Annotated in this window: 44 protein-coding genes, 7 tRNA genes, 2 rRNA genes, 3 pseudogenes and 1 riboswitch (1 of these 57 only partly in view); of the genes and pseudogenes, 42 read left to right on the plus strand and 14 right to left on the minus strand. The window is 52.8% G+C overall.

Annotated elements, in window-relative coordinates; genetic code table 11:
* From NSS88_RS00280 to NSS88_RS00290, 3 genes are all read left to right on the plus strand, one after another.
* Positions 1-372, plus strand: partial view of an SCO family protein gene (locus NSS88_RS00280; RefSeq protein WP_061580917.1) — the 3' portion only. The gene continues 201 nt to the left of window position 1, outside the view; the window shows 372 of its 573 coding nt (coding positions 202-573); its start codon lies beyond the left edge, outside the window; its stop codon occupies positions 370-372.
* A gap of 69 nt (positions 373-441) precedes the next feature.
* On the plus strand, positions 442-1,215 hold the full coding sequence (locus NSS88_RS00285) for an SGNH/GDSL hydrolase family protein (protein WP_033009999.1): 774 nt from the start codon (positions 442-444) through the stop codon (positions 1,213-1,215).
* Positions 1,216-1,252: 37 nt separating this feature from the next.
* Positions 1,253-1,828 (plus strand): YpmS family protein, encoded by a 576-nt coding sequence (locus tag NSS88_RS00290; RefSeq protein ID WP_033014084.1) that lies wholly within the window; start codon positions 1,253-1,255, stop codon positions 1,826-1,828.
* Positions 1,829-1,955: 127 nt separating this feature from the next.
* Here NSS88_RS00290 and NSS88_RS00295 read toward each other — a convergent pair whose 3' ends face one another.
* Together NSS88_RS00295 and plsY are read right to left on the minus strand one after the other, a co-directional pair.
* On the minus strand, positions 1,956-3,320 hold the full coding sequence (locus tag NSS88_RS00295) for an RsmF rRNA methyltransferase first C-terminal domain-containing protein (protein WP_055358276.1): 1,365 nt from the start codon (positions 3,318-3,320) through the stop codon (positions 1,956-1,958).
* 29 nt (positions 3,321-3,349) lie between these two features.
* Positions 3,350-3,943 carry a glycerol-3-phosphate 1-O-acyltransferase PlsY gene (gene plsY / locus NSS88_RS00300; protein ID WP_015374888.1) on the minus strand — a complete coding sequence of 198 codons (594 nt, stop codon included), beginning with the start codon at positions 3,941-3,943 and terminating at the stop codon, positions 3,350-3,352.
* Positions 3,944-4,138: 195 nt separating this feature from the next.
* Here plsY and NSS88_RS00305 point away from each other — a divergent pair, with 195 nt between their 5' ends.
* Both NSS88_RS00305 and NSS88_RS00310 read left to right on the plus strand, forming a co-directional pair.
* A complete protein-coding gene (locus NSS88_RS00305) occupies positions 4,139-4,564 on the plus strand; it encodes an OsmC family protein (RefSeq protein ID WP_033009997.1) in 426 nt (141 codons plus the stop codon).
* Positions 4,565-4,819: 255 nt separating this feature from the next.
* Positions 4,820-6,442 (plus strand): bifunctional metallophosphatase/5'-nucleotidase, encoded by a 1,623-nt coding sequence (locus tag NSS88_RS00310; RefSeq protein WP_055357807.1) that lies wholly within the window; start codon positions 4,820-4,822, stop codon positions 6,440-6,442.
* A gap of 169 nt (positions 6,443-6,611) precedes the next feature.
* Here NSS88_RS00310 and pepT read toward each other — a convergent pair whose 3' ends face one another.
* A complete protein-coding gene (pepT, locus tag NSS88_RS00315) occupies positions 6,612-7,847 on the minus strand; it encodes a peptidase T (protein ID WP_061580918.1) in 1,236 nt (411 codons plus the stop codon).
* A 195-nt stretch (positions 7,848-8,042) separates the two neighbouring features.
* Here pepT and NSS88_RS00320 point away from each other — a divergent pair.
* Both NSS88_RS00320 and NSS88_RS00325 read left to right on the plus strand, forming a co-directional pair.
* Positions 8,043-8,282: pseudogene (locus NSS88_RS00320) on the plus strand (pyridoxal-phosphate dependent enzyme); the annotation flags it as partial.
* An 82-nt stretch (positions 8,283-8,364) separates the two neighbouring features.
* Positions 8,365-8,497, plus strand: a riboswitch (FMN riboswitch).
* 560 nt (positions 8,498-9,057) lie between these two features.
* A complete protein-coding gene (locus NSS88_RS00325; RefSeq protein WP_060788080.1) occupies positions 9,058-9,642 on the plus strand; it encodes an ECF transporter S component in 585 nt (194 codons plus the stop codon).
* Positions 9,643-9,684: 42 nt separating this feature from the next.
* On the opposite strand, the gene NSS88_RS00330 is transcribed toward NSS88_RS00325, so the two are convergent.
* Positions 9,685-10,299: a sulfite oxidase-like oxidoreductase gene (locus NSS88_RS00330; protein ID WP_033014096.1), complete on the minus strand. Its 615-nt coding sequence runs from the start codon at positions 10,297-10,299 to the stop codon at positions 9,685-9,687.
* Between the two features lie 314 nt (positions 10,300-10,613).
* Between NSS88_RS00330 and NSS88_RS00335 the strand changes: the two genes are divergently transcribed.
* Both NSS88_RS00335 and NSS88_RS00340 read left to right on the plus strand, forming a co-directional pair.
* The gene (locus NSS88_RS00335; protein ID WP_063329575.1) at positions 10,614-10,949 is read left to right on the plus strand and encodes a 5-oxoproline transporter, DUF969 family subunit; all 336 of its coding nucleotides are present in this window, start codon (positions 10,614-10,616) and stop codon (positions 10,947-10,949) included.
* 518 nt (positions 10,950-11,467) lie between these two features.
* On the plus strand, positions 11,468-13,138 hold the full coding sequence (locus NSS88_RS00340; protein ID WP_341082450.1) for a DUF6044 family protein: 1,671 nt from the start codon (positions 11,468-11,470) through the stop codon (positions 13,136-13,138).
* Between the two features lie 332 nt (positions 13,139-13,470).
* On the opposite strand, the gene NSS88_RS00345 is transcribed toward NSS88_RS00340, so the two are convergent.
* The gene (locus NSS88_RS00345) at positions 13,471-14,349 is read right to left on the minus strand and encodes an IS982 family transposase (RefSeq protein ID WP_055357903.1); all 879 of its coding nucleotides are present in this window, start codon (positions 14,347-14,349) and stop codon (positions 13,471-13,473) included.
* Positions 14,350-14,748: 399 nt separating this feature from the next.
* Between NSS88_RS00345 and NSS88_RS00350 the strand changes: the two genes are divergently transcribed.
* From NSS88_RS00350 to NSS88_RS00400, 11 genes are all read left to right on the plus strand, one after another.
* Entirely contained in the window at positions 14,749-14,838 is a 90-nt protein-coding gene (locus NSS88_RS00350; protein WP_235435112.1) for a putative holin-like toxin, read from the plus strand.
* A 259-nt stretch (positions 14,839-15,097) separates the two neighbouring features.
* The gene (locus NSS88_RS00355) at positions 15,098-16,285 is read left to right on the plus strand and encodes an IS701 family transposase (protein ID WP_341082453.1); all 1,188 of its coding nucleotides are present in this window, start codon (positions 15,098-15,100) and stop codon (positions 16,283-16,285) included.
* A gap of 734 nt (positions 16,286-17,019) precedes the next feature.
* Positions 17,020-19,947: ribosomal RNA gene (locus tag NSS88_RS00360) — 23S ribosomal RNA — on the plus strand.
* Positions 19,948-20,060: 113 nt separating this feature from the next.
* Positions 20,061-20,177: ribosomal RNA gene (gene rrf / locus NSS88_RS00365) — 5S ribosomal RNA — on the plus strand.
* A gap of 9 nt (positions 20,178-20,186) precedes the next feature.
* Positions 20,187-20,261: transfer RNA gene (locus NSS88_RS00370), tRNA-Val, on the plus strand.
* 4 nt (positions 20,262-20,265) lie between these two features.
* Positions 20,266-20,337: transfer RNA gene (locus NSS88_RS00375), tRNA-Ala, on the plus strand.
* A gap of 6 nt (positions 20,338-20,343) precedes the next feature.
* Positions 20,344-20,426, plus strand: a tRNA-Leu gene (locus NSS88_RS00380).
* Between the two features lie 17 nt (positions 20,427-20,443).
* Positions 20,444-20,536 (plus strand) — tRNA-Ser (locus tag NSS88_RS00385).
* Positions 20,537-20,830: 294 nt separating this feature from the next.
* Positions 20,831-20,903: transfer RNA gene (locus NSS88_RS00390), tRNA-Thr, on the plus strand.
* A 10-nt stretch (positions 20,904-20,913) separates the two neighbouring features.
* A tRNA-Tyr gene (locus tag NSS88_RS00395) sits at positions 20,914-20,995 on the plus strand.
* A gap of 18 nt (positions 20,996-21,013) precedes the next feature.
* A tRNA-Ile gene (locus tag NSS88_RS00400) sits at positions 21,014-21,087 on the plus strand.
* 229 nt (positions 21,088-21,316) lie between these two features.
* Here NSS88_RS00400 and NSS88_RS00405 read toward each other — a convergent pair.
* The gene (locus NSS88_RS00405; RefSeq protein ID WP_061580963.1) at positions 21,317-22,165 is read right to left on the minus strand and encodes an MBL fold metallo-hydrolase; all 849 of its coding nucleotides are present in this window, start codon (positions 22,163-22,165) and stop codon (positions 21,317-21,319) included.
* A gap of 353 nt (positions 22,166-22,518) precedes the next feature.
* On the opposite strand from NSS88_RS00405, the gene NSS88_RS00410 reads away from it, so the two are divergent.
* The 5 genes from NSS88_RS00410 (at position 22,519) to parC (ending at position 29,699) form a co-directional block, all read left to right on the plus strand.
* Entirely contained in the window at positions 22,519-22,818 is a 300-nt protein-coding gene (locus NSS88_RS00410; protein ID WP_033014101.1) for a phasin family protein, read from the plus strand.
* A 51-nt stretch (positions 22,819-22,869) separates the two neighbouring features.
* Complete coding sequence (locus NSS88_RS00415) at positions 22,870-24,546, plus strand: ABC1 kinase family protein (RefSeq protein WP_061580964.1); 1,677 nt, start codon at positions 22,870-22,872, stop codon at positions 24,544-24,546.
* Positions 24,547-24,660: 114 nt separating this feature from the next.
* Entirely contained in the window at positions 24,661-25,080 is a 420-nt protein-coding gene (locus NSS88_RS00420; protein ID WP_049625221.1) for a CoA-binding protein, read from the plus strand.
* A 175-nt stretch (positions 25,081-25,255) separates the two neighbouring features.
* A complete protein-coding gene (parE, locus tag NSS88_RS00425; protein ID WP_061580965.1) occupies positions 25,256-27,193 on the plus strand; it encodes a DNA topoisomerase IV subunit B in 1,938 nt (645 codons plus the stop codon).
* A 61-nt stretch (positions 27,194-27,254) separates the two neighbouring features.
* Positions 27,255-29,699, plus strand: coding sequence for a DNA topoisomerase IV subunit A (gene parC, locus NSS88_RS00430; protein WP_055359015.1), 2,445 nt, complete (start codon positions 27,255-27,257; stop codon positions 29,697-29,699).
* 200 nt (positions 29,700-29,899) lie between these two features.
* Here parC and NSS88_RS00435 read toward each other — a convergent pair whose 3' ends face one another.
* Positions 29,900-30,619, minus strand: coding sequence for a MerR family transcriptional regulator (locus tag NSS88_RS00435; protein WP_033014107.1), 720 nt, complete (start codon positions 30,617-30,619; stop codon positions 29,900-29,902).
* Between the two features lie 288 nt (positions 30,620-30,907).
* On the opposite strand from NSS88_RS00435, the gene treP reads away from it, so the two are divergent.
* The 7 genes and pseudogenes from treP (at position 30,908) to NSS88_RS00470 (ending at position 40,042) form a co-directional block, all read left to right on the plus strand.
* Entirely contained in the window at positions 30,908-32,323 is a 1,416-nt protein-coding gene (gene treP, locus NSS88_RS00440; RefSeq protein WP_055359016.1) for a PTS system trehalose-specific EIIBC component, read from the plus strand.
* A 163-nt stretch (positions 32,324-32,486) separates the two neighbouring features.
* Entirely contained in the window at positions 32,487-34,178 is a 1,692-nt protein-coding gene (gene treC, locus NSS88_RS00445; RefSeq protein WP_047818402.1) for an alpha,alpha-phosphotrehalase, read from the plus strand.
* A gap of 22 nt (positions 34,179-34,200) precedes the next feature.
* Positions 34,201-34,914, plus strand: coding sequence for a trehalose operon repressor (gene treR, locus NSS88_RS00450; RefSeq protein WP_055359017.1), 714 nt, complete (start codon positions 34,201-34,203; stop codon positions 34,912-34,914).
* Positions 34,915-35,098: 184 nt separating this feature from the next.
* Positions 35,099-36,511, plus strand: coding sequence for a Na+/H+ antiporter NhaC family protein (locus tag NSS88_RS00455; protein WP_049626147.1), 1,413 nt, complete (start codon positions 35,099-35,101; stop codon positions 36,509-36,511).
* A 201-nt stretch (positions 36,512-36,712) separates the two neighbouring features.
* Positions 36,713-37,141: pseudogene (locus NSS88_RS00460) on the plus strand (acyl-CoA thioesterase); the annotation flags it as partial.
* A gap of 136 nt (positions 37,142-37,277) precedes the next feature.
* The gene (locus NSS88_RS00465) at positions 37,278-38,777 is read left to right on the plus strand and encodes an aminotransferase class V-fold PLP-dependent enzyme (protein ID WP_049624282.1); all 1,500 of its coding nucleotides are present in this window, start codon (positions 37,278-37,280) and stop codon (positions 38,775-38,777) included.
* Between the two features lie 71 nt (positions 38,778-38,848).
* Entirely contained in the window at positions 38,849-40,042 is a 1,194-nt protein-coding gene (locus tag NSS88_RS00470) for an acyl-CoA dehydrogenase family protein (protein ID WP_049624283.1), read from the plus strand.
* 102 nt (positions 40,043-40,144) lie between these two features.
* Here NSS88_RS00470 and speE read toward each other — a convergent pair whose 3' ends face one another.
* The 3 genes from speE to nsrR all read right to left on the minus strand — a co-directional run bounded on the left by speE (position 40,145) and on the right by nsrR (position 41,885).
* Positions 40,145-41,038, minus strand: a complete 894-nt coding sequence (gene speE / locus NSS88_RS00475) for a polyamine aminopropyltransferase (protein ID WP_033014118.1) — start codon at positions 41,036-41,038, stop codon at positions 40,145-40,147.
* A 29-nt stretch (positions 41,039-41,067) separates the two neighbouring features.
* Positions 41,068-41,277, minus strand: coding sequence for a hypothetical protein (locus tag NSS88_RS00480; protein ID WP_033010925.1), 210 nt, complete (start codon positions 41,275-41,277; stop codon positions 41,068-41,070).
* Positions 41,278-41,438: 161 nt separating this feature from the next.
* Complete coding sequence (gene nsrR, locus NSS88_RS00485) at positions 41,439-41,885, minus strand: nitric oxide-sensing transcriptional repressor NsrR (RefSeq protein WP_033014120.1); 447 nt, start codon at positions 41,883-41,885, stop codon at positions 41,439-41,441.
* Between the two features lie 172 nt (positions 41,886-42,057).
* Between nsrR and hmpA the strand changes: the two genes are divergently transcribed.
* From hmpA to NSS88_RS00525, 8 genes are all read left to right on the plus strand, one after another.
* The gene (gene hmpA, locus NSS88_RS00490) at positions 42,058-43,293 is read left to right on the plus strand and encodes an NO-inducible flavohemoprotein (RefSeq protein WP_341082467.1); all 1,236 of its coding nucleotides are present in this window, start codon (positions 42,058-42,060) and stop codon (positions 43,291-43,293) included.
* Between the two features lie 79 nt (positions 43,294-43,372).
* Positions 43,373-43,555, plus strand: coding sequence for a hypothetical protein (locus NSS88_RS00495; RefSeq protein ID WP_152968898.1), 183 nt, complete (start codon positions 43,373-43,375; stop codon positions 43,553-43,555).
* Positions 43,506-44,408, plus strand: coding sequence for a formyltetrahydrofolate deformylase (gene purU / locus NSS88_RS00500; RefSeq protein WP_033014125.1), 903 nt, complete (start codon positions 43,506-43,508; stop codon positions 44,406-44,408). Before NSS88_RS00495 ends, purU begins: the two co-directional genes overlap by 50 nt.
* Before the next feature lie 109 nt (positions 44,409-44,517).
* On the plus strand, positions 44,518-44,892 hold the full coding sequence (locus tag NSS88_RS00505) for a helix-turn-helix transcriptional regulator (RefSeq protein ID WP_341082469.1): 375 nt from the start codon (positions 44,518-44,520) through the stop codon (positions 44,890-44,892).
* A 122-nt stretch (positions 44,893-45,014) separates the two neighbouring features.
* Positions 45,015-45,890 carry an ATP-binding protein gene (locus tag NSS88_RS00510; RefSeq protein WP_061580968.1) on the plus strand — a complete coding sequence of 292 codons (876 nt, stop codon included), beginning with the start codon at positions 45,015-45,017 and terminating at the stop codon, positions 45,888-45,890.
* A 9-nt stretch (positions 45,891-45,899) separates the two neighbouring features.
* Positions 45,900-47,810 (plus strand): nitric oxide reductase activation protein NorD, encoded by a 1,911-nt coding sequence (locus NSS88_RS00515; protein ID WP_341082470.1) that lies wholly within the window; start codon positions 45,900-45,902, stop codon positions 47,808-47,810.
* Positions 47,811-47,827: 17 nt separating this feature from the next.
* The gene (locus NSS88_RS00520; protein WP_061580970.1) at positions 47,828-49,066 is read left to right on the plus strand and encodes a DHH family phosphoesterase; all 1,239 of its coding nucleotides are present in this window, start codon (positions 47,828-47,830) and stop codon (positions 49,064-49,066) included.
* 226 nt (positions 49,067-49,292) lie between these two features.
* Complete coding sequence (locus NSS88_RS00525) at positions 49,293-49,487, plus strand: hypothetical protein (protein WP_033014136.1); 195 nt, start codon at positions 49,293-49,295, stop codon at positions 49,485-49,487.
* A gap of 440 nt (positions 49,488-49,927) precedes the next feature.
* Here the strand turns inward: NSS88_RS00525 and NSS88_RS00530 are convergent, their stop codons facing one another.
* Positions 49,928-50,353, minus strand: a complete 426-nt coding sequence (locus NSS88_RS00530) for an NUDIX hydrolase (RefSeq protein ID WP_015374844.1) — start codon at positions 50,351-50,353, stop codon at positions 49,928-49,930.
* Positions 50,354-50,820: 467 nt separating this feature from the next.
* On the opposite strand from NSS88_RS00530, the gene NSS88_RS00535 reads away from it, so the two are divergent.
* A complete protein-coding gene (locus NSS88_RS00535; protein ID WP_121678437.1) occupies positions 50,821-51,954 on the plus strand; it encodes an IS4 family transposase in 1,134 nt (377 codons plus the stop codon).
* On the opposite strand, the gene NSS88_RS00540 is transcribed toward NSS88_RS00535, so the two are convergent.
* The 3 genes and pseudogenes from NSS88_RS00540 to NSS88_RS00550 form a co-directional block, all read right to left on the minus strand.
* Positions 51,941-52,732 (minus strand): DUF3800 domain-containing protein, encoded by a 792-nt coding sequence (locus NSS88_RS00540; RefSeq protein ID WP_341082477.1) that lies wholly within the window; start codon positions 52,730-52,732, stop codon positions 51,941-51,943. The two genes, NSS88_RS00535 and NSS88_RS00540, sit on opposite strands and share 14 nt — an antisense overlap.
* A gap of 481 nt (positions 52,733-53,213) precedes the next feature.
* Positions 53,214-55,418, minus strand: coding sequence for a catalase/peroxidase HPI (gene katG, locus NSS88_RS00545; protein WP_341082479.1), 2,205 nt, complete (start codon positions 55,416-55,418; stop codon positions 53,214-53,216).
* A gap of 133 nt (positions 55,419-55,551) precedes the next feature.
* Positions 55,552-56,142 (minus strand): annotated as a pseudogene (locus NSS88_RS00550) (PH domain-containing protein); the annotation flags it as partial.
* A 159-nt stretch (positions 56,143-56,301) separates the two neighbouring features.
* Here NSS88_RS00550 and NSS88_RS00555 point away from each other — a divergent pair.
* Positions 56,302-57,666 carry an amino acid permease gene (locus tag NSS88_RS00555; RefSeq protein WP_341082480.1) on the plus strand — a complete coding sequence of 455 codons (1,365 nt, stop codon included), beginning with the start codon at positions 56,302-56,304 and terminating at the stop codon, positions 57,664-57,666.
* Positions 57,667-57,671 lie beyond the last annotated feature (5 nt).

The raw sequence follows: 57,671 nt of genomic DNA on the forward strand, positions 1-57,671 counted from the left end.
ATGACCGCCCACATGGCCAAACTGAAAGAGAAGGCGGAAGAAAAGGGGCTCGATGTTGAATTTGTTTCGTTCAGTGTCGACCCGGAAGTTGACACGCCGGAAAAACTGGCGGCTTATGCGAAACAATTTACAAATGACCTAGCAAACTGGCATTTCCTGACCGGGTACCGCCCAACCGAGATCAGCGAGCTGGCGCAAAAAAGCTTTAAAACGATGGTGCAAAAGCCGGCTGGCGATGACCAAGTCATCCATGGTACGAGCTTTTATTTAGTCGGGCCGGACGGCAAGGTGGTCCAAACATACAGCGGCGTGCAGGATGTGCCGTACGACACGATTTTAGAGCATATTGAAATTTTGCAGTCGTCGCGATAAGGCAAAAACGGACGCCGTTTTGCCTTCTTTTCGTCTTTTCCCTGTTGCGGCAAAAGGCAGGTGTCACACATGATGCGATGGGGATGGCTCATCATGGTGGGGGTGTTGCTTGCCGGGTGCACGGTGCTCCCGGCCGGCGGGAAGCCGGACCGCCCGCATGAAACCGCCGTCAGCCAGCCGGAAGCGAAGCCGTTGCCGAAAGACATTCACCTCGTCGCGTTAGGCGATTCATTGACCGAAGGAGTCGGAGACGGTGAAAGGAAAGGCGGCTATGTCGGCCGCCTTGTCCCGCTTTTGGCGGCGGAGGATGGGGTGCGGACGGTGACCGTCACGAATGCCGGAAAGCGCGGCCGGCGCATCACCGAACTTGAACCGGTTATTCGCGCCCATCAGGCGGAGCTTGAGCGGGCTCATATCGTCATGATCACGATCGGCGGCAATGACGTGATGAATGTCGTCCGCGCTCATTTTTTTGACTTATCGTACGAGCGGTTTGCGAACGAGAGCCAACGATTTGCCGAGCGGCTCGATCATTTGTTGATGTTGTTGCGCACGATCAACCCGGATGCGGTCGTTGTCCTGATCGGCTTGTACAATCCGTTTTCCGCCACGTTGCCGAACATCCCGGAAATCGATGATGTCATCGCCGAATGGAACCGCACAAGCCAAGCAGTGGTTTCCCGCTATCCGCGCACGATCTTTGTGGATATTCAAGACATGTTTGCCAACCGCGATGATTTGCTTCACCGCGATGAATTTCACCCGAACGCCGAGGGATATGCGCAAATGGCAGTGCGGGTGTATGAGTCGCTCGATGCGCGAAAAGAGTGGTGGGCGAACTGATGGAAACGAAATGAAGCAGCATAAGGAGTATGTTAGAATGAATTGGAAACGATCGTTTTTCGTTTTGGCGGCTGTGAATGCTGTTGTGCTCATTCTTGCCGCTGTTTGGCTGCTGCAGCCGTCTCCGCCGGTGAAACGGCCGGAGCGCCTGGATGTGGAAGGGGCTTCGTTTACGGTGTACTCCAAAAAAGCGCACTTGAACGCTGTCATTAACGATTATTTGGCGGAAAAAACGAAAGACCATCCGCTTCGCTATGACGTTTGGCTCGCCGACCGCGTTTACGTCTCGAGTGAAATTCCGATCTTTGGGCGCAACGTCGAGCTCGTCGTCTCGTTTGTGCCGAAAGTCGTGAAAGGCGGGAACGTCGAACTTGTCGAACCGGTCATTTCGCTCGGCGACTGGAAGCTGCCGGTGACGTACGTGCTTCGCTACTTGCAAAAGCATGCGCCGCTGCCGGATGAAGTCATCATCGATCCGGGACGGGCCCGCATTTATGTGGCGCTCCATGAGATTCGTTTTGGCAACGGGTATCAAGTAGCGGCGAAAAAAATCGATTTGGCGGCCGATGAAATCGTATTTACCTTAACGATCCCGACAAACCGTCCGCGGTAAAAACGTTGACGTCAACGTTTCCGTGCAACATCGTGAATCTTGTCGGCGTCTATTTGGAAGAAAAAGGGTGTCTCAAAGACAATGAGACACCTTTTTTTGGCCGTTCCAGCCTCGTGCGGCCCCGCCGTTAGATCAGACGCAGCCCTTTCGGATAAAAGTTTTTCACCGTCCCTTTGACTTCTTTTCCCCAGCCGAATGGAAACCCGTCGACCGTCACAAGCAGCCAGCCGCGGTCGCCGCCGGTGGAAAGCGTCTCGCCGCGCCAATATTGGACGATTTCGCGGCTTGCGCTCGATAGGTCAAGCACATGTTTCGCTTCCTCTGTCCGCAGCGCCAAGGCAAGGGCATGGTTCGGCTCAAACCGCTCCTTTTTGGCCTCGCCAAGATGAAGGCCAGCGCGCACCACTTTCAAGCCGGACAAATCCGGGCATCGGTCCGGGAGCATGGCCAAATGGCTGCCAAACGAGAGGATTGTTCCGTGCTGCACGGTTTGCAACGATTGCTGTTCAAATTGGCGGTACAATCGGACGGCCGCTTTTGGCGCGTTCGCTTTCGCCCACCGCCCGCTCCAAGGTGGAGTCGGCCGCTGTTTTTGCAGCTTGGCGACAAAATGTCCTTCCCCTTTGAGGCGATGCGGCCAAAGGCGGGCGGCGTGGACGAGATCGGATCGATTGGTTTTCGTCCATTCCGGCCGTCCCGGCTCGATGCCACCGATTTTCGCAATCGGCAGCAACCGCAAATCATCGTACGTCTCGAGCAGCCATTCCATCGTTTGCTCGTTTTCCTCCGGAGAGAACGTGCATGTTGAATAGACAAGAATGCCGCCTTCTTTCAGCATCGCATAGGCGCTTTCTAAAATGCGCCGCTGCCTTGCCGCGCATTCTTCCACATAGGCCGGGCTCCAAAACGAGGCGGCCTCTTCTTCTTTCCGGAACATGCCCTCCCCCGAGCACGGAGCGTCCACTAAAATTTTGTCAAAAAAGCCCGGAAACCGCTCGGCAAGCGTTTCGGGAGCTTCATTGACGACGATGGTGTTCGTCAAGCCGAACCGTTCGACGTTCTCTGCAAGCGCTTTGACCCGTTTCGGGTGGATTTCGTTGGCGACAAGCAGCCCTCTGTTTTTCATCATCGCGCCAAGCTGGGTCGTTTTCCCGCCAGGGGCGGCGCACAAGTCAAGCACCGTATCCCCCGGCTCAGGCTGCAGCGCCTCGGCGGCCGCCATCGCGCTCGGTTCTTGAATGTAATACAGGCCGGCCGCATGGTACGGATGCTTTCCCGGCTGTTCGTCCGGTTCATAATAAAACCCGGTCGGGCAAAACGGCACCGGGGAAAGGGAAAAGGGCGCCGTTTTGACCCATGCGCCCGGGTCGGTTTTCAACGGATTGACGCGCAAGCCGTTGATTTTTTCGTTTTCATACACAGCGAAAAACTCGTCTGCTTCTTCATCAAGCAGCTTCTTCATTTTCGCGACAAATGCTTCCGGCAATCTCAACGCAGCAAATCTCCTTTCTCCGTCCGTCGTCATGAGCGTTTGCCTGGCCATTTCACTTTTGGCTCCGTTTTGTTCAAGATGCGCTTGATGTTGGCGCGATGACGATAAAAGATAAACGAAGCCAGCAACAACACTGCCACCGTCAATGGAATGTCGTCCGTGAAAAAGACGGTGTACACGACCGCGTACAGCGCCGCGGCCATCGATGACAGCGAGACGTAGCGTGAAACAGCCAAGACGACAAGAAACACGGCGATGAGCGACAAAAAGAACAACGGCGAATAAAACAGCATCACCCCGCCCGATGTCGCCACCGCCTTGCCGCCGCGGAACTTGGCGAACACCGGATACATATGGCCGACGACTGCCACCGCCCCGGCCAAAAGCGGATGCACGGGGACGGAAAAAAGCATCGGCAAGCTCGCCGCCAGCGTCCCTTTTAGCATATCGCCGACAATGACGATCGTGCCCGCTTTCGCCCCAAGCACGCGGAACGTGTTCGTTCCTCCGAGATTGCCGCTTCCATGTTCGCGGATGTCGATCCCGTAGCCGATTTTCCCGACAAGAAGGCCAAACGGAATCGAGCCGAGAAGATAAGCAAGAAGCAAAATGAGTGCGGTCATCGAATCAAACACCCTTTACTCAACAAGTTTGTGCATGTTTCTATTTTATCATGCGCCGGTTAAAACGGTAGACTGGAAATGAAGAAAAGCGGTTGTTTTGCATTTCCACATGATAACCGGTAAACTGAAAAGCAGGCAGGGACGGACGAGTTCATTCGTCCCGCAGCAAACGCAGAGAAGAGAGGAGCGGCTGTGATGAAAACGACCGTCACGTGGAACGGAAACATGTCATTCAGCGGCCAAAGCGCTTCCGGCGTCACCATTCCGATCGACGCCGCGAAAGACGTTGGCGGCAACGATTCCGGCGCCCGGCCGATGGAACTGTTGCTTCACGCCTTGGCCGGCTGCACCGGCATTGACATCGTTTTGATCTTGCGGAAAATGCGGCTTGACGTCCGCGCGTTTTCGATGGAAGTCGAAGGAACGCGCGCCGATGACCACCCGAAGCGGTTTACCGACATTCATATTCATTATGCGCTCGAAGGCGACTTGCCGGAAGACAAAGTCGCCCGCGCCATTCGGTTGTCAAAAGAAAAATATTGTTCCGTTTCCCATTCGTTAAATGCCGCCATTACAGCGAGCTATTCGATCAACGGCGTGCGCGGGAAGGAGACGATCTAACCAAAGAAAAGAACGTGGCGTTCATGTTTGTTTCGCGTGGCATAGCACGGAATGGCAAAACGATGAAAAAGGTGTTCCGATCGTTGGCGGAACACCTTTTTTGTGTTAGAACGGATTTTGTTTCTGTTGTTCTCAACAGTCAGTTGTGAATTTACAAAATATTTACGAGAAATCATCCTTTCTGCTCTATCATTGTATGGACTCGCAAGGATATAATGGGAGTGAACGAGAAGGCGAGAGAAAGGGGAACCGGGAATGAAGAATTCCAAACGATGGGGAAGACGGGTGCTATCCGCATTGGCCGCTGCAGCGGTGCTGGCCGCCACTCCAGTCGGGGCGGCAGGGAACGGGAAAAGCAAGGGGAAGCCGCCTGCTTCCTCGCACCGTTATATTGAGGTGCAGCTGTTAGGCATTAACGATTTCCACGGCCAACTCAATGTGACAAGAAAAGTCGGCGGGCGGGAAGTCGGACGGGCTGATTATTTGGCTGCCTATTTGAAACAGCGGGAGGCGGAAAACAAAAACACGCTGCTCGTCCATGCCGGCGATGCGGTTGGCGCCAGCCCCCCGGTATCAGCGCTGCTGCAAGATGAACCGACGATCGAAGTGCTCAATAAGCTCGGCTTTGACGTCGGCACCCTTGGCAACCATGAGTTTGATGAAGGAGTAGCGGAAATGCTCCGCTTGATCCATGGCGGCTACCACCCGGCGACCGGTGACTTTGCCGGAGCGGATTTTCCGTACGTGAGCGCCAACGTCGTTGATGCGCAAACGGGAAAGCCGATTCTCCCGCCATATGTGATTAAGCGGGTCAACGGCATGCCGATCGGATTGATCGGCGTCACGCTCACGGAAACACCAACGATTGTGACGCCAAGCGGCGTCGCGGGAGTCAAGTTCATCGATGAAGCAACAGCGATTAACAAAGCGGTCCGGGAACTGAAGAAAAAAGGGGTGCAAACGATCGTCGTTCTCGCCCATAACCCCGGCGTATCCAATCCGGATGGGACAAACGCCAGCGGGGAAATTGTCGATATCGCCAAAAATGTCGATGATGAAGTCGATGTGATTTTCGCCGGTCATAACCATGCCTATTTAAATGCGGTTGTGGACGGCAAGCTGCTCGTTCAGTCGTATTCGTACGGCACGGCGTTTTCGGATGTCGATTTAAAAATCGACCCGCGCACGAAAGACGTCGTCGCCAAAAAAGCAGAGATCGTGACGACCTATCATGACGGCATCACTCCGGACCCGGAAATTCGGACGCTCATTGAAAAATATGAAGCGAAAGTGGCGCCGCTTGTCAATCAAGTCGTTGGCACGGCAGCTGAAATGATCACCGATGAACAAAATGAAAGCGGCGAGTCCGCCTTGGGCGATTTGATCGCCGATGCCCAGCGGGCGGCGATGAAAACCGATTTCGCCTTTATGAACCCGGGCGGCATTCGCGCCGATATTGAACAAGGCGAAGTGACGTGGGGCGAGCTGTACAACGTTCAGCCGTTCAACAACCAGCTTGTGAAAATGACGCTCACCGGCGCGCAAATCCGCCAGCTTTTGAATCAACAATGGCAGCCAACCCAAACGCGCATGCTGCAAATTTCCGGCCTCCGCTATACATGGAGCGCTAGCAGACCAGCTGGGGACAAGGTTGTTGACATTCAGCTTCCAGATGGCACCCCGCTTCATCCAGACGCTGAATATACAGTAACGGTCAACAGCTTCCTCGCCGACGGCGGTGATGGGTTCACAGTGTTGACGCAAGGGCAACACCGCGAGGTCGGCCCGGTCGATTTGGATGCCCTTGTCTCGTATATTCGCGGTCTTGAGCAGCCGTTCTCGGCACGAATTGAGGGGCGGATCAACCGTCTTCCGTAACAGGTGTTGACCGAGGAAAAAGGATGGAAGGGCGAACGGTCGCTTATCTAATGAAAAAGGTGTCCCCAAAAGACTCGGGACACCTTTTCTTTACTCCTAACGGGCGGGCTTGCAGCCGCTTGTGCTTGGACGATCGAAAAAAGATCGTTCAAGAAAGGTTTTCCGTAGATCAAGATGCTTTTTGCTCGAACAGCTTGATGATCTCCACGATCACTTCGGCCGATTTCACCATTGTATCGGCGGAAATGTATTCGTAGCGGCCGTGGAAGTTTTCGCCGCCGGCAAAAAGGTTCGGCGTCGGCAGCCCCATGTAGGAGAGCTGCGACCCGTCTGTACCGCCGCGGATCGGTTTCACTTTCGGTTCAATGCCCAAGTTCGTCATCGCTTCGTGGGCGATGTCCACAATGTGGCGCACCGGCTCGATTTTTTCGCGCATGTTGTAATATTGGTCGTTGATTTCGAGCGTGATTCGGTCGTTTCCATATTTTTGCGCAAGCGAAGCCGCGATCTCTTTCATTTTCGCTTTGCGAGCCTCAAACTGTTCGCGGTCAAAGTCGCGGATAATGTAGTGAAGTTTCGTCTCCTCTACACTCCCTTGGAATGAAAGCAAATGGTAAAACCCTTCATATCCTTCCGTATGCTCAGGCGCCTCATCGGCTGGCAGTTGCTGTTGGAACTCCATGGCGATTTTGATTGAGTTGATCATTTTTCCTTTTGCCGTGCCTGGGTGGACGTTTTTGCCTTTGATCGTGATTTTCGCTTCGGCAGCGTTAAAGCTTTCGTATTCCAATTCGCCAAGCGGCCCGCCGTCGACCGTATAGGCAAATTGGGCGCCGAATTTGGCAACGTCAAATTTGTGCGGTCCGCGGCCGATTTCCTCATCCGGGGTAAAGGCGACGCGCACTTTGCCGTGCTTGATCTCCGGGTGTTGGATGAGATAGTTCATCGCGGTCATAATTTCGGCGATTCCGGCTTTATCGTCAGCACCAAGCAGCGTCGTCCCATCGGTTGTAATCAGTGTATGCCCTTTGTAGCCGGCGAGCTCCGGGAAATCGTTTGGCGACAAGATGATGCCTTGTTCTTTGTTCAACACGATGTCGCCACCGTCGTACTGTTCGATGATTTGCGGGTTGACGTTGGCTCCCGTAAACTCCGGAGCGGTGTCCATATGAGCCAAAAAGCCGATCACGGGCACGTTTTTGTCCGTATTGGCCGGCAGCGTCGCCATCACGTAGCCGTTTTCGTCGACTGTGACGTCTTCCATGCCGATCGACTTCAGCTCTTCGACGAGCATTCTCGCCAGCTCCCATTGCCCTTGAGTCGACGGGCATGTGCTGCTTTCTGGATCGGACTGGGTATTCACTTTGGCGTAGCGGATGAAGCGTTCGATCAATTCTTGTTTCATTTGTTCATCTCCTTTTTATGTATGAGTGTTGGGTGAATGCGTGAATCGCTTCTCCAATGCAGCGGAGCGGTTCCGTGTTTATTTTATCATATGCGATCTCCAACAGGGAAAGAGGGAGCGCCATGCGGCGCACGAGTTTTCCGCGGCCGGCGAGGCGGTTGGGATTTCGAAAGCGAAGGAATTGGGCGTCAAACCATTGGCGATGAGGCGATTTTGGCCGAGAAGCGGACGGTGGCGGAGCTCGAAGGGGCGTTCGTTTGCCCGGAAGGAGCGGCGGCGTTTGCGGCGGCCCGAAAATTGCGCGAGAGCGGCTGGATTCGCGACGGGGAGACGGTCGTCGTGCTCAACACGGGGACGGGATTGAAATACGCCGATTTGGTTCAAGTCGCCCCACCGGTGCTTGAACCGGGAGATTCGCTTTCGATGCGGGAATAATCAAGCTGTGAGCAAAAAACATAGACAAATTGAAAACAGTATTGTATGCTAAACTCATCAGAATAATTAAAAATGAAAAACGATTCATCTTCGGGGCAGGGTGAAATTCCCGACCGGCGGTGATGAGGCGCTTCGCCTCTCAGCCCGCGAGCCGCAAGGCAGGATCCGGTGCAAGTCCGGAGCCGACAGTATAGTCTGGATGGGAGAAGATGAAGGTTTGCCGGCGTTCGTTTTGGCGCATGCGAACGTCTAGTTGCGCACACCCTTTTTCTCCCTTAAGCCTTGTTCGGTTTAAGGGAGTTTTTGTTGGCGCTCGCAGCGGCAGCCTTCTTCTTGTGAGGATGAATCACGAGAAGGGGAGGAGAACAAGCGTCAACTACCCCCACTTAGCTAACGCTTGAAGTGGGGGCTTGCAACTCCCCAGAAGTGCAAACGGACTTCGTCCTCCTTCCTTGACTTGGGGTTGCATCAGGGGGCAGGTTGACGACTACCCAACGACGCAGGTCATGCCTGCATCGTTACCGATTCTCTCGGTGTGTCTGTTGGCAGTACTTGGCTTCCACACACAACAGACGGACCTACGCTCGATGTTTTACGGTTACAACGTTTCCTGTAACCAACTCCATACATCGAGTAGCCGTGATTGGAGTGCCTTTATTGAACGGTTTTCTCCACGCCTTTATTATATCATACACAAAAGAAAGGGGGGAACGCGCATTCCTCTCCCACTTACTCCCTTTGGTCGTTGAAGTGGGAGTCTCCTGCGCGAAATAGGATGAAACGTATTTCCATCCGCGCCTTTGTCGGCATCGGAGTGTTGGGCGCCATGGCGCATGTGCTGATGATGCTCAACTTTCCGCTGCCGCCGTTTCCGAACTTTTTGCTTGTTGACTTCAGCGACATCCCGGCGCTCATCGCCGCCTTGTTGTACGGCCCGCTCGCCGGCGTGGCGGTCGAACTATTGAAAAACGTGCTGAACTACGTGTTCGTCGGCAGTGCGACCGGCGTTCCGGTCGGCCAGATCGCCAACTTCACTGCCGGGGTGGCGTTCCTTTTGCCGGTTTCCTATATTTATCGGAAAGCCGCATCGAAAAAAGGCTTGCTGCTGGGGTTGGCGGCGGGAACAGTGACGATGGCGCTCGTCATGAGCGTGCTCAACTACTACGTCTTTCTGCCGGCGTATACGCTTTTCCTCGGCGCTCCGCAGATGAGCGCACCGGAAGCGAAGGCGTTGGTGGTATCGGCGATTTTGCCGTTTAACGCCGTCAAAGGAGCGATGGCGGCCATCGTATTTCAGCTTCTCTTTTGGCGCCTTCGTGCTTGGCTTGAGAAACAAGCGGCATCTCGCCAAGCCGCTTGAGGAACAAAAAGCGAGGGTTTTTCCCTCGCTTTTTTGCGTTTGTCAAAAGCGAATCCGCGGCACCCACTCGGCAAACCGTTCTTCTTTAAACGGATTGGCGGTCATCGAATAGCCGCGCTCCTCCCAATAGCCCGGCTCATCTTCTTTCATAAAGCGGATGCCGGACGCCCATTTCGCCCCTTTCCATAAATAAAATGTCGCCGGCGGGATGAACCGGAGCGGATAGCCGTGCTTCGGCGAGATGTCCTGCCAGTCGTGATGCTTGTCTTTCCATCGATAAACAAACAAGGCATCGTCGCCCATCAGCGCGTCAAGCGGCAAGTTTGCCGAATAGCCGAACCGGTCGCCGTTTAAGTAGCCGTAAATTTTCACATATTTCACGTCGGGATCGAGATCGACGAAGCGCAAAAACTCGCGGAAAGCGATGCCTTCAAACGTCGTATCAAATTTCGACCACGTCGTCACGCAGTGCATATCCACGGTCGAAATCGTCTTCGGTAGCCGCATCACTTCCTGATACGACAGCGTCACTTCCTCTTTCACATTGCCGAACAATCGGAAATTCCACGCCGCTTCATCGAATTCGTACACATCGCCTTCATGCAAAATCGGCCATTTTTCCGTTTCGAATTGGCCGGGAGGGAGTTGTTTGGTCATGGGGAGGCACTCCTTTTTCTGCTAAATTTCTCTTAATCATTATACAAAATAGGGAAAGGGGATGCAATAAAAAGGGGCTCGGTTCAATTGCTGCGGCGGCATTGTTGAGAGAGAACAAATTCCCCCAAATATTGATTGGTTTTCGATTTTTCTTAATTATATAATGAAAATGATGAAATTGATGAAATTGGAATAATTGTTCTGAAATACGGAACAACCGAAAGAAAGGGGGAAGAAAAAGCTAGTGAAGAAATAAGGAAGCGAGATGAATGAACCACAATGTCAATACGATGTTTGGAGAGGAGAAGAGAAACATGGTGCTCATTGGCGTGTTGATCGTCATCATCGGCTTCATTGTTCGCATTAATCCGCTTCTTGTCGTGACAGCGGCTGGATTGGCGACAGGACTACTCGCTCATCAATCGCTGTATGACATTATTGAACAAAAAGATGAAAGTTATACCTCGCAAACATGCCCTGTTTGCGGGAAGAAAAATAAATCTTCTTCTAGAAATTATACATGTCAATGCGGGTACAAACGACACCGTGATATCCATGGGGCAATGAATTTATTTGCCAAAGTATATTATGGTGAAATCCGCCCATTGGAATTTACGGTCAAACCGTTTACGTATCGACGGATTGCTTAGGTATGAAGTCGTAGATGGCGAGTTCCCGCCCTTGAGTATCATGGATACCTGAATCCGTGACAGCAGCTCATCAAAAGCACCGGAAAACGTAATCATATCAAGGGTTTAGCCCAGTTTCGGATGTTCACTTATTGAGTGAAAAGCAAAAAGTGTGATATTTGTTGATTTATCAAGCTTTCTCAGCAGTTTGAACGCGTTTTTATCACGGATTCAGGATGGATACTCATGTTGCCTGTGGCTCCCAACGGGACGGGTGCCAGGTGTTGCCTGCAGATAGGCTGCCAACCAGCCTATCATGCATCCACCTCCGAAGGGGAAACAGGAAACCCCCACTTCGATAAGTGGGGGAGGTTCATGTAGGTGTACGTAGAGAAAGAGTGAAAAATGCGAATAAAGAGAGAGACTAAGAAGGATGCAGCCACCTTCATAAAATCACCACCCCCTTCGTCGATAGGAATAATTTTCTTCTCATTGCACATCGTATCCAATAGAAACTTGGAAATAGGAGCGTTATGCCGATGGTCGAACAACGAGAACGATGGTTTTTCCTTTTGGCGCTTGGCGTCATCGCCCTTTACGTGTCCCCGCTTTTTCTCCTTGGCGAAAACGCCCATATTCGCGTCCACGATAATTTGGATTCCAATATCGCTTGGTATAAGGTGCTCTCCGAAAGTGGAAAAATCACCGGGCCGCTTGACGCGAACATTCCGCAAATTGCTAACGGCCAGTTGTCAAGAAACGCCCTCGGCTCGGAGCTGACCGGCATCGTCTGGCTGCACGCGTTATTTCCGACGATGACTGCGTATGCGCTCAGCCAAACGATCACAAGGGTCGTGGCGTTTTTGGGTATGTATTTGCTGTTAAAGACGCATTTTTTAACTGATCCACGCTGGATGGCCGTCCGCATCGGCGTGGCGCTCGCATTTGCGCTGACACTGTTTTGGCCGTCGGGGATGTTAAGCACGATGGGCATGCCGCTTGCGCTTTGGGCGTTTTTGAGCATCCGAAAAGGCGAGGGAAAGTGGAAGCATTACGCCGCGCTTACGCTTCTCCCGTTTTATTCCAATTTTGTGCTCGGGTTCTTTTTCTTTCTTGCCGCCATGGGTGTTCTCTGGCTCGCTGATGTGCTGCGCGGTAAGGGGTGGAACATCCGCTTTTTGACTTCCATCGCTTACATGACGCTGTTGTATTTGCTTGTCGAGTACCGGCTTGTCTACTCGTTTTTATGGGAAGACGAGCCGACAAGCCGGGATGAGTACTTCCATGCCCGCCTGACGTTTTGGCATTGCGTCCGCTTGACGTGGAAAAACTTTCTCCTCGGGCACCATCATGTCATGACCGAGCATACGTTTTTTATTTTGCCAAGCTGGTTGGTGGCGTTGCATCTCGTTTTCGTGAAAAAACGGTGGAAGCAAGAACGGCTATTCCTTTTCCTATTCGGACTGAATTTCGTCCTGTCGGCGTGGTATGCCTTTTGGTTTTATAAAGGGTGGCTGCCGCTTACGGAGCGGTTCCATTTTTTAGACACGTTTAACTTTGCCCGCTTTCATTTTTTGCGCCCGATGATCATTTATGTGCAGTTTGCGCTGGCGTTGAAAATCATGTGGCAATATAGCGAAAACGGGAGAAGGTGGGCGAAGCGGCTGCTAGCGGCTCAAGTGATCTTCGTGTTTTTGATTAACGAAGAAATCGTCTTCCGCTACGAGCCGACGGTGAAGCAATTTTACGCGGAAAAACAGTTCCAAGAAATCAAAGAATACATCGGGCTTCCCGTAGCCGATTACCGCGTCGTCAGCATCGGCATTTACCCCGCCATCGCGCAATACAACGGGTTTTATACGCTCGATACGTACAACAACTTTTATCCGCTGTCATATAAATACGAGTTCCGCAAAATCATTGAACGTGAACTGGAAAAAAGCAAAACGATCCGCACATATTTTGACGAATGGGGCGGGCGATGCTATATTTTTACAGCGGAACTTGGGAAACGGTACATGTTCACAAAACAGTCGAAAAAGCGGCTGAAGAACTTGCAGCTGAATACAGAACAGTTGAAAAAAATGGGCGGTCGCTATATTTTCTCGGCGGTTCCGATCGATAACGCGGCGGAAAATGGACTCGTGTTGGACCGTGTATTCACGTCCGATGAGTCGGCGTGGACGATTTACTTGTACAAGGTGAAATAAAAACAGCGGCTCCCTTTTGAAAGGGGGAACCGCTGTTTTCTTGATTTAGCGCTCATTCAACCGCGCAAGCTGCCGGTCGTGCCACCTCGGGAGCAGCCATAGGGCAATCAGTGTCCCAATCAATGTGCATACCATATCCCATTGCGTAGCTGGCTGGGTGAATGGCCGATCAAACGAATACAGCAGCAACGATCAGCAACAACAGCCCATGAATGCGGGTTTGCCTTGCTTGTTCCACCTTTTTTCCTCCTTGGAACAGCGAGATTTGTCTATGGTCATTATTCGGAAAAACGCGGATTTTATACAAATGAACCCGTGGTGCTAGTTGAGCTTTAGCGCTCAACTAGCCCAAGTGTAACCAGGGAATAAGCTAACAATATACCGTCTAGTGCCACTTCAAATCCGATAATCGAATTGGCTCGGATCCCCGTGATGCGATAGTGGTCAACCAGAACCGAGAACACCGTCTCGATCACTTTGCGTTTTTGTTGGATCCACTGCTCCCATGTCTCAGACGCACGATGTTTCTGGTTTTTTCGAGACGGAGTCCAAAGCGCCATTTGGTATTCTTCGTACAGCCTTTTTTGCAAGTCACGGCTAATGAATCCTTTGTCCCCAAAGTTATACGGGTGGGGAATTTGGGTCATCACGCTTTCGGCTGCGATTCGATCGTGGCAAGATGCTTCCGTCACCACATACCCCATTGGCAGCCCTTGATCGGTCACTTGAAGGTGCAGCTTCAACCCGTAGTACCATTGCTTTTTGGAAGCGCAATACCCGATGTCGGCGATCTCTTGAAACCGTTTGACGCGATGCATTCTTGCCGTATGGCACAACGGGAGCGGCAAGCTGTCCACGACGGCATAGGCATGATGTTGACCGCGTTTTGCCAGCTCATGACGGATCCATTTGATGGCGAAACCAAGCGCCCGGCAACGGCGGTTGTATCGGGAGCGTTCAAGAAACGAGCCGTTTGTGAACAAATTTCCCGTGACAAAACGATGCCACGCCCGTTCAGAAGTAAAACCGAGCAACTTTCCTAAAAGATGAATCGCGATGACCACGGCGTCTTCCTGTTTGACCAAATGGCGGTTGCGACGCTGTAGGTACATCTGAATCGATGACAGTTGGGCAGAGACAAAAAAGAAAATGGCGGCATATTGCTTTTGAATCTTTGCTTGATCTGTAGTAAAATGAAAGTGCTCTTGCATAGGGATTCTCCTTTCAATGTTTGGTTGCACTTTCATTTTAAGGAGATCCTCATGCAAGGGCTATTTTTATGCTTGTTTGAGTTTATCTAGCACCACGGGTTACAAATGAATTTCATAAGGAGAAGGGGCAGAACGGGTTTGTGTTGAAAAGAATATCGACAAGCGAAACAACAGTTTTTCGAATGTCTGATGAAAACGCCGGAGTTTCAGCGGTTATAGGAGCTGCTGTGGAAGCAGCGAGAAAAGAGGCGTTTCCTCCATGGATAGGGAAACATTCCTAATTTTCAACGAGGATGCGAATGTATATTCGTATTTGATGATTTGATGGTATAATGAAACATGCACAGCCAAATGCAGGGTGGGCAGTGGCCACTCCCTGAACGAAAGGGGGTGGTGCTGATGATGACGATCGTCGATGCGCTGACGCTCATGATTGCGTTTGCGTCACTCATCGTCGCGGTGATTGCCGTATCCAAAGACAAAAAGTAACCCACCCTGCTAGGCCGAGGCGAGGGTAGGTTACGATGCCCGAGGCTTGGGCCACTGTGCTTCTTGCAGCGGCTGTGTATGGACAGGGCATTGGTGGCCGCCAATGTCCCTGTTTTTATTTTATGTTGTCTTTGTTTTCTACTGTAGATGAGCAAATTCACTGACATAAATTGACAACTAAACAAAAAAGGAGACATGAACCCGATTCCTTGGTTAGAATAGATGTACCACCAACTATCCACAAGGAGGTTCATGTCTCATGAATAGATTAGCACATCACCAAGGAATCCACAAGTTTTTCTTCACGCTGGGGTTGACGCTGCAGCTTTCCAAACCGGTCATCAAGCATCTCATTCATATTGTCGATGCCTTGACCACCAAGGGATTCTCGGGAACATTGACTGATATTCATTACTGGAGCTTTCATCCGAATCATCGAACGACGCTCCGTCACTTTTTCACGAAAAGCCCTTGGAACGAGGAAAGGCTGCTTGGGAAGCTTCAAGAGTGGATCCTTTCCCAGGTCGAACGACTGGCCAAACGGAAGAATCAACCCCTTTTTGTTTCGATTGATGATACGATTTGCCAAAAAACAAAGCCTTCGTCACGGGCTGTGCACGCCATTCAAGGGTGCGACTGGCACTACTCGCATAAAGATCATCAATCGGTCTGGGGGCATTCGCTCGTTTGGCTGATGGTGCACACCTTCACGCAGGCGTTCCCATTTGCGTTCCGCCTGTATGACAAGAAAGCGGGAAAAAGCAAGATCGACCTGGCGATCGAGATGCTTTCCTCGCTCAAGGTGAAGCGGGCTCAGCCGGTGTATGTGCTCATGGATTCGTGGTATCCGTCCAAAAAGCTCATCGAAGCCTGTCTGAAACAGGGATTCCATGTCATCGCGATGCTCAAGACGAACCGGATTCTCTACCCGAAAGGCATCGCCATCCAAGCCAAGCAGTTTGCCCGCTATATCGAGTCCAAAGACACCCGCCTCGTCACGGTGGGGCAGGAGCGTTATCGCGTGTATCGCTATGAGGGGGCCATCCATGGCCTCGATGACGCGGTGGTGCTGCTGGCTTGGAAGGCGGATCAGCCGATGGCGCCGGAACATCTTCATTGCATCTTGAGCACCGACCGGGAACTCGGGGACGAAGACATCTTGCGTTACTATGCTCAGCGTTGGACGATCGAGTGCTTTTTCCGGCAGGCGAAAGATCAACTGAAGCTGGATGGATACCGCGTTCGCCACATTCGGGCGGTGAAACGGTATTGGGCGGTGGTGCTGCTCTCCTGCGTGTACAGCATCGCCGAATCCCGCCAAAACCTCTCCACCGGGCTGGAGCTTCTTCGGTCGCGGAAAGACCACAGCGTCGTCGAGTTCATTTATGACGCTGCGAAGCAAGGAATTCCCATTGATGTGATCAAAAAACAGCTCCGTATCGCGTAAGGGGTACCCTGTTTGTCTCTCTAACCATGGAAATTATTGTAATGAAAAATGCTCATCTACAGTTATGTTGTCTTTGTTTTCTATTATACGCAGACGGCGATGTCTATGGCAAGAAATGATTCATGTAAGAACGGACAACCAACTTATCTGCAAGGCAGATTAGACCACTGATATATAAGGAAGCTGAAGACTTGCTTCTTCAAAAAACATATACTTGTCGCTAACACCGCTTAAGATTTGGATAAAATTAACTCGGCTATAATAGTTGACTTGAGCATAATTTAGTAGTATTATACTAACCGTCGCTTCAATAGATACGGAGCGATCTAAAAGACTTAGAGAAAAATAGCATCTTGACAAACAAAAACATTTATTGTTACTATGAAAAATGTTTGTTATGAAAAGTCTTGTGATTTTTGTGATGGTATTCTCGGGAGTTTGAATGAAAGGCTTGACATCCATCACAAAAAAATGATATATTAATAAAGCATTTGAGAGTGAATTTGGAAAATCCAGATTCCTCTGTCAAGAAGTCAAAAAACGACTCAAAGACTAAAAGCAGTTGCTTGTTCCTTGAAAACTAGATAACCGGAAAAGCGGAGGCGAGTGTTTCGCCGCGATGGGCAAATGTTCTTCGCCCGCAAGGGTGCTTGCACCCGGAAGGCGAAGGTTATTTGACCCCGAGCGGCGGCGAGCCGACGCTAGACAATAAGGAAGAAGCCGAGAGCGCTGTAGGTTAAGCTAGAAAGGGCGCACGGTGGATGCCTTGGCACTAGGAGCCGATGAAGGACGGGGCAAACGCCGAAACGCTCCGGGGAGCTGTAAGCAAGCGTTGATCCGGAGATGTCCGAATGGGGGAACCCACTGTCCGTAATGGGGCAGTATCCATGCCTGAATCCATAGGGCATGGAGGGCACACCCGGGGAACTGAAACATCTTAGTACCCGGAGGAGAAGAAAGCAAACGCGATTCCCTGAGTAGCGGCGAGCGAAACGGGAACAGCCCAAACCAAGAGGCGTGCCTCTTGGGGTTGTAGGACCGCTCATTGTGGGAGTGAGAAAGGAACGGGGTAGACGAACCGGTCTGGAACGGCCGGCCAGAGAAGGTGACAGCCCTGTAGTCGAAACTTCGTTCCCTCCCGAGCGGATCCTGAGTACGGCGGGACACGGGAAATCCCGTCGGAAGCAGGGAGGACCATCTCCCAAGGCTAAATACTCCCTAGTGACCGATAGTGCACCAGTACCGTGAGGGAAAGGTGAAAAGCACCCCGGAAGGGGAGTGAAAGAGAACCTGAAACCGTGTGCCTACAAGTAGTCAGAGCGCGTTCATGCGTGATGGCGTGCCTTTTGTAGAATGAACCGGCGAGTGACGATGGCGTGCGAGGTTAAGCCGAAGAGGCGGAGCCGCAGCGAAAGCGAGTCTGAACAGGGCGAAAAGTACGTCGTCGTCGACCCGAAACCAGGTGATCTACCCATGTCCAGGGTGAAGGCCGGGTAACACCGGCTGGAGGCCCGAACCCACGCACGTTGAAAAGTGCGGGGATGAGGTGTGGGTAGGGGTGAAATGCCAATCGAACTTGGAGATAGCTGGTTCTCCCCGAAATAGCTTTAGGGCTAGCCTCGGGATGGAGAGTGTTGGAGGTAGAGCACTGATTGGGCTAGGGGCCCTCATCGGGTTACCGAACCCAGTCAAACTCCGAATGCCAACGACTTATGCCCGGGAGTCAGACTGCGAGTGATAAGATCCGTGGTCGAGAGGGAAACAGCCCAGATCGCCAGCTAAGGCCCCAAAGTGCACGTTCAGTGGAAAAGGATGTGGAGTTGCAAAGACAACCAGGATGTTGGCTTAGAAGCAGCCACCATTTAAAGAGTGCGTAATAGCTCACTGGTCGAGTGACTCTGCGCCGAAAATGTACCGGGGCTAAACGTGCCGCCGAAGCTGCGGGATGACCGTTGGTCATCGGTAGGGGAGCGTTCTAAGGGCGTTGAAGCCAGACCGGAAGGACTGGTGGAGCGCTTAGAAGTGAGAATGCCGGTATGAGTAGCGAAAACAGAGGTGAGAATCCTCTGCGCCGAAAGCCTAAGGGTTCCTGAGGAAGGTTCGTCCGCTCAGGGTTAGTCGGGACCTAAGCCGAGGCCGAAAGGCGTAGGTGATGGACAACAGGTTGAGATTCCTGTACCACCTCCTTCCCGTTTGAGCGATGGGGGGACGCAGGAGGATAGGGCGAGCAGGCGGCTGGAAGAGCCTGTCCAAGCCGCAAGGCTGATCCGTAGGCAAATCCGCGGATTGTAAGGCCAAGCGGTGATGGCGACGGAGTCATCCGGAAGTCCCCGATTTCACACTGCCAAGAAAAGCCTCTAGCGAGGGAAGAGGTGCCCGTACCGCAAACCGACACAGGTAGGCGAGGAGAGAATCCTAAGGCGCGCGGGAGAACTCTCGTTAAGGAACTCGGCAAAATGACCCCGTAACTTCGGGAGAAGGGGTGCTCGTTTGGGTGAAGAGCCCGAACGAGCCGCAGTGAAAAGGCCCAAGCGACTGTTTATCAAAAACACAGGTCTCTGCGAAGCCGAAAGGCGACGTATAGGGGCTGACACCTGCCCGGTGCTGGAAGGTTAAGGGGAGCGCTTAGCGGAAGCGAAGGTGCGAACCGAAGCCCCAGTAAACGGCGGCCGTAACTATAACGGTCCTAAGGTAGCGAAATTCCTTGTCGGGTAAGTTCCGACCCGCACGAAAGGTGTAACGACTTGGGCGCTGTCTCAACGAGAGACCCGGTGAAATTATACTACCTGTGAAGATGCAGGTTACCCGCGACAGGACGGAAAGACCCCGTGGAGCTTTACTGCAGCCTGATATGGAATTTTGGTATCGCTTGTACAGGATAGGTGGGAGCCTGGGAAGCCGGAGCGCCAGCTTCGGTGGAGGCGCCGGTGGGATACCACCCTGGCGGTATTGAAATTCTAACCCGCACCCCTGATCGGGGTGGGAGACAGTGTCAGGCGGGCAGTTTGACTGGGGCGGTCGCCTCCCAAAAGGTAACGGAGGCGCCCAAAGGTTCCCTCAGAATGGTTGGAAATCATTCGGAGAGTGCAAAGGCACAAGGGAGCTTGACTGCGAGACGGACAGGTCGAGCAGGGACGAAAGTCGGGCTTAGTGATCCGGTGGTTCCGCATGGAAGGGCCATCGCTCAACGGATAAAAGCTACCCCGGGGATAACAGGCTGATCTCCCCCAAGAGTCCACATCGACGGGGAGGTTTGGCACCTCGATGTCGGCTCATCGCATCCTGGGGCTGTAGTCGGTCCCAAGGGTTGGGCTGTTCGCCCATTAAAGCGGTACGCGAGCTGGGTTCAGAACGTCGTGAGACAGTTCGGTCCCTATCCGTCGCGGGCGCAGGAAATTTGAGAGGAGCTGTCCTTAGTACGAGAGGACCGGGATGGACGCACCGCTGGTGTACCAGTTGTCCCGCCAGGGGCACCGCTGGGTAGCTATGTGCGGACGGGATAAGCGCTGAAAGCATCTAAGCGTGAAGCCCCCCTCAAGATGAGATTTCCCACCGCGTCAGGCGGGTAAGATCCCTCGAAGATGACGAGGTCGATAGGTCCGAGGTGGAAGCGTGGCGACACGTGGAGCTGACGGATACTAATCGATCGAGGGCTTAACCTAGAAAAGCGGAGGCGCCCCGGCTTCTTCCCGAAACGGTTATCTAGTTTTGAAGGAATGAAAAAAAGTCCTTGACAATAAGCTCAATTCCCTTATAATAATACTTGTCGCCATTGCCTAGTGGTGATAGCGGAGGGGAAACACCCGTTCCCATCCCGAACACGGAAGTTAAGCCCTCCAGCGCCGATGGTAGTTGGGGCCAGCGCCCCTGCAAGAGTAGGTCGCTGCTAGGCAAAGAACGTGGAGTATTAGCTCAGCGGGAGAGCACCACGTTGACAGCGTGGGGGTCACTGGTTCGATCCCAGTATACTCCACCATCATGGGGCGTTAGTTCAGGGGGAGAACGCTTCGCTGGCAGCGAAGAGGTCAGGGGTTCAAATCCCCTACGCTCCATTGTATGCGGTCGTGGCGGAATGGCAGACGCGCTAGGTTGAGGGCCTAGTGGGGGCAACCCCGTGGAGGTTCAAGTCCTCTCGACCGCATCGCTCCAAACAGTTATGGAGGAGTACCCAAGTCTGGCTGAAGGGGTCGGTTTCGAAAACCGATAGGGGTGTCACAGCCCGCGGGGGTTCGAATCCCTCCTCCTCCGCCATAAATATTGACTTAGATCAATTGGTAGAGACGAGCATCTGCATCGTCGAATTTGCTTCGAGTTGTCCCGACGCATCCAGCGTCTTCGAATTGGCTGGGAGAGGAAGGGACACAACAGAAGCCAAGGAGTCACGGTCTACTTCTATCATGCCGACTTAGCTCAATTGGTAGAGACGAGCAGCTGCTTCGTCGAGTCGGCTTCGAGTTGCCTCGACGCATCCTGCTTCCTCGAAACAGCTTGTAGAGGAAGAGGCACAGATCACAACAATAAGCCACCTTCTTGCATTTATTTTATGCCGACTTAGCTCAATTGGTAGAGCAACTGAATCGTAATCAGTAGGTTGCGGGTTCGAGTCCTGCAGTCGGCATCACGATTACGGAGGGGTAGCGAAGTGGCTAAACGCGGCGGACTGTAAATCCGCTCCCTTTGGGTTCGGCGGTTCGAATCCGTCCCCCTCCATTTTTATTTCTTATAAGCGGGCCTATAGCTCAGCTGGTTAGAGCGCACGCCTGATAAGCGTGAGGTCGGTGGTTCAAGTCCACTTAGGCCCATCACTTATGATGGACGACAAGAATGATTCTTGTCGTCTTTTTTGCGTTGTCGCTAAAGGCATAATGTGCTCTACCATCTCCATGGAGAATCCTCTAACTTTCACATGTCAACGAAAGGGTGCCCCCGTTCAGACACCCTCCCTTGGTTTTTACTTGAAAGTGGTTTTAGCAGAGAAACTTCCGCTTCAAACAAAACTAGAAGCCGTTCACGGAACGATAGTCCGTTTGCCTAATGGACGTACTTCCCATAATCAGGGGTAGCGATACGGTCAAAATTACGGGCGAGTTTTGTCAACCCTTCACGCAACTCTTTGCCGGCGACAGGAGCACCGTGTCCGGTGATGGCGACTGACGGAAAGAGTGCGGCTAACTTGCGCACCGACTCGCGGGCGGCGCGCCAATCGATGGTATAATAGCGCGGTGGGCCGCTGATTTCGATTTGTTGGGTCAACACTTTATACAGTGAATCTTGGCGGACGGTGACGAACGCGTCGCCGGCGATTAAAGCGGCGTCGCGCGGCCGAAATAACGAAATGTGGCCTGGCGTGTGCCCCGGTGTGTGGATCCAGCGGAACTCCGGCAAGTGCGGAACGGTGCCGTTCTCTGGCAGCGGATGAACGCGATCGCCCAGTTGAATCGGTTCATTTGGGAAAAACGGTGATATTTTGGCGATGAAGCCGCCCTCGACGGAAGCGTCAGGTTCAGGATAGCTCGCCTTTCCAGTCAAATACGGCAGTTCAGCCGGATGGGCATACACCGGGACATTCCAATGCTTGACAAGCTCAACAATCGCTCCAACGTGGTCAAAATGGCCGTGGGTTAAAACAATGGCTTGCGGGCGACTGCCGCTGCCAAAGCGGTCTTCCACGACTGAAACAATGTCATCGGCTGATCCCGGCATGCCAGCGTCGACTAATACAAACGCGCGGTCGTCCGGGCGGCCGACAAGGCAAATGTTCACGATTTGGATCGTATGGTAGTACAAATCGGGCAGCACGCTGACTCCGAGGCCGCTCGCTGCTGACGTCGCAGGTATGAAACGATAGTCTTCTCCGTAGTGCAGTTGTTCCTCTGCCATGGGAACTCCCTCCTTGCACGAATGGATAGCCCATCGATAGGATTCCTTATCGAGAAGTGGGATATGCAACGCTAGGTTCGAACGGAAAACACCTTCCGCATTTTCCTCTTTGGCCGCTTGCTCGACATGCCCCGCCAAATAATGGTACTATAAAGGAAACCTGAATCCGTGATAAAAACGCGTTCAAACTGCTGAGAAAGCTTGATAAATCAACAAATATCACACTTTTTGCTTTTCACTCAATAAGTGAACATCCGAAACTGGGCTAAACCCTTGATATGATTACGTTTTCCGGTGCTTTTGATGAGCTGCTGTCACGGATTCAGGGGAAAGAAGGAAAGGAGGAAAACAGGATGAGCATTTTGAAAAAAGGATTGGCGTTCGGGCTTGGGCTTGCGATCGCCAGCAAAGAACAAGCGGAAAAATTGATCGATGAGTTGGTCAAAAAAGGAGAGTTGTCGCTTGATGAATCGAAGGAAGTGATCGATCAATGGAAGCAGCAAACCGAAGCGCGGAAAGCGGAAGTACAGCGGCTTGTACGCGAGCAAATCAAGCAGGTGATCGATAAACTCGACTTGGCGACGAAAGAAGACGTGCGGCAGCTCGAGGAGCGAATCCGCCGTCTTGAAGAAAAGGAACAAAGCGGGCAGTAAACCGATGCGGCCTGTCCGCTCGCTTTTTACCGCCTTAGGAGAGATGTCTCGATGATCGGAAAACGGGTGCGCCATATCGGAAGGTACCACGAAATCGCCGCCTCCTTGCTTCGGCACGGATTCGGGATGATCGTCGATGAGCTCGGCTTTTCGTCGTTTCTTGCGTTGCCGCCGCGATGGAGAGCGGAGCAAGGGAAAAAGGAAGGAAAAACGGTTGGGGAGCGGCTCCGCCTTGTGCTCGAGGAGCTCGGCCCGACGTTCGTGAAGCTCGGGCAAATTGCTAGCACACGGCCGGATTTGATTCCCGCTCCGATCATCAGTGAGCTCGAAAAGCTGCAAGACCAAGTTCCGCCGTTTCCGTTTGCCGATGTCCGCCGGATTGTCGAAGCGGAGTTTGGAAGTTCGCTGGAAACACTCTTTCGTTCATTTGAGGAAATGCCGCTCGCTGCCGCTTCGCTTGGACAAGTGCACCGGGCGGTTCTTCCTTCCGGACAGGCCGTGGCGGTGAAAGTGCAGCGCCCGCACATCGCTGCGCGGGTGGAGACGGATCTGGAAATTTTGCAAGATTTGGCCGTGCTGGCGGAACGCCGTCTCGATTGGGCGGCAACTTACCAATTGTCTGAGATTGTCGATGAACTGGCGCGTTCATTACGGCAGGAGCTGGATTATACAGTCGAGGCGCGCCATGCGGAACGGTTTGCACGGCAGTTTGCCGGCGATTCGTCGGTGTATGTCCCGAAGGTGTTTTGGGATTATACGACGAAAACAGTGCTCACGATGGAATATGTCGAAGGGATCAAACTCGGGGAGATCGAGCGGTTGAAAGCGAACGGCCACTCCTTAAAAACGATCGCCGAGCGTTTGGCTGAAGCAACCTTTCAACAAATGTTTGAGCATGGATTTTTTCATGGCGACCCTCATCCTGGCAATGTATTTGTTCTTGACGATGGAACGCTTTCCTTCATTGACTTTGGCTTGATGGGCCGCCTTCGACCTCATGTCAAACATCATCTTTCTTCACTCATCATCGCCTTAATGCGGCAAAACACGGATGGGGTGTTGGGTGCGATTTACGGTTTAGGAATTGTTCCTGACGGAGTCGATGAAGGAAAATTGCGCGATGATATTGACGAGTTGCGGGAGAAATACTACCGCGTCCCGCTCGGTGAGATCAGTCTTGGGGAAGCCGTCGAGGATTTGCTTTCGGTGGCATTTCGCCATGGCATTCGCATCCCAAGCGATTTGACGCTGTTAGGGAAAGCGCTGTTGACGGTCGAAGGGGTCGTGGAGACGCTTGACCCGCAGTTTCGCATCATGGATGTGGCCGAACCGTTTGGGAGAAAGCTGATGAAAGAGCGTCTTCGGCCTGACCGGGTGGCGGAAACGGCGTGGAAACGGATTTTCGACTACGGTGAATGGCTGCTTCGCTTGCCGGACAGCGTAAAGGAATGGACGAAAATGATGCGGCATGGCAAGCTTCGATTGGAAATCACGGCGCCTGATTTGGAAACGCTGCTAAAGAAGCTCGATCAGATTACGAACCGACTGTCCATTAGCATCGTTCTTCTTTCGTGGAGCATCGTCATGGCTGGCATGATGATCGCTTCATCGTTCGGACGGCAGTCGATGCTGCTATGGAAAATTCCTGCTGTTGAAATCGGATTAGGTGTGTCCGCTTTTCTTTTTGGTTGGCTGCTTTACTCGATTTTTCGTTCGGGAAAGTTTTAGCGTTTGTTGCACAATGTTAAAAAGGGCTAAACCATTTTCTGTCTCATAGAAGGATTTTTCTTTCTCGATCGCGAAACAAGTACTGCAAAACCAAAGAGGGAAGGAGGAAACCCGATGCCCATTGTCAACCCAAGCCGGGAAGAAATCGGCGACATTTTGCGCAAGGCGAAGCGGATTGCCGTTGTCGGCTTGTCCAACAATCCCGAGCGCGAGTCGTATATGGTGGCGAAGGCGATGAAAGACGCCGGATACGAAATCATTCCGGTTAATCCGATGATCGAGGAATGGGAAGGCATTCCAGCGGTCGACAAACTGACGGATATCGAAGGACATGTCGATATCGTCGATGTGTTTCGCCGTTCCGAACATTTACCGGAGCTCGCCCGCGAGTTTGTGCAAATCGATGCGGACGTATTTTGGGCGCAACTTGGCGTCATCAATGAAGAAGCATACGCGTTTTTAAAGGAAAAAGGCTATACGGTGATTATGGATCGCTGCATTAAAGTAGAACACGCGCTCACGAAACGCCCGTAACAGGCAAAGCGCGCCATTGACGAAACGGCCATCTTCTCTAAGATGGTCCTTTCGTTTTTCAGGCGCCGTTGTCCGATTTTGTCAAGCGGTGTCAAAAGACAATGGACAGCTGGTCATTTTATGATACAATAAAACAGAAACAGATGTTCTTGTTTTGGCAGAAAGGGGTGGGCTTGTGGCAAAGCAAGCGATACATGACTATAACGAAGATGCCATTCAAGTGTTAGAAGGGCTTGAGGCGGTGAGGAAGCGGCCGGGGATGTACATCGGCAGCACCGACAGCCGCGGGTTGCATCATCTTGTTTATGAAATCGTCGACAACTCGGTCGATGAAGCGTTGGCCGGATATGGAAATTACATTTTGGTGCAAATACATAAAGACAACAGCATCACCGTCCTTGATGAAGGGCGCGGCATGCCGGTCGGGATGCATAAGCTTGGCAAGCCGACGCCGGAAGTCATTTTGACGGTGCTCCATGCCGGGGGCAAGTTCGGCCAGGGCGGCTATAAAACGAGCGGCGGCCTGCACGGAGTCGGGGCGTCGGTTGTCAACGCCTTATCAGAATGGCTGGTCGTCACGATTCATCGCGACGGCTTCATGTACCGGCAGCGGTTTGAGCATGGAGGCAAACCGGTGACGACGCTAGAGAAAATCGGCACAACGAACAAAACCGGAACCATCATTCAATTTAAGCCGGACCCAACGATTTTCAGCACGACGGTCTTCGATTATGAAACATTGAGTGAACGGCTACGCGAATCGGCGTTTTTGCTGAAAGGGTTGAAAATCGAACTCGTTGACGAACGGACCGGCATGCGGGAGGTGTTCCATTACGAAAACGGGATTGAAGCGTTTGTGGCCTATTTGAATGAGGAGAAAGATGTGCTCCACCCGGTTGTGTATTTTGCTGGCGAGCAAAACGGCATTGAAGTCGAGTTTGCGTTCCAGTTTCATGACGGTTATTCGGAAAACGTGCTGTCGTTTGTCAACAACGTGCGCACAAAAGACGGCGGCACGCATGAGGCGGGTGCGAAAACGGCGATGACGCGCGTTTTTAACGAATACGCCCGCCGTGTCGGTTTGCTCAAGGAAAAAGATAAAAATTTGGAAGGAACCGATATTCGCGAAGGATTGTCCGCGGTCGTTTCGGTGCGCATCCCAGAGCACTTGCTTCAGTTTGAAGGGCAGACGAAAGGAAAGCTCGGAACGAGCGAAGCGCGTTCGGCCGTCGATGCGGTGGTGTCCGAGCAGCTCATGTACTTTCTGCAAGAAAACCCGGACGTAAGCGCGATGCTCATTAAGAAAGCGATCCGGGCCTATCAGGCGCGTGAAGCGGCCCGTAAAGCGCGCGAAGAGGCGAGAAGCGGCAAAAAGCGGAAAGGGAAAGAGGCGCTCTTAAGCGGCAAGCTGACGCCGGCGCAAGGGCGCAATCCGCAAAAAAACGAGCTGTATTTGGTCGAAGGCGATTCGGCGGGCGGTTCGGCGAAACAAGGGCGCGACCGCCGCTTCCAGGCGGTCCTTCCGCTGCGCGGGAAAGTCATCAACACGGAAAAGGCGAAGCTTGGCGATATTTTGAAAAACGAGGAAATCAATACGATCATCCACGCCATCGGCGGCGGCGTCGGCGCTGATTTTTCGCTCGATGATGTCAACTACGACAAAGTGATCATTATGACCGACGCCGACACGGACGGCGCCCATATTCAAGTGCTGCTTTTGACGTTTTTTTACCGCTACATGCGTCCGCTCATTGAAGCGGGAAAAGTGTACATCGCCTTGCCGCCGCTTTATAAAATCAGCAAAAAAAGCGGCAAAAAGGAAGTCATCGAATACGCATGGACGGATGAGCAATTGCGGGAAATCACGAAACGAATGGGCCGCGGCTATACGATTCAGCGCTACAAAGGGCTTGGCGAAATGAACGCCGATCAATTGTGGGAAACGACGATGAATCCGGAAACGCGCACGTTGATCCGCGTGCGCATTGAAGATGCGGCTCGCGCCGAGCGGCGGGTGACGACACTGATGGGCGATAAAGTCGAGCCGCGCCGCAAATGGATTGAAACGCATGTTGCCTTTGGGCTTGAGGAAGAGCCAGGGTGGATCGGCTGATGGCGGTGCGAAAAGACGCCGCCATGATTGCGCCGATGTCTTGTAGGAAAGGAGAGGTATGATGGCAGAGCGATTGTTGGAATTGCCGTTAGAAGACGTGCTTGGCGACCGCTTCGGCCGCTACAGCAAATACATCATCCAAGACCGGGCGCTGCCCGATGCGCGCGACGGGCTGAAGCCCGTGCAGCGCCGCATTTTGTATGCGATGTACATCGATGGCAACACGGCCGATAAACCGTTTCGTAAGGCGGCGAAAACGGTTGGGAACGTGATCGGCAATTTTCATCCGCATGGCGACTCGTCAGTGTACGAAGCGATGGTGCGGATGAGCCAAGAGTGGAAGCTGCGCAACGTGCTGATTGAAATGCATGGCAACAACGGCAGCCTCGACGGCGACCCGCCGGCGGCGATGCGCTACACGGAAGCGCGCTTGTCGGCGATCGCCGCTGAGTTATTGCGCGACATTGACAAGCAAACGGTCGCGTTTGTGCCGAACTTTGACGATACGACGGAGGAGCCGACCGTCTTGCCGGCGATGTTTCCGAACTTGTTGGTGAATGGCTCGACCGGGATTTCGGCCGGCTATGCGACCGACATTCCGCCGCATGCGCTCGGCGAGGTGATCGATGCTGTCCTGATGCGGATTGACCGGCCGGATTGCACGGTTGAGGAGCTGATGACCGTCCTTCCCGGCCCTGATTTTCCGACCGGCGGCATCATCCAGGGGAAAGACGGCATCCGCAAGGCGTATGAGACCGGCCGCGGGAAAATCATCATCCGCGCCAAAGCCGCCATCGAGCAGGCGAGAGGCGGGAAAAAGCAGATTGTCATCACGGAGTTGCCGTATGAAGTGAACAAGGCGAATTTGGTGAAAAAAATTGACGAGCTTCGTTTGGACAAAAAGCTCGACGGCATTGCTGACGTCCGCGATGAAACGGACCGGAACGGGCTGTCGATCGTCATCGAGCTGAAAAAAGACGCCGATGCCGAGGCGATCCTTAACTATTTATACAAAAACACCGATTTGCAAGTGCCATACAGCTTCAACATGGTGGCGATCCATGAACGCCGGCCGAAGCTGATGAGCTTGCCGGAGCTGTTGGATGCCTACATCGCCCACCGGAAGGACGTCGTCACGAACCGTTCGCATTTTGAGCTCAAAAAAGCGAACGAGCGGAAGCATATTGTCGACGGGTTGATCAAAGCGCTCTCGATTTTGGATGAGGTGATCGCGACGATTCGGGCGTCGAGTGACAAGCGCGATGCGAAAGATCGGCTGATGGCGGGCTACGGGTTCACCGAGGCGCAAGCGGAAGCGATCGTGACGCTTCAGCTTTACCGGCTGACAAACACCGATATCGCCGCGCTTCGGCAGGAAGCGGAAGAGCTCGACAAAACGATCGCCGAGCTGAGCGCGGTGTTGGCCGATGAGAACAAGCTGTTGTCGGTCATTAAAAAAGAATTGAAGGCCATGAAAAAGCAATATGCTGACGAGCGGCGAACGGCGATTGAAGAGGAGATCGAAGAGCTGAAAGTGAACGTTGAAGCGCTCATTCCGGCTGAAGATGTGATCGTGACCGTGACAAAGGAAGGATACGTGAAACGAACGAGCTACCGTTCGTACAGCGCATCGAACGGTCAGGACATCGGCATGAAGGAGACCGACCGTCTGCTCGCCCAGCTCGAGATGAATACGACCGATGTGCTCTTGCTGTTCACCCGCCGCGGCTATTATTTGTATTGCCCGGTTCATACGCTGCCGGACATCCGCTGGAAAGAGGTCGGCCAGCATATTTCAAGCTTGATTCCGCTGGAACGCGACGATGAGCTCATCGCCGCTGTCCCTGTTTCCTCGTTTGAGACGGACGAACAGCTCGTCTTCGTCACGAGGCAAGGGATGGTGAAACGGACCGAGCTTTCCCAATACCAAGTGCAGCGCTACACGCGCCCGCTTGTTGCGGTCCATGTGAAAGACGATGATGAGGTCGCCGCCGTCTATGCGACGGACGGCCGCGGCCTCCTTTGGCTGGCGACGCATGATGGCTATGCACTTTTGTTTGCCGAAGAAGAAATCAGCCTGGTCGGCGTGCGCGCTGCCGGGGTGAAAGGGATTCAACTAAAAGAAGGAGACTTTGTCGCCGCCGCCTGCCCGCTTCGCCCTGAAGACCGCGGTTTTCTCGTTGTCGCGACGCAGCGCGGGGCGGTGAAAAAAATGGCGCTAGGCGAGTTTGAGCCATCCTCGCGCGCCAAGCGGGGTGTGCGAATCGTGCGCGAAGTGAAATCAAACCCGCACTGCGTGGCCGGAGCGATTTTGGTCGGCGAGAGCGAGGGGACGGTCGGGCTGCGGACGGAAAAAGGGGCGACGGAGATGGTGGAGACTGCGTCGCTTCGCTTGTCGGACCGCTACGCCACCGGCTCGTTTGTCATCGATACGGATGAAGCGGGAGCAGTGGTGGACGTCTGGAAAGAACCGGCGAAGGGGATTGGCAAAGGAGAAGAAGGATGAGGGCGGACCGTTCGGATGTGCCTGCCGGTCGGCGCGCGTTGTTTGAGGGCGGAAAACCGCGGGCGAAAGCCCCGCGCTTTCAAACCAGCGTTTGTTTGCCGCCAAGCCCATGTTGGAGATTGATCAACAAAATAGGGAACGAAAAAGGGCGCTCCTTTTCATGGAGCCCCTTTTTCGATTGCGGCCTTTCCATTCGGGAATTACCAAAACTTCCACCATTTGTTCGTCCGGGAGCGGCCGGCGTTGGTGTTGGCTGCTGTTTGCCGAAAGGAAAGCACCAGTTCCCGGAAAGCTTTTTCCCGCTCGATAATGCGCTGTTCGAGCTGTTTTCGCTCCTGTTCTTGCCTCGCTTTTTCTTCGTGGCAAAAGGCGACGACCGTTTCCAAATGTTCGTGCAGCTGCTCGGTTTTTTGCTGCCACGCTTCTTGGTAGTCTTGAAGGGAGCGGCGCACGGTTTCCGCCGCAGCGCTCGTCTGCTCGCCGAGGTGGTCGAGTTGCCCTTTGACCTCCCTCATCGCCTGTTGGATGGTGTCGGCTGCCTCGCGCTTGACGGCGTCGACGAGCTCGTCTTTTACGCGGGCGACGAGCTGTTCTGCTATGTACGGGGCCCCATGGCGCAACAAACGGGGCACGTCAATAATTTCCCCTTCCATCACATCGGGTTCCACCGGAGCAGGTGGATCGGCGGGCCGCCCGTTCATCTGGGTGATGAGATCCGCGATTTCGCGCGGATGGCGGCCTTCCTCGAGCAACATACGGATTTGACGAAATCGATGGATCAGCTCGTCGGTATAAATGCGCGCCCCTTGGCTGGTGCGGGGAACGGTGATCCATTGAGTGAATTGCTTTTCCCACTGTTTCAAGTCGCGGGCGGTCGTCCCGATTTTTTTCGCTGCTTCGCGGAGTGTATAGGTTTTCATCGCATTTCCTCATCCTTTCTCGTCTTTTGGCATTGATTTGCGTTATGTTTTATTTTCCTACTCGGTCGTTGATTTTCCTGCCGCTTGACAAAACATAACAAAAGAAGTGAAAGTTAGAAAACAAATATACAATTCTTGTCGAAATTGCTCGTTTTTGATCCAAAAACCGTTGACGAACTTGTATATACAGGATAGAATAAAGTCAGGTTGTATATACAAGTTTTTTGTAACCGATTGCTGACAGCGATTCAACACAATCGGGGGTTGAAAGAAAGGGAGGAATTTCGTATGGGGGCTTATACAAAGGAAGCTGCGCAAATTGTTGAAGCCATCGGCGGCAAGGAGAACATCGTTGCCGCCACGCATTGTGTGACCCGGCTTCGGTTTGCGCTTAAGGACGAAGGAAAAGTCGATAAAGAGGCGCTCGAGCGCATCGATGTCGTCAAAGGTTCGTTTTCGGCCAATGGCCAGTTCCAAGTTGTCATCGGCCAAGGACTTGTCGACAAGGTGTACAACGACCTTGTCGAGCTGACGGGCATCGGCCGGGCGACAAAGCAGGACATTAAAGATGCGGCCGAAGCGAAGCTCAATCCGCTGCAGCGCGCCATTAAGACGCTGGCTGACATTTTCATCCCGATTTTGCCGGCGATCGTCACGGCCGGTTTGTTGATGGGGATTAACAACGTCCTTACCGGACCAGGCATTTTCTACGAAGGCAAGTCGTTTGTCGACGTGCACCAAGAATGGGCCGATTTGGCGAACATGATCAACTTGATCGCCAATACGGCATTCGTCTTTCTGCCGGGCTTGATCGGTTGGTCGGCAGTGACGAAATTTGGCGGCAGCCCGCTCTTGGGGATTGTCCTTGGCTTGATGCTCGTCCACCCGGATTTGCTGAACGCTTGGGGTTGGGGAGCGGCCAAACAGGAAGGAAAAATTCCGGTTTGGGATTTGTTTGGCCTTGAGGTGCAAAAAGTCGGCTATCAAGGACAAGTGCTGCCGGTGTTGGTTGCTTCGTACGTGTTGGCGAAAATTGAACGGTTTTTGCGCAAGCGCATTCCAGATGCATTCCAGCTGTTGCTTGTCGCTCCGCTTGCGCTGCTTGTGACAGGATTTTTGGCGTTCATTGCCATCGGGCCAGTCACGTTTGCGATCGGAAACGCGATTACGAATTTGTTTGTCGCGATTTTTGACAACGTTCCGGCCATTGGCGGCTTGTTGTACGGAGCGCTCTATGCGCCGCTTGTCGTCACTGGGATGCACCATACGTTCTTGCCGGTTGACTTGCAGCTGATCGCCAGCACAGGCGGCACGTTCCTATGGCCGATTTTGGTCATGTCGAACATCGCCCAGGGCTCTGCGGCATTAGCGATGATGTTCGTCGCCAAAGACGAAAAGCTGCGCGGTTTGTCGTTTACGTCGGCTGTTTCCGCGTATTTAGGCATCACGGAACCGGCGATGTTCGGGGTCAACTTGCGCTTTCGTTTCCCGTTTATCGCAGCGATGACCGGAGCGGCGATTGCCGGCATGTTTATTACGATCAATAAGGTGATCGCACCATCGATCGGCGTCGGCGGCCTGCCGGGATTTTTGTCGATCGTGCCGCAAAAGTGGACGCCGTTCTTTATCGGAATGGCGATTGCCATTGCCGTGCCGTTCGTGCTCACCTTTCTGTTCGGCAAAGTGCGCAAAGCTGCCCATTGACCGATCGATTTACTGAGACAAAAAAACAATGTGCTAAATCATCAATCAGACATATACCATTGGAAGCCAACGCCAATGGTATGTTTTTCATCCTCCATCTTTTTCTATCTTTTTCGCGCCGCGATTAACGGATTGTGTAAGCGAATGGACGAGGTGAATCAACATGTCGACAACTCCATGGTGGAAAAAAGCAGTGGTGTATCAAATTTATCCGAAAAGCTTCCGGGATACGAACGGAGATGGCATCGGCGATTTACCCGGAATCATCGAAAAGCTCGATTATTTGAAAGAACTTGGCGTTGACGTGATTTGGCTGACGCCGATTTATGCGTCGCCGCAGCGCGACAACGGCTATGACATCAGCGATTATTTCGCCATCCATCATGCATACGGGACGATGGCTGACTTTGACCGCCTGCTCGATGAGGTGCATGCGCGCGGGATGAAGCTCGTCATGGATATGGTCGTCAACCACACGTCAACCGACCATGAATGGTTCAAACAGGCGAGCGCATCGAAAACGAACCCGTACCGCCAGTTTTACATTTGGCGCGATCCGAAGCCGGACGGCAGCGCCCCGAACAACTGGCAGTCGAAATTCGGCGGTTCGGCGTGGGAGTATGATGAACAAACCGGACAATATTATTTGCATTTGTTCGATGTGACGCAAGCCGATTTGAATTGGGAAAACGAAGAGCTGCGCCGCCGTATTTATGACATGATGCATTTTTGGCTGAAAAAAGGCGTGGATGGCTTCCGGTTGGATGTCATCAATTTGCTGTCCAAAGACCAGCGCTTTCCGGACGATGACGGATCGATTCCACCGGGGGATGGGCGCCGCTTTTATACGGACGGGCCGCGCATCCACGAATTTTTGCAAGAAATGAACCGCGAAGTATTCTCGAAATACGATGTGATGACCGTTGGGGAAATGTCGTCGACAACGATCGACCACTGCATCCGTTACACAAACCCGGAAAACCGGGAGCTCAATATGACGTTTAACTTCCATCACTTGAAAGTCGATTATCCGAATGGGGAAAAATGGGCCGTCGCTCCGTTTGATTTTCTCGCGTTAAAACGCATTTTGTCGGAGTGGCAAGTGCGAATGCACGAAGGCGGGGGATGGAATGCGCTCTTTTGGTGCAACCATGATCAACCGCGCATCGTCTCGCGCTACGGCGATGACGGGACGTATTGGAAAGAGTCGGCGAAAATGCTAGCGACGGCCATCCATCTGATGCAAGGGACGCCATACATTTACCAAGGCGAAGAAATCGGCATGACGGATCCGAAATTCACCGATATCCGCGATTACCGCGACGTCGAGTCGCTCAATATGTACCGGATTTTGCTTGAACAAGGCAAAAGTGAGCAAGAGGTGTTGGACATTTTGCAGCGGAAGTCGCGCGACAATTCGCGCACACCGATGCAATGGGATGACAGCGCTCATGCCGGCTTCACATCTGGGACGCCGTGGATTCGCGTCGCGGACAATTACCGGCGCATTAATGTGAAACAGGCGCTTGCCGATCCCGATTCAATTTTTTACCATTATAAGCGGTTAATTTCCCTGCGCAAGCAATACGACATCATCACAACCGGGCGCTACGAACTGCTTTTGGAGGACGATCCGCACATTTTCGCTTACATGCGCCATGGGGAGAAGGAGAAGCTGCTTGTCGTCAACAACTTTTATCCGGTCAAAACGACGTTCGTGCTGCCAAAAGAAGCGGAAATGGACGGTTGGAAGGGAGAGCGGCTGCTGTCCAACTATCCGGATTCACCGGACGATTTTCGCCGCATCGACCTGCGTCCGTACGAATCAGTCGTTTATCTTTTGCTCCGTCCGTGATACAATACAGACGGTGATGATCATGCATGAAAACAAATATTTAGCCATTTATCATGATCTCGTTTCCCGCATCCGCCGCGGGGAGTGGCGGGCGTACGACAAACTGCCGTCGGAAAACGAACTCGCCGTCCGCTACGGGACATCGCGCGAGACGATTCGCAAAGCGCTCAATTTGTTGTCTGAACACGGCTATATCCAAAAGATGAAAGGCAAAGGGTCGATCGTCCTTGATGTTGGCAAGTACGATTTCCCGGTGTCGGGGCTCGTCAGCTTTAAAGAGCTGGCGCAGACGATGAAGCAACCGGTGCGGACGATCGTCCATGAGTTCGCCCTCATAAAGCCGGACAGCGAGCTTAAGCAGCAGTTGCGCGCCTCAAGCAAAGACGACGTCTGGAAAGTGGTGCGCGTCCGCGAAATCGGCGGGGAGCGGATCATTTTAGATAAAGATTTTTTCTTAAAAAAGTACGTTCCATCCTTGACGAAAGACATTTGCGAGAATTCGATTTACGAGTATTTGGAAACCAAGTTGCATTTGCCGATCAGCTTTGCGAAAAAGGAAATGTCGGTCGACGAAGCAACGGAAGAAGATCGTCGTTGTTTGGATTTGCATGGCGATGACCGCGTCGTTGTCGTGAGAAACTATGTGTATTTAAGCGACGCGACGTTGTTTCAATACACTGAATCGCGGCATCGGCTCGATAAGTTCCGGTTTGTCGACTTTGCGCGCCGGAAATGACGGCGGCGGCCTGGGCCGCGAATCGAATCGCATGGCGCTGCGCCTTTGGGCCGCGGCGTTTTTTTTATGGCGTCCGATGGTTATTTAATAAACAAAACTATGTTCTAAATAATCAACAAAATCATAAACGAACAGCATTATGGCTATCCTTGTTAACAGCAAGATCGCAAAGGGGGATGCCGGTGTGGAAGGAACATGGTGGTCGCTATTGCCTTTTCTTTTGATCATTCCGCTCGCCATTTGGCTGAAAGAAATTTTGCCCGGTCTTATAGCCGGGCTGCTTGTCGGGGCGTTTTGCCTTGAGCGGTCGCTTGTTGGCGGCATCGAGCGGGCGCTGTCCGCCATTGTTCATTCGCTCAGCGATGTTGAACACATGAAGGTGGCAGCGTTTTTGTACTTGTTCGGCTCGCTTGTCGGCATGATGCAAATCACCGGTGGGATCAAAGGGTTTGTCGAGAAGCTGTCTGGGCGCATCCGCACGAAGCGCAGGCTTTTGTTGTTCGTTTGGTTGACGGTGCCGGTGACGTTTTTTATGCCGATGTTCCGCATTATGCTCCTCGGTCCGGTGATGAAGGCGGTGCTTCGCCAGTTTCGCATCGACCGGCGCCGGATGGCGTACATCATCGATGTGTCCACTGAACCGATCATCGTGCTTCTGCCGGCGGCAACGGCGTTTGTCGGCTTTATGACGTCTGTTGTAGCGGCGGCGCTGGCGCAAAACGATATTCATGAACCGGCGTATGGCGTTTTTTTGCGCAGCTTGCCGTACAATCTGTTTGCCATTATCGCGCTGATAATCGGGCTGCTGACGACGATGCTGAACATCCGCATCGGCAAGCCGCGGGCGAAAAAAGGAGAGGAGAAAACAAACGAACTGCACGGCCTCGGGCTGCGCAAAGAATTGTCCCTTGTTACAGGAGAGCCGCTTCACCTTTTTGTCCCGCTGGCGTTGCTGCTCGGGCTAACGTTCGCTTTTTTTGCCTATGATGGTCGGCGGCGCGGGGCGCACGGCTGGCTAGAAGCGTTTTCGCAAGCGGATGCAACATGGGCGATGCTGTTGGCGCTGTTTGTGACCCTTCTTCTCTCGATGGGGTTTTATGTATGGCGCAGGCAGTCGCTGTCGGAGTTGATTTACCACTTTTTCGCGGGGGGCAACGAGTTGATGGCGCCGATCGGCATGCTCGTTCTTGTTTGGGCCGTCTCCGCGGTGGCGGGGGAGCTCGGCTTTACCGCTTACGTGACTTCGACGTTTGGGACATGGCTTCCCGGGACGTTTGTGCCCGCGGCAGTGTTTTTGGCCGGATCGTTTTTGGCGTATTTTATTGGGTCCTCGTGGGGGACATGGGGCATTTTCATGCCGCTTGGCGTCACGCTCGCGCACGCGACTGGAGCGCCGCTTGAGATGACGGTCGGCGCGGTGTTTGCGAGCGGAACGTTCGGCGCGTTTGCCTCGCCGCTTGGCGATACGACCATCACGACAGCCGCCATCATGGATATGGACTTGATGAACTATGCGAAATACAAACTGCGCATTTCCTTGATTGGCGCCGGGCTGTCGCTTGCCGGGTACGTGCTGCTTCCGCTTTGGGCCGGGTGAGGAGAAGCGAACGCTTCGCTCTCCCTGCTCCTCACCTCTATCTAAACTATGTTCTAAATCATCAAATATCAAAAACAAAACAATCGCATCCATAAGCGAATCAAGCTATGATAAAAAACAACATACTGACTAGTTGGTAGACACACTGCTGTGTCTGCCCGTCAAAAAGGGGAGAGGGAACACGAATGAAAACCGCACACGATTACGGTCAATCCGCGTTTTTGTGAAACAGACGCGCTCGGACATTTAAGCAACATCAGCTATTTTATTTATTTGGAAGAAGCGCGCACCCGTTTGTTCGATGAGCTGAGCTACGGCGGACGAACGGACGAATGGCACTTTATTTTGGCGTCTACGAAGTGCGACTTTATTCGCCAAGCGTTTTTCGGGCGGCGGTTGCGGGTGGAAACGAATGTCTCCCGCATTGGCAACAAAAGCTTTCAATGCATCCATCGCATCATGGAAGAGGAAACAGGAAGACTGATCGCCATCGGAGAGGCAGCGGTCGTCCATTTTAATTTCCAAACTCAAACGAGCGAACCATTGCCCGATGACTTGCAGACCATGCTTGCCGAATACCTTGCGCCGTCCGTGGGGGAAACGATTTCGCCGTTATCGTGCAAAAAAAGGAGTAAAAAAGGGAGTGGAATATCATCCGCCTGTACGGCGGATTTTTCATTTTCAACTTTCCCACGTTTTTTTGGACCGAACCACCGAAGGCAACATACTTTGTAAATAGACGAAATGGCGGAAAGGGGGAATCAACATGGCCATTCACGCTGTGATCGGCAATGCGGTGTATACATGCCGAGGAGAGCTTGAGACGTATTTTCAGCCGTTTCGCGATGGAACGATCGGCCGCTTTCATCCGTTTTCCACCCCGTTTGGCGAGCAGCGGCTTCTTTACGCCGACTGGACGGCAAGCGGACGGCTGTATCGCCCGATTGAGGAGAAAATGGCCCGTGAACTCGGCCCGTTCGTCGGCAACACCCATACTGAGTCGAACGTGACCGGGACGAAAATGACGCTTGCGTATCGCTATGCGAAAGAACTCATCAAACAACACGTCCATGCCAAAAAAAGCGATGTTTTGATCATGCAAGGCGCCGGGACCACAAGCGCCGTCAACAAGCTGCAGCGCCTGCTTGGCTTGCGCGTGCCGGAGCGGTGGAAACGGCGCTTGGTGCTGGCGGATGACGAGCGCCCGGTCGTGTTCGTCACCCATATGGAACACCACTCGAATCTGCTGCCGTGGGCGGAAACGATCGCTGAAGTCGTGACGATTCGGCCGACCCAAAACGGGGATGTCGATCTTGACCATTTGCGGGAGCTGCTCGAGCGCTACCGCGATCGGCCGCAAAAGATCGGCGCATTCACCGCCTGCTCGAACGTAACTGGGATCGAAACGCCGTATCATGCCTTGGCGAAACTGATGCATGAATATGGCGGGCTTTGCTTCGTCGACTTTGCCGCTTCCGCCCCGTATGTGCGCATCGATATGCACCCGGATGACCCGATGGAACAGCTAGATGCCATTTATTTTTCGCCGCACAAATTTCTTGGCGGACCGGGAAGCGCAGGAGTGCTTCTCTTTGACAGCCGGCTGTATGACCAAAAGGCGCCTGACCATCCAGGAGGCGGAACGGTGTATTGGACCGACCCGTGGGGGCATTACGAATACGTAGAGGCAATCGAAGAGCGGGAAGACGGGGGAACGCCGCCGTTTTGGCAAACGATCAAAGCAGCGCTCGCCATCCAGCTGAAAGAGCAAATGAACATAAAACGAATGCGCGCCCGCGAACAGGAGCTCGTATCGCTCCTATTACCGGCGTTAAAAGACATTCCCGGCGTCCGCGTGCTTGAAGGACATCGGGACGACCGTCTTGGCATCATCTCATTTGTCATAGATGGATTGCATTACAACCTTGTTGTCAAACTGCTGAATGATCGCTTCGGCATTCAAGCGCGCGGCGGTTGTTCATGCGCCGGGCCGTACGGCCATTATTTGCTTGGCATCGATCAAGAGCAGTCCGCCGCCTTGCTCAACGAAGTCAAAAGCGGCAACTTGTTGGCAAAACCGGGCTGGGTGCGCGTGTCGCTTCATCCGACGATGACGAATGAAGAAGTGTATACGATCCTTCATGCCGTCCGCCAAATCGCCCGCCATGGCGCCCGCTGGCAAGAGGAGTATGTATACGATGCGGCGAAAAACGAGTTTGTCCATCGCCACGATGACCGATATGTCCGCCATTTCTTTCTGTTGTAATGCATTTTCATTTCCTCATCAATGCAAAACCGGTACAATAGAGGCATCCTGGAAAAAAGAAGGGGAGAACGATGAACGAATTGTACCATCTGCTTGTGCGGACCGAACGGGAAGAAGAGCTTCACCGCCGGGCATGGCGCCTCGCCGAACAGTTTGCCGCCCGCGCGGCGCATTATGATGAGCGGGCCGAGTTTCCGTTTGCCAACTTCGCTCTGTTAAAAGAAGCCGGATTTCTGTCGTTGACCGTCCCGGCCGAATACGGAGGCGGCGGGGCCTCGCTGTACGAGCTCGTGCTCGTGCAAGAGACGCTGGCCCAAGGCGACGGCGCCACCGCCTTGTCACTCGGTTGGCATTTAAGCATTGTCATGCGCCTGTATTTGCTGCGCCGCTGGCCGGAAGCGGTGCTCATCCGCCTGGCCAGCGAGATCACGGAACGCCATGTGTTGATAAACAGCGCCCATTCTGAACGGGCAACCGGCAGCCCGGCGCGCGGGGGAAAACCAACAACAACCGCTTGTTTCCGCAACGGCCGCTGGGTGCTTCATGGGCGAAAAGCGTTTGCGTCATTGGCGCCGGCACTCGATTACGTGCTAATTTCCGCCACGATTGACAGCAGCGGCGAGGTCGGCGAATTTCTTGTCCCGATGAAAACCTCGGGGCTTCGCATTGAGCCGACATGGCACACGCTCGGCATGAAGGCGACGCGCAGCGATGACCTCATCCTTGATGGCGTCGAGGTTGAACCGGAAGCGCTCGTGGAGATGCTGGAGAAACCGGTCGGTGCAGCACCGGCACAAGGATGGCTTTTGCATGTTCCGGCATGCTACTTAGGGATCGCCATCGCCGCCCGCAATGAGGCGCTCCGCTTTGCCCAAACGTACCAACCGAACACGTTGTCGCAGCCGATCGCCTCGACGCCGGAGGTGCAGCGGAAAATCGCCGAGATGGAGTGGCGCCTCGTTCACGCCCGTCATTTTCTGTATAGCATCGCCGATTTATGGGATCGATACCCTGACAAACGTCATGAAATGAAAGAGGAACTGGCAACCGCCAAGTTCATTGCGACGAATACCGCGCTCGAGGTTGTCGATTGGGCGATGCGCATCGTCGTGGGACAAAGTTTGTATGCTGATAGTCCGCTTGGGCGCTATTACCGCGACGTGCGCGCCGGACTCCATAACCCGCCGGCTGACGACTTGACGATCGCGTGGCTCGCCAAGCGGGCGCTTGCCGGCAGTCGAACGCGCGCAAAAGCTGACGCCTAAGCAGCCAACCAATGCAGGTTGACTCAAGAACATTCAACGTGTGTTTTCCAGACAAATCGAAACCGCTGTCCCTAAATGCGAGGGACAGCGGTTTTTTAACGGTCATTTTCCCGTGTTTTCGTTCTCTGCCTCCAGCGCAGCGCGCAAAAAGGAAGGCAACGCGAAGCATTGGCGGAATACAGCGTCATTGACGTATTTTGTATCTTCGGGAATCGCTGTTTGCTTCGGCAGCTCAAGCGGCCGTTTCGAGCCGATTGTAAAGCTCCACAATCCGCCCGGGTACGTCGGCACAACCGCCGTGTACACGAGCACATGCGGGAACAATTCGCGAATGTTGCGGTATGTCCGCTTCAAAATATCGAGATGGAAAATGGGCGACTGGCTTTGGCACACCATGAGCCCGTCCTCTTTTAATGCCCGGTGCACGTTGGCATAAAACTCCGGTGAAAACAGCGCCTCAGCCGGGCCGACCGGGTCGGAGGAGTCGATCATGATGACGTCGTACTCGCGTTCCTTTCCGCGCACAAAGGCGACACCGTCGCCATAAATGAAGTGGACGCGCGGGTCGGACAAATTGCCGGAGACGGCCGGCAAATGTTCTTTGCACGCCCGGACGACCTTCTCATCAATTTCCACCATCTCGATCGCCTCGAGGCGGGCATACTTAGCCGTTTCTCTGGCTGCCCCGCAGTCTCCCCCGCCGATGATCAGCGCCCGTTTGGCTTCCGGATGAAACTGAAGCGGCACGTGCGAAATCATCTCATTATAAATATGGCCGTCAATCGAGGTCGTTTGCACGACGCCGTCCAGTACGAGCATGCGGCCAAAATCATACGAATCCAAAATCATGACATGCTGATACTCGGATGGCTCGGCAAAGATCACCTCTTTGATCCGGTAGCTAATTTTCAAATTGTCGCGGTCATCTTCGGTGAGCCAAAGCTCTCCGTTGTCCATATGCAAGTAAGGGGGTAAAGCGCTTCCTTCGTGTTTCATTGTGACCTCCTTTAGTCATGCAGATGTTTTCACACCTTTCTAATCTTAATATATTCTTCGTCTTGTGGCAAACAAAGGGGATGTGATCGGCCGGTGCCGGACGTGTTCATCCCGCCGCCCATGTTCGACGACTGGTTGCGTTTTTCCGGCCGCTCCTCGTCTTGGCCGCCGCAGCCGGCACAAAGGCTGACCGCTAACGCGCAAATGGCGGCAAGCGGCATCATCCATCGTTTTCGCATCTTTTCCTCCTCCTTTCGTTTCCATCATAAACTGAGACGGCGGGCGACGACCACGACATCGTATGATTCCATCGTTCCGTCTCCCTTCATGCGGCGATGCTTGCTTATAGTGTGCCTGTTCGGCAAAAAATAACACTCCCCGGCACCCGGCCGGAGAGTGTCTATCGATCGCGCCGCTTTCCAAGCAAAGCACGAAGCGACGTACGGTTTTCAAGCAAATCAGCGAGCGTATACGCATCGAGCACACGCAAAAACGCTTCTAACGCCTCGCGAAGCGCAAAACGGAGCCGGCATGAAGGCGTCAGCACGCATTCATTACCGTGAGCGGCGAAGCACTCCACAAGCGACAAATTGTCTTCCGTCTCGCGAACGACCGCACCGATGACAATCTCCTCCGGCCGTTTCGCCAGGCGAATCCCGCCGTTGCGTCCGCGGATCGTTTCGATGTAGCCAAGCTTGCCGAGCTCATGGACGATTTTGCTTAAATGATGCTCAGAGAGGGAAAACGCAGTGGAAATTTCTTTGATATTTGTTTTTTCGCCTTCATCGAGCGTTCCTAAAAACAGCAGCACACGCAACGCATATTCTGTATAGTTCGTCAGCTGCATGGTCATCCACAACCTTTAGACAAGATGGTTGCTTCCATTGTATCACACCTGTCTGTGCGAGGGAATTGTGAACAATTTATTAAAGATGTATTTGAAATGTTGCTTTTTCACTATGCGTATGATTGAATAAAACATGTATTTAAAATACATGTTTTATGAGAGGAGATGAAACATGGCTAAGACAACGGCTTTGCACCCAAAAACGATTGAAATCGTCAAATCGACCGTACCGATGTTGGAGCAGCACGGCGAACAGATTACCAAACGGTTTTACCAATTGATGTTTTCGAACCATCCAGAATTGTTGAATATTTTCAACCATGCCAACCAAAAACAAGGGCGGCAGCAACGCGCCTTGGCGGCAGCCGTGTACGCGGCAGCGCGCTATATCGATCAATTGGACGCCATTTTGCCGGTCGTGCGGCAAATCGGCCATAAACACCGGAGTTTAGGCGTTAAACCGGAACAATACCCGATTGTCGGAAGGCACTTGCTGCTAGCGATCAAAGACGTGCTCGGCGACGCTGCCACTGATGACGTGATAACGGCTTGGGCGGCAGCGTATGAAGCCATTGCCGCTGTTTTCATTCAAGTCGAGAAGGAGCTCTACGATGAAGCTGCGGCCAAGCACGGCGGCTGGCGCGGTTTCCGCCGCTTTGTCGTCACAAAAAAGGTGAAGGAAAGCGACGTCATCACGTCGTTTTATTTCGAGCCGGAAGACGGCGACGCCATCAGCGACTATTTACCAGGTCAATACGTGAGCGTAAAACTGGACATCCCTGGTGAAACGTATACGCACATTCGCCAATACAGCTTATCGGACGCCCCCGGCAAAGGGTATTACCGCATCAGTGTCAAACGGGAAGCAGCAACAGCGGAAAAACCAGCCGGCATCGTGTCGAACTATTTGCATGACCACATTCACGAAGGCGATGTCGTCGAGTTAAGCGCTCCAGCCGGCGAGTTTACGCTCGACTTGACACACGAAACGCCGGTTGTGCTGATCAGCGGCGGCGTTGGGGTCACTCCGCTTTTAAGCATGGCGAATACATTGGCCATTCGTCAGCCGAATCGTCCGGTGACGTTTCTTCAAGCTGCCCTAAACGGCCGCGTGCAAGCCTTTGACGAAGAGTTGCGGGCATTGGCCAAACGCCCGTCGTTTGCCTACCATCTCTGTTACGAATCGCCGTCTGAAGACGACCGCCGTCATCCGCATTTCGGCAAAGAAGGACGGATCGACCTTGCTTGGATGAAAACGGTCATTCCGACTCGCGACGCTGACTTTTATTTCTGCGGCCCGGTGCCATTTATGAAAACGGTCTACCGCGCCTTAGCAGAGTGGGGCGTGCCGGAAGAACGCATCCATTACGAATTTTTCGGCCCGGCCGGCGATTTGACGAAAGACTGATCACGGGCAGACCAAAGGGTGTCTCCTACATAACGAGACACCCTTTGATCTGCCATTTTATTCGAGGGGAGATGTTCTTTTGAATATCGCCCCTTCCGCCGCAGGGGCAAAGGCGGCTTTTCTTGCAAAAAAGATGGACCGTGCAGTTGGCAAGCGGATGATTTTTTTGTATGATGAAAACCAAACGACGGAAAGAAAAGGGAGAGAACAACATGACGACATTTCGCCAACATCGCTGGCAATCATTTTTGCAAGGCTATGAAGATCGCGCCCGCCTGCTCATTTCCTGTCCGGATCGTCCAGGTATTGTCGCTGCGGTCACGTCCTTCTTGTATGAGCAAGGCGCCAATATCGTCGAATCAAGCCAATACTCGACCGATCCGAAAGGGGGTACGTTCTTCCTCCGTTTGGAGTTTGACTGCCCGAACATCACGGAACGAAAAGACCAGATCGAAGCGGCCTTTGCCCCGATCGCCGCTGAATTTCAGATGCGTTGGCAGCTTCGGCTGCACAACGACATTCGGCGAATCGCGATTTTTGTCTCCAAAGCTGAGCATTGTCTGCTTGAACTTCTTTGGCAATGGCAGGCGGGAGAGCTGATCGCCGACATCGCCCTTGTCATCAGCAACCACCCCGACTTGCGCGAGACGGTCGAGTCATTTGGCATCCCTTATGTGCATATTCCGGTGACGAAAGAAACGAAAGCGGACGCCGAAGCCGAACAAATCCGTCTGCTTCGCGACTATCAGATCGACACCATCGTGCTTGCCCGCTACATGCAAATTTTGTCGCCGGCGTTTGTCGCTGAATTCCCGGGACGGATCATCAACATCCACCACTCATTTTTGCCCGCCTTTATTGGCGCGCGTCCGTATGAGCGGGCGTATGAGCGCGGCGTCAAATTGATCGGCGCCACATCGCACTACGTCACCGACGATTTGGATGAAGGGCCGATCATCGAGCAAGACGTCGCCCGCGTGGACCACCGCCACCATCCCGACGATTTAAAGCGGATCGGCCGCCTGATCGAAAAAACCGTGCTCGCCCGGGCGCTCAAATGGCATTTGGAAGACCGGGTCATCATCCACGGAAACAAAACGATCGTGTTTTATTGAACCCAAGCGGGAGAGGATTTTTCCTTTCCCGCATGGTATAATGAAGATAAGCAGGATTTGGCCGCCCAAAGAGCGAAATTTCATCCGTAGGGAAGGAGGGAAAAAGCCTATGGGAGAAAAACGGACGCCCAGCGGTTTTCTGTTAAAACAACGTGCGTTTTTAAAACTGTATTTAATCACGTTAACGGAACAAGAACGGTTGTATGGACTGAAGCTGCTTGATCTGCTGCGCCAAGAGTTTAAACCGTTCGGCTACCAGCCGAACCATTCCGAAGTGTACAAAGCGCTCCACGATTTGATTGAAGACGGCATTTTAAAGCAAGTCAAGCAGAAAAAAGAAGGCATGAAGTACCAAGAAGTTGTGTACTACCGCTTCGCGGAAGGGGGGCAGGAAAAGGCGAAATTGTACAAACGCCAACTGAAAGCGGAGCTGGACCGGTGTGCGGCGCTCATTCGCAAGGCGATTGAGGACAACTTCAGTTGAGGGCGCCTCTTTTTTGTATGTATTTACATAACATTTTTATGGTTAATTCTGTTTGTTTTGCATCCCACCGAACGATTTAGTAGAATGGGAGAAGGACACGACAGCAGAGAGGAAGACGTAGGATGTTGACATGGCCACAGGTTGTCATAAGGGAAATGGAAACACGAAAAGCGTTATTCCGCCATGATCCAGATCACGCGCTGATCGGCTCCGGCGGGTATACGGCGGAAGACGAAGCGATCGTGCACGATGCGGCCATCGCCCTGGCGCTTGGAAAAAACGTACTGTTAAAAGGTCCAACCGGATCGGGGAAAACGCGGCTAGCGGAAACGTTGTCCGCCTTGTTCGGGCAGCCGATGCACAGCATCAACTGCTCTGTGGACCTTGATGCCGAGGCGCTGCTTGGGTTTAAAACGATCGTGCACCGCGACGGCCAAGCGGTGATCGAATATGTGCCCGGTCCGGTCATCCGGGCGATGGAGAAGGGGCATTTGCTATACATTGATGAAATCAATATGGCCAAACCTGAGACGCTGCCAATCTTAAACAGCGTGCTTGACTATCGGCGCCGCCTCACCAATCCGCTCACTGGCGAGGTCGTCGAGGCGAAGCCGACGTTTGGCGTCATTGCGGCGATCAACGAAGGTTATATCGGCACCGTGCCGCTCAATGAAGCGTTAAAAAACCGCTTCGTCGTCATCGATGTCCCATATGTGCAGGGGGAGACGTTAAAATCGGTCATCATGGCACAAACTACATTAACAGACGATGCGTTGATCAACCGTTTCGTCGCCTTGTCAGCCGACTTGCTGGCGCAGGTGCGAAACGGGCAAGTGGCAGAAGAAGTGGCTTCCGTACGCGCCTTGCTCGATGCGTGCGATCTGGCGGTGCATATCCCGCCGCTGCGCGCCATTGAACGAAGCATCATCGACAAGCTCGACGATGAACGGGAGCGGGCGGCGGTGCGCAATATCGCGGAAACATGGTTTGACGAGTAGGAGGCGGCCATGGAACGGTTTATGATGTTCAACGATCGGCCGATCGATCCGTTTTTGGTGATGCAGCTCGCCGATCTCGCCCGAACGCTCGCCCGCCGTCCTGACATGACGGTCGAGTTCGCCGCCCATTCCGGGATGCATCCGGTTAAGCCAACGGTGTACGTCAGTCAGTTTTGGGATGTGTATCCGCCAAAGGAGAAAGAAACGGCGATGAAAAGCGATGTCGCCTTGCGCGTCATCGGCACGCGGCGGCATACGGACCTAGCGGCGGTCCGCGCATTTCGGCAAGCAGCCGAAGCGCACCCATGGCCGAAACTGGCGAAACAGCTGTTTTCGTTGGCTGAGGATCTTCGTGTTGAGGCCCTCTGCGAGCGGGAACGGCCCGGGGTGAAACGTTGGTTTCGCACGCGCCGCCGCCTTTACCGTCGCTACTTCACCCAGCAATGGCAGGCAAACCAAACCCGCGGCGCCGCCGCCGATCAATTTTTGGCGGCGATGTATTTGCGGCTGACCGCCGACTCGCCGCTTGATGACGTTCCGCTCGCTCCGATGGCGGATGAAACGGTGCAGGCGCGCCTTGACGCGCTGTGGCCGCAATGGTTTGACGCGATGTCCACCGCGGATACGGCCCGCTGGGCGTTAGCCATCGTCGCATTGATGGAAGAGGCGCTTGCCGGTGACATGGTGAACGCTTACACCTCGCTTCCATTTGTCGATGACGGGGACGATGAACCGAAGGTGATGGTTCGCGATTTGAAGCGGGTCGATCCGTTGGAAAACCGTGATGCAGCGGAAAATCCGTCAAACGGCAAAGAGCACCAGGAAGTGCTGTCGACGTGGCACCGGGAAACAAGCCGGCCGAATGGGAATTTTCTCCGCTTTGAGTTGGAACGCGGCACCCGCACTGGCATGCTTGGCGACGGGGCGAGGCCGGGGGACGATGGCGACCAGGCGCTCGCCATTGTCCAAGGAACGTCCCAGCCGGCGAAGCGAAACGAATACGGCCTCGAGGCGGCAGCCGCATTCCAGGAACATCGACTAGCCGGAGGCGGTGCTCCATATGGGGAAGCGAACCGCCAGGCAGCCATCATTGTTTTTTCTTCCCCGCCGCCAAGTCGTGACGAACGGGACGAATACCGCAGCAAACAGGCGGCGGCCGCGCCATACCGGAAGCGGCTTGTGCGCGTGATGGAGCAATGGCTCGAACACCAACGCAGCACGTGGCGCACGAACTTGCCGGCCGGACGGCTGCGCAAACAGCTCATACCGTTTTTCACCGACGAGCGGCCGCGCCTGTTTTACAAAAAAGGCGAGCCAGCGCGGCGGTTCAACGCAGCGTTCGGCCTGCTCGTCGACTGCTCGGCGTCCATGCACGATAAAATGGATGAAACGAAAACGGGGCTCGTTCTCTGCCACAACGTGCTTCAAACGTTGCGTGTGCCGCACCAGATCGTCGGGTTTTGGGAAGACGCCAACGAGGCAACCGCGGCCAGACAGCCGAATTACTTGCAAGTGGCTGTTTCGTTCCGCGAGTCGTTGGACCCATCAAGCGGCCCGGCGATCATGCAGCTTGAGCCCCACGAAGACAACCGCGACGGGCTGGCGATCCGCTGGATGACTGAGCAACTTCTCCGCCGCCCGGAAACGCAAAAAGTGTTGCTCATCTTTTCTGACGGGGAACCGGCCGCCTATGGCTACGAACAAAACGGCATTATCGATACGCATGAAGCGGTGGCCGAAGCGCGGCGGCGCGGCATTGAGGTTGTCAACCTTTTTTTAGGCCGCGGGGCGGATGACGAATCGACGCGGCGGACGATTGAAAACATTTACGGCCGCTTTCGCGTTTTCGTTCCACAAGTGAGCGAGCTGCCCGACCGACTGCTTCCGCTTTTGAAAACGTGGCTGCAAAAAAGCTTGTAACAAAAGGATGGGAATCGATGATCAAACTATTTACCGACAGCGATTTAGACGGCATCGGCTGCGGATTGCTCGCCAAGCTGGCGTTTGCCGAGGTGAACATTTCGTTTTGCTCGTACCGGAACTTGGATGAACGGGTCAGCCAGTTCTTGCAAAGCGAGGAAGCGAATGGCGCCATGCTGTTTATCACCGACCTAGCCGTCGGCCAGGAGGTGGAGCAGCAGCTCGCCGAGCGGGCCAAGCGCGGCGGCCATGTGCAAGTCATCGACCACCACGTGACCGCGCTTCATTTCAACAGCTATCCATGGGGATGGGTCGCGCCCGAACGGGAAGACGGCAAAAAAACATGTGCAACCTCGCTCTTTTACGATTACCTCGTCCGCGAAGGAAAACTGGCGCCTAACGAAACGTTGGATGCGTTTGTCGAGCTCGTCCGCCAGTACGACACGTGGGAATGGGAAGAAAATGGGAATTTGCAAGCGAAGCGGCTCAACGATTTGTTCACCATTCTCGGGCTCGACGGCTTTTGGGAGACGATGAGCGAGCGGCTCGCCTCCGGGGAGGCGTTCGCCTTGACGGAGACGGAAGAGTTGCTTCTGGATATGGAAGAAAAGAAAATTCAACGCTACATCCGACAGAAGCAAAAGCAGCTCGTTCAGCGCTGGATCGGCGATTACTGCATCGGCGTCGTGTTCGCTGAACGCCATCTGTCGGAGCTTGGCAACGCCTTATCCAAACGGCATCCGCACCTAGATTTGATCGCCCTAGTCAATCTCGGGACAAAACATATCGGGTTTCGCACCATCCATGACAATGTCAACGTCGCCGAATTCGCGAAGCAGTTTGGCGGCGGCGGCCACCCGAAGGCATCGGGTTGTTTTGTGGATGACACGACCTTTCCGCTGTTTGTCATCGAGACGTTCCCGCTTGCGCCTGTTTATGGCGATGCGGAACAAAACCAACTGAACAAGCGGGAAGAGGCAGAAGGCGTGTTTTGGACGAATCATCAGGGCCAGTGGTGGTTAAGCTGCCAGACGGAACAGGGATGGACATGGTATGCCGACGGGGGAGAGGCTCGCACCTTTCCCGATGAAGCCGCGGGCGAGCGATGGTTAAAGCGGCAGTTTGCTGCAGGGCTCGCCTACGACGCCGCTGTGCTAGAGTTTTTAAGTGTGCGGCTTGGGCGGGACAAAGACGCCATCCAAGCCGACTATCCGTCGGCTGTCAAACAATACAAACATCAAACCGGCATCGAATAAGGTGCCGGTTTTCTTTGCGGCGACAAGAGAGATCGCTGGCTTTGCAGCATGGCGGCAGGCTGATTCCGACGGTGACAACGAACATACTACGTGACACGGCGGCCCATTCCGCCAGCCATTTTTTCATAGTGCCGCGGCACAGAAAATGTTAACATAATTGTAACAGTTTTTGTGTTTAGAAAAAACAGTTTCTGATTATAATAAGTACTTAGGGAGGTGAAGAAGGGTGAAACAGTACGTCTTTTCCTTTTACACAGACCAAGGAAGAACGTCTGTCTGGGATGAGGCGATTTCGGCATCCGGGATGATGGAAGCCTTTTCAAAAGCTCGACGGCTACTCATCAAGTACAAACAAGAGAAAGGCATACCGGTTCGCGTTCGGTATAAAGGCGTCCGCTATCGCCACACCGACATTGCATAACGTTGAAAGTTAAAAAGAAAGGATGGGAGCATGCCTTTCCTGCGACAATCGACACGCAGCGGGTAACGTGCAGTGTTTCATGAACCACTCAGGAACACTGCACGTTTTTATTTTATTTGCATCCGCACGCCATTCAACTCGGCAGGAGAAAGGGACAAGCCCAGCCACTGTCAAACGATCAGGAAGGATTGCGGTGAAACACATACATGTCCGCTGCATGCGTATGTTGCAAAAGCGCTCATTCATGACGGATGTCGTTGTTTTTTTTGTTTTTTGTCTCACTATCAAAAGATTACTTTTTATTGAGACAAAACCGAATATAACTTCCTATAATTTATATTATGTTAACTTAAGACGGGAAAAAGAGAGAAAGGAACGTCACGATTCCCTCTACTCCCCCCTCGACTCGCTGCAACCGCAGCGCAGTGAAAAGCAGAAAACTATATGTAGTTCAATATTTCACGAGGCGCAAAGTTGTCGATTTTCTGCAATTCGTCTTTGCTCCACCATTTGAGTCCTTTCAGTGTGTCTTTTTCGTTCTTTGTCATATGTTCGATAGACAACACCGTATCGGATTGGATCGTAACGTGATAATAAATTTCCCGGCTAATAAAAGAACCTTGTTTTCCTTCAATCCATACATCCAGTTGGAATATGGGGCCACCGAGAAGATCAACCACTATGCCTAGTTCTTCGTATAATTCCCTTTTTAAAGCTTCAGCTGGGGTCTCGTTTTCTTCAATGCCCCCTCCTGGAGTAACCCATAACACTTTGTTCCCTACTACATCCCGAAATTCAAATTGCTGAAGAAGAATTTCGTTTCGCTCATTGATGATCACTGCTCTAGCACATTTGCGTATCCTCATCGGGCGCTCCTTTCCAGATCTATTTTACAGATGCAGCCGGCCATGACTGCCGAACTCGGGTTTCATAAATGGCCCGAATTCGAACGTCCATGATGGGAAAACTCCTTCTTTTCTTTGTGTGTCAAAGATTCATATTTATTGATAAAAAAAACTAACTAAGAGAATCATAAAATAGAATAATTCCTACCCCGCCCTTCAATCTGATCCTTGTATCCGATCAGTGTGTTCTTCATGGTATTCGGATAGCCTGTCTTGAGTCTAAGCTCTTTTAGAGGCATCGCTGGATTCTCAACCATGATCTTTTGAATTCGTATTATTTCTTGTGAATCATATGCTGCTTTATAAGCCATAAAAGGTGATACATCAGGCGTGTTGATTATCCAATAAAATCCAAAGGGTATAGAAAAAAGAGCACCTTTCCTGTAGAATGTGAGTAGCAACACAAACAAACCCAGGAGGTGCTCTCTATGAACAAGCATACCACACTCCCGAATTTGATGCAAAAACTTGTTTCGGATGAAGAGATTCAACTGATTGCCGAAGCGGTTGGGTATCGTGATTCGTCTCGAACCTTTACGTTGCGCGAGTTGATTCACTTCTTCCTGCTGGCCGCCATGCATCAATGGAAAAGCTTTCGCCACGGAGCCGATGTGGGGCCTCTGTATGGATTGCCGCGATTCCATTATTCCACAGTATCCAAGAAAGCGAAAGAAGTTCCCTATGACATCATGAAACGCTTGTTGGCGTTGATCATTTCCAAGTGCAACCGCCAAACCCGCCGTTCGCTTCGGTTTCCCAAACCGCTTCGGGTGGTGGATTCGACGACCGTCACGGTCGGGAAAAACCGCCTCCCATGGGCTCCGTATCACGGCGAACGCGCCGGAGTGAAGCTGCACGTCGCGTATTCGCCGGAATCCTCGTTGCCGGCAGACGTGGTGGAAACCATCGGACTGCGTCATGATGGCCCGGTGGGAGAACAGTTGACGAACGCTCAACAAGTGCTGGTGGAAGACCGGGCGTATTTCAAAATCGAACGCCTCGATCGATTTGTGGAGCAGCATCAGCTCTTTGTCATTCGGATGAAGGACAACATCGAACTTCATCAGAAAAAAAGCTTGAACCGCCTTCCGAGCGCATCTTCATCGGTTCAAGCCGACTTCACGTGCCAGTTGGGAACGAAACAATACCGCTCCACCAAGCGTCACCGGGTAGTGATCTTTCGAGATGCGAATGGCCGCGACATTCGGGTCGTGACGAACCTCTTCCATGCGTCTGCGGAAACCATTGCCGACATGTACCAACAACGTTGGACTGTTGAGATCTTTTTCCGTTGGGTGAAGCAATATCTGAATGTCCCGACCTTGTTTGGCACGACGGAAAATGCGGTATACAACCAACTGTTTGCGGCGTTCATCGCGTATGTGTTGCTGCGATGGCTGTATGATCAAACCAAAAAACGGACGAACGTCTCTCTTTCCTTCATTTCGTTTGTTCGCCGTTTTTTCTCTGGGCAGCTTCCTCTCGATTGGAAATCCGGGATGGCCGCTGCTTTGTTTGAGTATGCCCAAATTTATGGAAGGCGTATGTCTAATTTTGGATAATCAACACTCGTGGTGATACATAGTCGCTGATATTGACAAAGGTGAGTTCTTCGTGTCCCGTCCATTTATATAGTTTGATTTGCTGTTGAAACTTCATTAAGTTATTTCCTTCAATAAGGAACCGGTATATTAAATCACTTTTTATCTTGGCAGTATTGGACGATTCAAGATAATTTTGTTCCAACAAAAATATAACCATCCCCATAAATGTATCCACTATTTGCAAAGGTATTGATTTAACAGAGTTTTGAGAAAGAACATTAACAACGCGGTAATTTTTATTGCGATAAGCCGAATGTGCGTTCATCTGTTCAATGATTTTCGTTTCAAGAAAAAGCTTATCATACTCATCATTCTGGTCTACCTTAATCTTCACCTTAATCGTTCCAGATTCTTGACTTGATAAATCCCGAGTCATTCCATAAAATAATCTTTCCGGTATTTTGATATAGAATAAGTTTCTTAGTTCAGTCGCCGTTAATCCGATTTTCTGTGCCGCATACAAAGCATCCCTATTATTAACGGTTAGAATATTAATCTGTACATTCTCATTAATAACCGTATGAAGAGTTTGAAAATATTTCTTGACAAGGTTGTCTTTCGTATACTCTCGAAAATGAAGTTCACTAAAAGAATTACACTGTTTAAAGATGTTTCGAACTTGCTTAACAACCCTTGCCATTGCGGCATCGGTTCCTCCGTAAGCCCCATAGTAAGAATAGTTAGCGTTAAACTGGTCGAGTTTATTGCTCTCATCAAAATAGATTAAGTAGTGCATATTTAAAGTAAACTCCTTTACTTTCCATACATAAATTCATTTTGTGTTGACTAAAACACGTTTATACCTTACAATCATAAAAAGAAGGTGTTGTTTTCCCCGCCGCCGTTGGGCAGGGCTGATAACATCTCAACGTACGGAAGGATAGCTTTTCCCCGCCACCGTTGGGCAGGGCTGAGCTGTCTTTTTATTTTGACGTGAACGTTTGTCCTGTCCCTTTCTCTATGCTATTTGATCTTGATTTGATTCTGCCGCAATCATACTGAAAAACACATAATTTGTCAATAAAATACATACTATTCTCAAAGATTCTCCAAAGGCTCTTTTCTCTCTGCAAATCTCTGACACATAAGCATAAAAACAGGTAATTGAGCGCTCTAGTTTCCTTTCAACGAATCTTTCCCTTTTGATCCACAACAAGTCTAAGAAATATAAAAAAACAGCTTGCCCCTTAAACGGACAAGCTGCTTTTTTTGCCTGGTTAAACTGTGACCGACTCTTTGGCTTGTTTCAAACGAATGTCAAAGCGGTCGGCGTTCATCACTTTCACCCAAGCGTTGATAAAGTCGCGGACGAATTTTTCTCGGTTGTCATCTTGGGCGTAAAATTCGGCGTACGAACGAAGGATTGAGTTGGCTCCGAAAATAAGGTCAACCCGGGTGGCCGTCCACCGCACTTCGCCCGTTTTCCGGTCGCGGATTTCATAAATGCCGCTGTCTGTCGGCACCCATTCGTAGTTCATGTCGACTAAGTTGACAAAGAAGTCATTCGTCAGCACCCCGACGCGATCAGTGAAAACCCCGTGCGGGAGATCGCGATAGTTCGCGCCCAACACCCGCAAGCCGCCGATGAGCACGGTCATCTCAGGTGCGGTCAACCCTAGAAGCTGCGCTTTGTCGATGAGCAATTCTTCCGGACCGACGCTGTACTCTTTATTTTGATAGTTGCGGAATCCGTCGGCAAACGGCTCCAGTACGGAAAAGCTCTGGACGTCAGTTTGTTCTTGCGTCGCATCACCCCGTCCTGGAATAAACGGCACTTTGACATCAAAGCCAGCGTCGCGCGCCGCCTTTTCAACCGCCGCGCTGCCGCCAAGGACGATCAAGTCGGCGATGCTCACCTTTTTCGGCAGCTCGCGCTGGATGTCTTCATACACCGAAAGCACTTTGGCGAGCCGCTCTGGTTCGTTCACTTCCCAATCTTTTTGCGGCGCAAGGCGTATGCGGGCGCCGTTGGCTCCGCCTCGTTTATCGGAGTTGCGGAACGTGCTGGCTGAGGCCCAAGCGGTTTTGACGAGTTCACTAACCGTCAGACCCGAGTTCAAAATCTTCGCTTTGATTTCTTCAATTTCGGCATCGGTCAATTCATAGTCGACCGTTGGAATCGGGTCCTGCCAGATGAAATCTTCTTCCGGCACTTCCGGACCTAAGTATCTCGTTTTCGGCCCCATATCGCGATGCGTCAGTTTGAACCAAGCGCGGGCGAACGCATCCGCGAACTCATCCGGATTTTCATGGAATCGGCGGGCGATTTTTTCGTACTCCGGGTCAAACCGAAGCGCCAAATCGGTCGTCATCATCATCGTCGGAACTTTTTTCGACGGATCTTCGGCATCCGGAGCCAAGTCTTTTTCATCCGGGTCGACCGCCATCCATTGCCATGCCCCGGCTGGGCTTTTCGTCAGCCACCAGTCATAGCCAAACAGCATGTCAAAGTACGACGTATCCCACTGGGTTGGCGTCGGCGTCCAAGCGCCTTCAATGCCGCTTGTGATCGTATCGCTCCCTTTCCCTTTTCCGTAAGAGCTGATCCATCCCAGCCCTTGCGCTTCAATCGGGGCGGCTTCCGGCTCGGGACCGACGTGCGTGGCAGGGCCGGCGCCGTGCGCTTTTCCGAACGTATGACCGCCGGCGATCAAGGCGACCGTTTCTTCGTCGTTCATCCCCATGCGGCGGAACGTCTCGCGAATGTCGCGCGCTGCCGCTTTCGGATCCGGCTTGCCGTCAGGGCCTTCCGGGTTGACATAGATCAGCCCCATCTGCACAGCCGCAAGCGGATTTTCCAGTTCGCGATCCCCGCTGTAGCGTTCCGAAGCGAGCCACTCTTTTTCCGCGCCCCAATAAATGTCTTCTTCCGGATGCCATACGTCTTCCCGGCCGCCGCCAAAGCCGATCGTTTTGCCGCCCATCGATTCGATGGCGACATTGCCGGCCAAAATCATCAAGTCAGCCCAAGAAATTTTGTTGCCGTATTTTTTCTTGATCGGCCACAGCAACCGCCGCGCTTTATCCAAGTTGGCGTTATCCGGCCAGCTGTTTAACGGAGCAAAGCGCTGCGTGCCGGTCGAACCGCCGCCGCGACCGTCGCCGATGCGGTACGTTCCCGCCGAATGCCACGCCATGCGAATGAACAGCGGTCCGTAATGACCATAGTCGGCCGGCCACCAATCTTGGCTTTCTGTCATCAGTTTGCGCAAATCTTCTTTGAGCGCCCAGTAGTCGAGTTTTTGAAACTCCTCGGCATAATTGAACTCTTCATCATGAGGATTCGTTTTTCGGTCGTGTTGATGGAGAATGCTTAAGTTCAGCTGGTTCGGCCACCAGTCTTTATTGGTTGTTCGATTTGAGTTGTAGCTTGTGACGCTGCCGTGATATGGACATTTGGAAGCATTTTGTTGGTTCCCCATTATTTCTTCCCCTTTCTATCTTTCTATAATTGATAATGATTAGTACATTAGAATTATAATAAATTAATATTTAGTAGTAAAGTATAAAAAATATTTTTTTACATACAATATTTGTTTGCGGCTGGCGCTTGGGCGACAAAAACCCACATAAAGCGGCAACCACGCCAAGCGCTCCACCGCTTGTCAACGAAGCCACCCCTATTTCTTTCGCCGATAAGGCAAACAGAGCACGATGTGGACGGTTCGCGGATGGTTCTGGATGGGCGGCGGCTCCCACCTTGTGTTTCGCCTGTTCCACGCATCGTTGCAGGCAGCGGGCTTCTTCCTTTGATATGGCCCGAAGCGTCACTTCTGCTTCACCGAGGGCATCACCCGCCGCCTCAACATGTACTTGAACCACTCCCGCCATCCGTTGCCATATCCCCTCTGTCACTGAAATCCCATGGATGCGCTCGAACGGAATCGAACGTCTTTTGCGGACAAACACGCCTTCCTCCACGAGCAAGCGGTCTTCATCCCAAGCGTAGGTAAAGCGGAGCCAAGACAGAACCCCCATCACCACCTTGTATACGACATCCGCCAGCGGCACGATGAAATCCCGCCAAGAGAAGCGGTTCAGACTGCCCGCCACCATGATCACAAGGAGCGGAACGACCATGTTTTTCAGTTCTTTTCCGACTCCCGCCATAATCGCAACGGGATGAAGGCAGCGTCTAGGCGTCATCTTCATCCACCAATTTCCATGTTGGCGATGCCTTTTTTCGACAATCGTTGACAGAACAACTGAACTATTATATTCTGAAATTATCTTTTTTGCTTAACCGCATAAAAGCAAAAAAGCACATCTATGAATCAACATTAGAGCAGAAAGGTTGTTGTCAACATGGAACAATCCCGTCCTCAGCTGCAAAAAGGACTATTGCCCCGCCACGTTCAGCTGATCGCGTTAGGAGGGATGATCGGCACCGGCATTTTTAAAGGAAGCGCCGAGACCATTCATACCGCTGGACCAAGCGTCGTGCTCACGTACTTGATCGGCGGCGTGCTGTTGTTTTGGATTATGGCTGCACTGGCCGAGATGGCGATCGCGTATCCGGGTTCGAACGTTCAACATTTGATCCGCCGGGCGTTTGGCTTTCGCCTGTCATGGATCATCGGCTGGCTGTATTGGATCAATTGGACGTTGGTCACTGTTGTCGAACTGCTGGCTGCCGGCAGCTTTCTGAACTATTGGGTTCCGTCTGCGCCGTTATGGCTGCTTGCCCTCCTGTGCGCGTGTCTGATCATGGGGTTGAATCTTTTCCCTGTGAAGTATTACGGGGAAGCGGAATTTTGGCTGGCCGGCCTGAAAGTGGCGGCGCTAGTGGTGTTTATCGTGCTCGGGGCGGGCGTATGGGCTGGCGTGATCCCAAGCGGCATAAGCGGCTCATTTCCGTCTGCCAGCGACGGCGGATGGTTTCCGCACGGGTTTGCCGGAACGCTCAGCGCCTTGCTTATCGTGATGTTTTCCTATGGCGGAGCGGAGCTGATCGGGGTGGCGGTGACGGAGATGAAAGACGCCGAGCAGGTGCTGCCGCGCGTCATTCGCACCACAATCTGGCGGGTTGTCGGCTTTTATCTTTTGCCAATGGCCATCATTTGCGGCATTATGCCATGGAACACCGTTTCGGAAACGAACAGTCCCTTTGTCCAAGTGTTGGAAGCGATCGGGTTGCCCGGCGCGGCCCATGTCATGAACGCGGTGTTGCTCATTGCCGTCTTATCGGCGGCCAATACAGGCGTCTATGCGACTTCTCGGTTGCTGTACACCATGGCTGAACAAGGAGAAGCAAGCCGCCGCTTGCAGCGGACGACGAAACACGGGGTTCCGCTGTACGGGATGGGCATGGTCGCCATCTGCATCGCCGCTGGCGTGATCGGCGCCTACTTGGCGCCCGGGCGAATCATCGGGGAATTGATGACGATTCCTGGGTTTACCGTGCTCATCGTTTGGATGATGATCGGCGCCGCTCAGCTGAAGCTGCGGCCGCACTACAAAACGAAGCCGTTTTTCCGAACGAAAGGGTTTCCGTACACAACGATGGCGGCGGTCGGGGCGCTCGGGGCGATTTGGCTTGGCTTTTTGCTTCAAAGAGAGCATCGAATCGGTTCGCTTCTCTGCGTGGCCGTCTTGGTTCTCTTATTCATCTATTCCACTGTCAAAGAAAAGCAGCATCAAGCAACAAAAGCGCCCGGGCGAACGGCGTAACCAAA

Source organism: Geobacillus sp. FSL W8-1251, assembly GCF_038005945.1.
Lineage (GTDB): Bacteria > Bacillota > Bacilli > Bacillales > Anoxybacillaceae > Geobacillus > Geobacillus stearothermophilus.

Coding starts and splice junctions, on each gene's coding strand:
- NSS88_RS00290 (WP_033014084.1), top strand. CDS start 1,253: ATGAATTGGAAACGATCGTTTTTCGTTTTGGCGGCTGTGAATGCTGTT.
- treC (WP_047818402.1), top strand. CDS start 32,487: ATGTCGACAACTCCATGGTGGAAAAAAGCAGTGGTGTATCAAATTTAT.
- NSS88_RS00520 (WP_061580970.1), top strand. CDS start 47,828: ATGATCAAACTATTTACCGACAGCGATTTAGACGGCATCGGCTGCGGA.
- NSS88_RS00540 (WP_341082477.1), bottom strand. CDS start 52,732: ATGCACTACTTAATCTATTTTGATGAGAGCAATAAACTCGACCAGTTT.
- NSS88_RS00505 (WP_341082469.1), top strand. CDS start 44,518: ATGGGAGAAAAACGGACGCCCAGCGGTTTTCTGTTAAAACAACGTGCG.
- treR (WP_055359017.1), top strand. CDS start 34,201: ATGCATGAAAACAAATATTTAGCCATTTATCATGATCTCGTTTCCCGC.
- NSS88_RS00310 (WP_055357807.1), top strand. CDS start 4,820: ATGAAGAATTCCAAACGATGGGGAAGACGGGTGCTATCCGCATTGGCC.
- katG (WP_341082479.1), bottom strand. CDS start 55,418: ATGGGGAACCAACAAAATGCTTCCAAATGTCCATATCACGGCAGCGTC.
- NSS88_RS00410 (WP_033014101.1), top strand. CDS start 22,519: ATGAGCATTTTGAAAAAAGGATTGGCGTTCGGGCTTGGGCTTGCGATC.
- NSS88_RS00480 (WP_033010925.1), bottom strand. CDS start 41,277: ATGCGAAAACGATGGATGATGCCGCTTGCCGCCATTTGCGCGTTAGCG.
- NSS88_RS00335 (WP_063329575.1), top strand. CDS start 10,614: ATGGTGCTCATTGGCGTGTTGATCGTCATCATCGGCTTCATTGTTCGC.
- NSS88_RS00465 (WP_049624282.1), top strand. CDS start 37,278: ATGGCCATTCACGCTGTGATCGGCAATGCGGTGTATACATGCCGAGGA.
- NSS88_RS00325 (WP_060788080.1), top strand. CDS start 9,058: ATGAAACGTATTTCCATCCGCGCCTTTGTCGGCATCGGAGTGTTGGGC.
- plsY (WP_015374888.1), bottom strand. CDS start 3,943: ATGACCGCACTCATTTTGCTTCTTGCTTATCTTCTCGGCTCGATTCCG.
- NSS88_RS00555 (WP_341082480.1), top strand. CDS start 56,302: ATGGAACAATCCCGTCCTCAGCTGCAAAAAGGACTATTGCCCCGCCAC.
- speE (WP_033014118.1), bottom strand. CDS start 41,038: ATGAAACACGAAGGAAGCGCTTTACCCCCTTACTTGCATATGGACAAC.
- hmpA (WP_341082467.1), top strand. CDS start 42,058: ATGGCTAAGACAACGGCTTTGCACCCAAAAACGATTGAAATCGTCAAA.
- NSS88_RS00420 (WP_049625221.1), top strand. CDS start 24,661: ATGCCCATTGTCAACCCAAGCCGGGAAGAAATCGGCGACATTTTGCGC.
- NSS88_RS00405 (WP_061580963.1), bottom strand. CDS start 22,165: ATGGCAGAGGAACAACTGCACTACGGAGAAGACTATCGTTTCATACCT.
- NSS88_RS00435 (WP_033014107.1), bottom strand. CDS start 30,619: ATGAAAACCTATACACTCCGCGAAGCAGCGAAAAAAATCGGGACGACC.
- treP (WP_055359016.1), top strand. CDS start 30,908: ATGGGGGCTTATACAAAGGAAGCTGCGCAAATTGTTGAAGCCATCGGC.
- parC (WP_055359015.1), top strand. CDS start 27,255: ATGGCAGAGCGATTGTTGGAATTGCCGTTAGAAGACGTGCTTGGCGAC.
- NSS88_RS00415 (WP_061580964.1), top strand. CDS start 22,870: ATGATCGGAAAACGGGTGCGCCATATCGGAAGGTACCACGAAATCGCC.
- NSS88_RS00355 (WP_341082453.1), top strand. CDS start 15,098: ATGAATAGATTAGCACATCACCAAGGAATCCACAAGTTTTTCTTCACG.
- NSS88_RS00285 (WP_033009999.1), top strand. CDS start 442: ATGATGCGATGGGGATGGCTCATCATGGTGGGGGTGTTGCTTGCCGGG.
- NSS88_RS00510 (WP_061580968.1), top strand. CDS start 45,015: ATGTTGACATGGCCACAGGTTGTCATAAGGGAAATGGAAACACGAAAA.
- NSS88_RS00535 (WP_121678437.1), top strand. CDS start 50,821: ATGAACAAGCATACCACACTCCCGAATTTGATGCAAAAACTTGTTTCG.
- NSS88_RS00340 (WP_341082450.1), top strand. CDS start 11,468: ATGGTCGAACAACGAGAACGATGGTTTTTCCTTTTGGCGCTTGGCGTC.
- NSS88_RS00515 (WP_341082470.1), top strand. CDS start 45,900: ATGGAACGGTTTATGATGTTCAACGATCGGCCGATCGATCCGTTTTTG.
- NSS88_RS00305 (WP_033009997.1), top strand. CDS start 4,139: ATGAAAACGACCGTCACGTGGAACGGAAACATGTCATTCAGCGGCCAA.
- NSS88_RS00350 (WP_235435112.1), top strand. CDS start 14,749: ATGATGACGATCGTCGATGCGCTGACGCTCATGATTGCGTTTGCGTCA.
- NSS88_RS00470 (WP_049624283.1), top strand. CDS start 38,849: ATGAACGAATTGTACCATCTGCTTGTGCGGACCGAACGGGAAGAAGAG.
- NSS88_RS00530 (WP_015374844.1), bottom strand. CDS start 50,353: ATGAGGATACGCAAATGTGCTAGAGCAGTGATCATCAATGAGCGAAAC.
- pepT (WP_061580918.1), bottom strand. CDS start 7,847: ATGAAACAAGAATTGATCGAACGCTTCATCCGCTACGCCAAAGTGAAT.
- NSS88_RS00330 (WP_033014096.1), bottom strand. CDS start 10,299: ATGACCAAACAACTCCCTCCCGGCCAATTCGAAACGGAAAAATGGCCG.
- NSS88_RS00345 (WP_055357903.1), bottom strand. CDS start 14,349: ATGCAAGAGCACTTTCATTTTACTACAGATCAAGCAAAGATTCAAAAG.
- purU (WP_033014125.1), top strand. CDS start 43,506: ATGACGACATTTCGCCAACATCGCTGGCAATCATTTTTGCAAGGCTAT.
- nsrR (WP_033014120.1), bottom strand. CDS start 41,885: ATGCAGCTGACGAACTATACAGAATATGCGTTGCGTGTGCTGCTGTTT.